This window comes from Glutamicibacter sp. AOP12-B1-11, from assembly GCF_052379245.1.
Lineage (GTDB): Bacteria > Actinomycetota > Actinomycetes > Actinomycetales > Micrococcaceae > Glutamicibacter.
Genome location: NZ_JBQSYL010000017.1, coordinates 1 through 56,137, shown reverse-complemented (window position 1 = coordinate 56,137; position 56,137 = coordinate 1). Strand labels below are relative to the sequence as shown.

The following is a 56,137-nucleotide window of genomic DNA, read 5'->3' as shown; positions in this document are numbered from 1 at the left end:
CCTCGAGCTCGTCCGAAGCCAAGAAGTCTTCGCGCTAAAAGCAAGTTGAATTTGCTCCTAAATACGCTTTACTGAAGGTAGGTGCCATCGCAGGCACTCCTACTTTGAGGATGCGGAGCATATGAAGAAAGTAACCAAGGCGACTGTAGCGGCCGTTGCCGCGGGTGCCCTATTGCTCGGTGGCGCCGGTACGGTGGCACGCTGGCAATCACAGCAGACGGTAGACGCAGGCGTGGTTGAGACCGGCCACCTGAACCTGACTCTGGGCGCCGACGGCGTTTGGCAAGATGTCAGCAACGCGGCAGCGCCGGAGCCCTTCAACCCTGCAACACAGCAGCTTGTACCTGGCGATACGGTGACCTACAGCCAGACCGTCGCAATTGACGCCGAGGGCAAGAATATTGCCGGTGTCTTGAGCATTGCCGAAGCCGAGACCGTGCTGGGCGCGCTGGAAGGCTTTGTGACCGTGGGGCTTGAAGTTGACGCCTCGGCCACTGGCATCACGGAAGAACCTGACGGCACGCTGAGTTTTGCCGAGCCAGGTACCTACAACGTTCCGGTGTTGATTACCGTTGCCTTTGCCGAAGGAGCCGTAGGCGACACGCCGCCGTCAACCTATGACCAGCCACTTGACTTGGGCGACCTGACCTTGACCTTGGATCAAGTCCGCTCCTAGGCAACGAACGCGGGATAGCCCCTATATGCCCAAGCCTCTGAAGTTTGCGTTGATAGCGGCCGTGCTTTTGGTGCTCGGACTCGGCGCCCAAGGCACGGTCGCTTCGTGGCGCGCAGAAAGCAGTGTGGATCCCGGAACGCTGCAGACCGGATCCTTGCAGTTGCTTGCCGGTGATGGGGTAAACGGTACGCAGCATCACCAGTTCACCAGGCTCAGCAGCGAGAATCTTGTTCCGGGGCAATTCACGCAGGCGCCACTGGTGATCAGCAATGGCGGCACCAGCGATCTGGGCTATCAGTTGGACGGAGCGGTCAACGCGGCAACTTCACCCACTGCCGCTGATATTGCCTTGTCCGAAGCAAGCCAGTTGCGCATTCATGCCGGTATGCCTGCCTCCGCTTGCGAAGCTGGGCAGCCGCTCTCTGGCGAGCAACTCTATGCAGGGTCGCTAGGGGATGCTGCGGAGTTTGCAGCGCCCAGACCGTTGCCGGCCGAAAGCGCTGGGGGCGAAGAAACCCTATGCGTGCGAGTCTCGCTTCCTGCTGGCGCGTCCCAGACAGCAGCCGGCGGGAAGCTGGAACTCAGGCTGGGCTTTGTCGGGCAGCAGCGATGACCGTGCAAACACGAGCGGAGCTCAGAAAAGAACGTGAAAAGACTGGCCTGTTTTGGTGGAGCGGACAACTTGCCTCTTGGTTTGCCCTCTTCGTTGTGCTGGCTTTGATCGCCGTCATGATCGTAATCCCAAAACTCGGCGGTGCCACAGCCTATACCGTGCTGACAGGTTCCATGCGGCCAGAGTTCCCTCCTGGGTCGTTAATCGTAGTGCGGCCTGCAGATACGGAAGAGATCCGGATTGGCGATGTGGTGACCTACCAGCTGAAGTCCGGAGAGCCTGAGGTGGTGACCCACCGGGTCGCCGCCGTTAGCTCGACCTTGTCGGGGGAAACCCAGTTCACCCTGCGCGGGGATGCAAACAACACCGATGACGATCCGGTAAGGCCAGAGCAGATCAGGGGCAAGCTCTGGTACTCGATGCCATTGCTCGGTTTCATCAATTCGGCCATTTCCGGCCAGCAGCGCACTTGGCTGACCTGGGCTGCCGCAGGGGGCCTGCTGGCCTACTCGATGATCATGTTCGCCGGAGCTTGGCGCGAGAATCAACGAAAGGAACGGACATGACTATTCGTCTTCACCCGGTCCTTTTGAAAGCCTCGACGGCAGCCCTCATCGCATGTCTGAGTGCCGCCCCCGTCCATGCCCGGGGCGATCAAGACATTACCGGTGGCTTGAGCTATAGCAGTGATGGCAGGAATTTTTCACAGGCCCCACCGCCGCTGTTCGGCGGGGAGCCCGTCCTGGTGCCGGGCGATGAAGTCATTGGCGCACTGTGGATTCGAAACGACCGCGGCCTGGAGATAGAAGTTAGCGTGCAACCCAAGGATCCAGCAGCTCACACGCAAATCTATTTCGAGACAATCGGCTTGTCACGCTTCCGGCTGGAACCGGCGGAAGCGGTCAAAGTGGGACTGCGCATGGGGATGCCGGGGACCGCGACGAACGGGTCGCAAGATCAGGAAGAGCGTTCTCTGCAGGTGCAGATCAACGCGGTCGAAACCGGCAAAGGCAAGACGCCGGAGCCCGAACCGTCGCAACCACCACGAGAAACCGACGCGCCCCCAGAAGCTTCTCCCGAAAAGAATACGCCGGATCAGCGGGATCAGCTTGGCGATACGGGGTTCAGCGGAGGGTTAGCAGTATTGGGAATCGGTGCATTGGCCGCAGGCTGTGCGGCCGTCATGCTCTCGTGGAGACAGAAACGAACTGAAGCAATAAGGGATGATGGCAAACGATGAGCACCCGATCTATGCGTATCAAGGCGATCCTGTCCATGGGAATTCTCGTGGGATTTGGCGCGGTCTCCACGTTGGCTGCGTGGACCGGCACCGCCACCGCGACCTCCAATATCAGTTCCGCTACTGTCGCCCTTGGAGTCGGCGCAACGGCAGGTGCAGCGAACGCAACTACCTATCAGATGCCTATTACCGGCAGTAATTTGTATCCGGGCACCAGCGCGGCATCCACGGTGGTTGTGAAAAATACGGGAACCATATCGGCTCCGTATACGGTTCAGGGAAAGATCACCGAATCAGGTGCTTCCACCCTGGGCGCGGGGCTGAACATCTCCGTCAAGATTGGCGCAACCATCAGCGGCAGCGGCACCAACGTCACGTGTTCAGGTGGAACGACCATAGTCTCCAAGAGCGCCGGTGCGCAGTTCACCGGCTCATCGACTCCACGTACCTTGGAATCTGGTGCCTCAGAGTCGCTTTGCATCCAATATGCATTGCCGACAACAGCTGCCAACTCCCTGCAGGGCGCAACGACAAGCATTGGCCTGGCCTTCACCTCAACGGTTGGTTCCTAGCATGGGGAATCATAAGTCCAAAAGAAATCGGGGCACGGGCCTCTCAGCATTCCAGCGGATCGTATTGAACGTAGGGGCGGCACTGGGTTCCCTATGCCTGATCATGACGGTCGCAACCATGATTTTTGGTCTAAAGCCCTTGATTTTTGCCTCCGGCTCCATGGAGCCGTCGATTCCGACGGGTTCCTTAGGGATCGCAGTGCCCACTGCTATCCACGAGATCAACCAGGACGAAATTGTCTCGGTGATAAATAGCGAAAATCAACGCATAACGCATCGGGTCGTCGAGAACTCAGATGCCGGTCTGGTGCTCAAGGGAGATTCCAACCCCATCCCAGATCTCGAAATGTACCACGCGAGCACCGTCGATAAGCTTCTTCTCAGCATTCCTGTATTGGGCTATGCCGTTTCTTGGCTCAGCCAGCCTTGGGCATTTTTTCTCGGGGGACTGCTCTGTGCCTATCTGCTCTACATAGCCTTCGTTAGAAGCACCAACGATCGTGGAAGTGATCCTGGCAATACGAGTGAAGCAAGAAAGAACGCGTCCGAGATGCAAGCCTCGGTCGAAGACGCAACCGGGTCGGCTCACAGATGGTCGAAACGCAAATCGATACGTGGGATCGCGGGCCTTGGTGCTCTTCTGCTCGTCAGCACGCTGATTGTCGGCACACCGAAGATCGAAATGACTCAGGCCGCCTTCGCGGGCAATGCGACGTCTACGTCATCGCCCGTTGCCGCCAGCCTGCCAGCAATCCCCGGCGCCCTGACCTGCACGACGGTTGGCGGCGTGCTGGGCGCCGCTACCAGTGCTGACGTGTCCTGGCCCGCGCCGGCTATGCCTGGTGGTGCTAAATATGCGGTTCGGGTGCAGTTCAATTCCGGTGATGTTCGTTTTCTAAACGTCAACGCTGGCACTACTTCGGTGAGGTTTAGCGCCGGGCTGAGTCTGCTCGGAGCAATCCTCGGTGCTGCCCAGACATTTGAAGCCAAGGTGCTCGTCGTGACAACAACTGATGGAGCTGCGGTCACCGAAATGGGCAGCAACATCGGATGGTCCTCGCCGGTGGCTACGGCGCCGAAAACGACAATTCGATACCGGCCGGGAATTTTGCTGATCAACGATTTCTCGTGCGCGTAGTCCGCCCAAACGCCACCCATGGGAAATCGGAGAACTACAAGAACTTTCGCTCAAACCCGGATAGCACGATTTTCAATCCGGCAGAGAAGGCCGTCGCCGGCCTGCCTTCTACATTCAAGCCGGCGTCCAAGGCGTCGCTAAATGCGGTAGATGCTTCGCTGCTCACTAGCCAGACTTCCTTGGGCGCGGCGGCATCCAACGCGGAGCCCAGGACAAACGAATCAATGATGGTGATCGCTTGCAGGCGTTCCTTGGGTGCAAATCCAGCCATGGCAAACGCTTCAGCCAGCGCTTCATAGACTCGCAGCGTCGTTTGGTCGCGGACCGTGTGGCTTGTGAAGAGCGGAATCAATTTTGGGTGCTTGGCGTAGGAGGCCCAATACTCCGTGGCGATCTGCCGAACTGCCTCCTGCCAATCAACCCGGTCCAGATCGGGTAGTTGAATTTCGGACATCGCGCGCCCGCGCATCAGTTCAATGATCTCGGCCTTGCCATCTACGTGGTTGTAGAGCGAAGATGCAGTCACCGAGAGTGCTTTGGCCAGTTGCGGCAGGGTGAACTCGCCATGTGCGTCGACAAGTTTGAGCGCGGCGTCGGCAATCGCAGTTGCGCTGAGCTTTGGTTTCGACGGCCTAGCCATGCGGGCTTCCTTTGCTTCGAGACTCTTTGACTAGAGCATACACAGATTAAACGAAAATCATTCGTTAAACTCCTTGATTTTGGATATGACTTAGGTCTAACCTGAAAACGAATAGCATTCGTTAAACATCCTGAGGTGACCTAAAATGCAAGAAGTCCTCGCCCTGAATCCACCGGTCTCTCCGGCGCGTGCCGGAGAAAAAGTACGTGGTGACATCACCGTCGCCCTAGTGCAGCATCGCTGGCATGAAGATCGCCAAGCCCTGGAAGCGGAGCTTGAAGATGGGATCCGGCGAGCGGCGAACCATGGCGCACAAATCGTATTCCTGCCGGAACTGACGCTGAGCAAATACCCGGCATTCGAAGTCCCGGATACGGCTGCCGCCGATGCGTCTGCAGAAGAGCTGCTGACCGGTCCAACTTTTACCTTCGCCGCGCAGATGGCCGCCAAGCACCAGATCAACGTGCATATCTCCTTGTATCGCAAGGCGCCTTCGCACGATGGCCTGGGGCTGAACACCGCGATTGTCGTGTCGCCGGAGGGCGAACTGGTGGCGACCACGAATAAGCTGCATATTCCGCGTACCGCCGGATACTACGAGGATAAATACTTCCGCGAAGGCCCCAACGAGGAGCCCTATCCGGTGCACCGCATCCCGGGCCTGGAAGATCTGGCCATGGGACTGCCCACTTGCTGGGATGAGTGGTTCAGCGAACCACCGCGCATCTACTCGTTGGCCGGGGCCGACCTGCTGGCCTATCCTACGGCCATCGGGTCTGAACCGGATCACCCGGATTTTGATACCGAACCGCTGTGGCGCCAAACCATTCTCGGCAATGGCATTGCCAACGGTCTTTTCATGGTCGTCCCTAACCGCTGGGGCGACGAAGGAGCGCTGACCTTCTACGGTTCCTCCTTCATCTCCGACCCGTATGGCCGGATTCTGGTCCGCGCCCCGCGCGATGAATCAGCGGTGCTGGTCGCGAGCCTGGACCTGGATGCCCGCCGGGACTGGCTGACGCTCTTCCCATTCCTGCGCACACGCCGCCCGGAAACCTACGCAGCCCTGACCGAAGCGCGCGTTGAGAGCGGACTCGGGGAAGAAGAGCAGACTCGTGCCTAACTACTTCATGCCCGCCGAAACTGCAGCCCATGAGCGGATCTTCATGGCTTTTCCAAGCGGAGGATACACCTTGGGGCAGAGCGAGGCGGAGGCGGAAGCCGCTCGTACGGCATGGTCCAACGTGGCCCGCGCGGTTGCCCGGTTTACCCCGGTGACGATGATCGTTGATCCAGGCGCACTTGCCGATGCCGGCCGCCATCTCGGGGAATCCGTGGACTTCGCGGTACGCGCGTTGGATGATGCCTGGATGCGCGACATCGGTCCAACCTTCGTACGTGATGCCGCGGGTGAACTCTTTGCGGTGAACTGGAATTTCAACGGTTGGGGCGCCCAGGCATGGGCAAACTGGGGAAAGGACAGCAAGATCGCGAGCGAAATTGCTGCCTTGACCGAAACCAAGGTGCTGCGAGCGCTGATCACCAATGAAGGCGGCGGCATTCACGTGGATGGGGAGGGCACCGTTTTGGCTACCCGCAGCGTCCAGTTGGACCCGGGACGCAATCCGGGGGCAACGGAAGCCGATATTGAAGTGGAATTTTCCCGGCTACTCGGTGCCACGCAGACCATCTGGCTAGAGCGCGGGTTGACCCGTGACAACGAAGAATTCGGAACCCGTGGACACGTGGATATCGTGGCATGTTTCGCCGCGCCCGGAGTGGTGCTTTTCCACGACCAGCAGAACCGCGAGCACCCAGATTTTGCGGTCTCCCAGCAGGTGCGCCAGCAGCTTGAGTCTGCAGTTGACGCCAAGGGGCGCAAGCTCACGCTCATTGCGGTGCCGGCCCCGACGGTGCTCACGGATACCGAGGGATGGGTTGATTACTCCTACATCAACCATCTAGTCACCAACGCCGGAGTCATCGCCTGCACCTTTGGCGATCCGATGGATGCCCAGGCCCTGCAGGTATTGGCGGAGGCCTATCCTGGGCGGGAAGTGGTGGGAGTCGATGCCCGGGAGCTCTTTGCGCGCGGTGGCGGAATCCACTGCATCACTCAACAGCTGCCGGGGGCTAAACGCAAGGGTTAGTCCAGTCCGACCTGATGGCGCCGCTCCAGAAATACGGGGCGCGTGATTTTGCGGTTTGCGGCGAAAGTCGGCTCGGTGCTGCAGGCTCCGGTGGCCAGATCGGCCAGATGCTCGCCGATGGCGGGCACAAACTTAAACCCATGTCCGCTAAATCCGGCGCCCACGGTGATCGGTCCGAAGCGATCCAAAATGAAGTCCTCGTCCTCGGTATTGGAGTAGGTGCAGGAGACCGTCTCAAAACGTTCGGGGTCCACACCAGGTAGCCAGCGTGCGGCATATGCCTGCAACGCCCGAATTTGTTCGTCCACGAGTTCATGCGGACGGGCATCCGGGTCAACTATGCGGCCCGAGCCGTGCCAGCCGACCTTGATTCCCTCGCCGGGGGTGTGCATTCCATAAATCGGACCGTAGACCGGGGAGCCGGTATCGCGGGCGGGGTCCAGCGAGTGGTTGAACCCGGGCCACCGTACCGGAAGCGGGGTTTGCGTGAAATGAACCGGGTGCTCTTCGGTGACATGGATCCGTGGAAGGCTGATTGCTTCCCCAAGGAGCGACCGGGTCCATGCCCCGGCGGTCACGATGACATGGCGTGCGCGCAGGGTTGAGCTCCCCGCAGGGTCCTCCAGCTGGATGCTGACAAGTTCCTCGGAGATCACTTGCAGGGACGACACACGCCGAGTGTGGTGAATCGTGGCCCCGGAGTTCAACGCCAGACGTTGCAGTGTCGAAACGGCAAGATCGGCATTAATCTGACCACCTGCGGGAATATACAGAGCTTCGGTCTCAAATTTCATCCCGGCAAAACGTTCTTCGGCTTCGGCAATGCTCAGCGTCACGCAGTCGAATCCGGCCGCGCCAAGACTGCGCTGGATCTGGCGTTGCCCGGCTGGATCGCCGTGGTTCACCAACCCGGTGCGGTTTAGCAGCTCGGTGCCACCGGCCTGGGCAATCTCATCCCACAGGTGGTTCGCGCGTTGCAGCAACCGCACGTAGGGAGTTTCCGCGTAGGCCGGATTGAAGTTGCGGGTCGCCCCATGCGAGGCACCGTGCAGATGGCCCGGCGCGTACTGCTCGAGCAAGAGCACTTCGCGGCCGCGTGCAGCTAATGAGTGGGCGGCGGCCGAGCCCATCGCTCCGCCGCCAATGATCAGGTAGTCAACGTCGATACTCACTAGACAAGCGTAGAACGAGGCAGCGCGGAATTCGTATTCTGCGGTCGTGCTCGGGTGCACTAACGTAAAGCAATAGGGCGCGACTGCGTTCGGCGCAGGAACTGGAAGGCAACAACTATTGGATACGCTACAACTCGGCGCATTGCTCGGATTGTCCGCGGCCGTTTTTGTGGGGGCTTCTACACAACGAATCTCCGGCATGGGATTCGCGCTGGTTGCTTCACCATTTCTGGTGATGGTTCTCGGGCCGCACCACGGGGTCATGGTGGTCAACTTCCTCGGAGCCTGCAGCAGCTTGTTGATTCTGCTTCAGGTATTCAGGGACGTTGAGTATAAGAAGATCTTGCTGATGCTCGTTCCTGCGGTCGTCATGACTCTTCCCGGCGCCTGGGTTGCCTCGCGTTTAGGCGGCCCATGGCTCACCGTTGGGATTGCCCTGATGGTCATCCTTGCCCTGGGTTCGAGCTTCCTGGTGCGCAACCTTCGTACCGCGCAAAGCAAGGGGTTGGCAATCGGGGCCGGCGCCGTTTCCGGATTCATGTCTGTTACCGCCGGAGTATCAGGTCCGGCCATTGCGGGGTACGCGGTGGCCAGCCGATGGCCGCAGGCGAAATTCGCCATTTCGGTGCAACTGTATTTCTTTGTGCTGGCCGTCGCTTCTTTGCTGGCCAAGGGCGGAGCTCCTGAACTTCATTGGACGCAGTGGGTGAGCTGTCTCGTGGCGATGGTTGGGGGAATACTGCTGGGCAACTTCCTCGCTCCTAAAATTCCGGAGAGGTTTAGCCGCTTGTTCGTTATTCTCGTCGCGTTTGCCGGGGCCGTGACGCTGATGGTCAACGGGCTAACCCAGGCACTGGCGTAGGCAGAAACTGGCTAAAAAGTCTATCAGTGAGATAATTGGTACCGTGCGGACCGATGAGAGCATTCAGAACCATGGCAAACCGGCCACAGAACTAGACATTGAACGGCAGGCATTGTGGGCAGGCTTTATCTGTTCAATCCTAGGATTAATAGTCGGACTCATCCTGTTCGCAGGTAATCGTCCGGCCCTCGCCGGTGGGCTATCGGTAGGTGCCGTCGCAGCTTCAACCGGAGCGATCGCAGCAGCCCTGGCAAGTGCGGTGGCCTTTCGGCGGTTGCTGCTATCGCGCGAGCCGTGGCTCGCACGGATCCCCAGGTGGCGTCAGGCAGTCACCCTGATTGGGCTGGTATTGGTTCATGCAGCAAGCTCGGTGATGATCTTGATGGTGGCTTTCCACCTGATGCAGCAGGCGTTTTTCGGACTGCGTGTGGATATGCTTGCCGGGTCCTTGCTTGTCAGTGGCGCGACAGGGGTAAGCGCCTATCTGTGCTTGGTTGCCACGGCTCGGACAAATGCCGAAACTCTGTCGGTGGTTCTGGGTATCTTCATGGCCTCGGGTGTCGTCATCAGCATGCTGCTCGCCGAGGACCGAGGCTGGTGGCAGTCGATGTTCTCTTCCCTCGGCACCTATGACGCGGGGATTGGTTCCTTCTGGACATTCAATACCACGTTGGTGGTCTCCGGGCTCGTGCTGATGGCCTTTACCGAATTTATGACCAGAGATCTTGCAAAGCTCGCACGGACCTATAGGTGTCGCCCGAGCTTGGAGAAATACCGGATTGCAAAGTATCTGCGTCCGCGTCCCGGCGTTGTCCGCTGGTGCCTGTTGGCGGTGGCCGTTGGCGTTATTTTGATCGGGATAGTTCCGGTGAATGTTGCACCCGAGGTACACGCTACTTTTGTCCGTTTGGCGGCGGCCGGGATGATGCTGCTCCTGATGGGGACTACCGTGCTTCTTCCGGGGTATCCGGTGGTTTTCCATTTGATGTCGCTGACGGCACTAGGAGCCCTATGGCTGTCCTTCTTGCTATGGCAGGAATGGAACTACTACAACCTCACCGGATTTGAACTTGCCGTGGTCGCAATTCTCTTCACCTGGATCTCGGTGTTCATCCGTACAACTTCGGCACTGATCCACGACAAGAAACAGCAACTTCGCAAGGAAAAACGTGCGCGCAGACGTGCGCAGCGTGAACAGTTGGCCGGTGCGCAAGATCCGGCAGCCTCAAATATCGATCCGCATTTCAACCACGGCGAAATCCGTCGTAATGGTGAGGACGCAGGTTTCCAGAGTCGATAGCCTTGAAATATGTTGATCTCCGAGAAGCTGTATTTGCTACTGACCAAGGATGACGGCCGCCCCGAGACGGTGATGAGCTCTTATGGGTACGGGATGAACGCGGCGGTCATTGCCGACCTGATTCTGGGCGGACGAGTGGGCTTGACCGAAGACACGAATCCGCGCATCACAATCATCGGGGCGGGGCCAATCGGGGACCCGGTATTGGCGCATTCCCTGGACAGGCTCGAAGGCAAAGACGGCACAACCCTGGATTCGGCCGTTGCGATCAACCGACTGTGCAATATTCGCTTGGTAACAGATTCTTTAGCCAAGCAAGGACTCGTGGAACACGGAGAACGCAGCTTCTTTGGTCTGGGCAAGGGGAATGTGAAGGTACTGAACGGGCAGTTGGAACGCCAATTCCGTTTCGGGCTGCGGTCGGTGCTCCAGGGGCAACGGGAGGCCGAAACCCACGAGGCAACGCTGCTATCCATCTTGCAAGGCATGGGCGTGGTGCCTGATGTCCTAGCCGAGGAGATCGAACCGCTGAACACTGCAGAGGCCAAGCAACGGATCAAGGAAGTCGCCACGGACTCCCGTGCTGGGGACGCGGTACGCAAAGCGGTGGCAACGATGAACAGCGCGGTCGCCACGACCACCATCCTTCCGGGCTCTCGCTGAGAAGCCGGTAGCCATGCGGGCTGCTCGACCAAACCGGCTTGCATCACGACGTCCACGGTGGCTTGGAAGTGCTTGCGCAGCAGCACGCCGAGCTGCTGCGCATCGCGGGCCAGGGCCTCATCGAGAATATCTGCGTGCTCCTGCTCAACATCGCGCGCCACCGCCGCTTGTGACGGTGCGGCCCACCGGCGATAGAGCTCCGTGAAATTCGCCAAGTCGGTGGAGGGTTTCAGCCTCGGTTGGCACTCGCAGGGAGCCAAAAGCTGATGATGAAATTCGCGGTGCGCAACCGACCAGAGCGGGTTCACGCGATCCGGTTCTTCGGGTAGACGGCGTGGGGTTCGCGAAAGTTTATGGTGCGCGGCGATGAGCCCGGATTCCCAACCTACGGTTCCACGCTCCACGGCCAGCCGTGCCGCGAGCGCCTCGGTGGCACAGCGGAGCTCGGTAATATCTGCCAATTCTCCAAGGTTCAGATCTGGAACGAAAAATCCGCGATTGGTGCGGATGGCAACAAGGTATTCACCGGCTAAACGAGTCAAGGACTCGCGAATGACGGTGGTGCTGGTGCTGAATTGCTCGGCTAACGTGGTGGGCTGCAAGCGATCTCCAGGAGACCAGAATCCGTCCAGAATCGTACGGCGAATTCCTTCGAGCGAATGCATAGATGCCTTTGCCCCGCTGGCCTCTTTCTTATTGGCGAAACCTTGAGCGCAAAATCCAAGATAATCAGATTATGTCTGGCTACTCAGAGTATTGAGCGATTTCGCTTCTTCGTGTTCCCCCTGTGTTTCGCTGCACCCTTTACGTAGCGTGGCGGTGGGCCTAGGCTCGGCTCATGCCAGTGATGCTGCGTACTATCCAGACCGCCGTACCAGAAACGCTCCTTCGCCAGGACGAAGTTCGTGATGTCTTTGCGCTGCAACCTGGGTTGTCCCGTTTGGGTCAGCGGCTGATCGCTACCTCCTTCGATTCCTCGGCAATCAACACCCGCTACAGCTGCGTCAAAGACTTCGATGCCAAGCACCCTCCGGCGAACCCGTTGTTCTACGACGCAAGCACACAACTGCTGCATTCCCCGAGCACCGCCACCCGCAACCGCGAGTATGTGGCCCATGCCCCGGCCCTCTTTATCGGAGCCGCGCAGAAAGCCCTGGATGACTGCCCGGATCTGACGCCCGCGGACATCACCCACGTCATTACCGTCTCCTGCACCGGTTTTTACAACCCAGGACCGGATTACCAGATTGTGCGCGCGCTGGGCCTGAAGCCCAATACGGTGCGGCACCATCTGGGGTTCATGGGCTGTTATGCGGCTTTCCCTGCACTGCGTGCGGCTAAGGACTTTTGCCTCGCGGATCCGCAGGCGACGGTGCTGGTGGCCTGCGCGGAGCTGTGCACCCTGCATGTGCACAGCTCGAACGACCCGGACACCATCATGGGTTCTGCGCTCTTTGCCGACGGAGCCGCGGCGGCAATCGTCACCGCACGCGGCGACAGCGGGTTGAGCATGGACGCCTTTGAAACGGTGCTCACCCCGGTCGGCGAAGAGGCCATGGCGTGGAATATCGGGGATGAAGGATTTGAGATGGTGCTCGGGACCTATGTTCCGCACATCATTGATGAGCATATCAGCGGCGCCTTGGAACCGCTCTTCGCGAAGGCTTCCATCCCGGAGACAAGCTTTGCCCAGATCAAGCATTGGGGGATTCATCCCGGCGGACGAGCGATCCTGGACCGCGTCCAGAATCGCCTCGAACTCAGCGATACCCAATTAGCACCTGCCCGCAAGGTCTTGGCCGAATACGGAAATATGTCCAGTGCGACGGTCCTATTCGTGCTCAAGGAAATCATGGATGATCGGCAAGCCAACTCGGGCGAACGAGTCTGCGCCATGGCCTTCGGTCCCGGACTGACCGTGGAAACCGGGCTGTTCACCCTGCACGGGGAGGCTGAATGACGAGTCTGCGGCGCAGCATTGGAGTCGCAGAGGAAATGGATCGACCGGACTGCGACCCTAAGTTGCTACGCCGGACCTACGCGCAGTTTCCGCTGGTAAATCGGGTTGTCGCCGGATGGCGCGGAAACTATGTGCGGTTCATCCGCCCGTTGCTGCGCCGCCGGCCCGAAACAAGAATTCTGGATGTGGGCTGCGGAGGCGGTGACCTCGCAATGAATCTGGCCCGCTGGGCGCTCGCCGATGGGCTTTCAACTCAGATCCTCGGCATAGATCCGGATCCGCGCGCCATCGACTATGCCCGGCAGGCTATGCGCCGGGCGGCGCTACCGGAGGGCGTGGTGCAATTCCGTGAGACTACCAGTGCGCTGCTCGCCGCTGCTGGGGAGCAGTTCGACGTGGTGCTCTCGAATCACCTGCTGCATCACCTGGAAGCGCGCGAATTGCAGCAGCTGCAGGTGGACACCGAATCGCTGTGCACCGGGATCGGCCTGCATAGCGATATTCGCCGCGCCCGAGCGGCGTTGCTGTTGTTCGGCACGGCTACGCTGCCGCTGGCCGGTACCTCGCTGATCCGCCGCGACGGGCTGGTCTCCATCCGGCGCAGCTATACGTCGGCGGAACTGCGTCACCGGGCCAGGCCAGGCTGGGAGGTTCAGGCACAACGGACTTACCGGAATGTGCTGCTCTGGAAGGCCGCCGGCAGTGGATGAGGTAGCGATCATCGGAGCCGGACCGGTGGGACTGACCCTGGCGATCCTGCTGGCCCAACACGGGCAGAAGACCACGGTGTACGAGAAGAGCACCGAACTAGCCGGGCATTCACGGGCGATCGGCCTGCACCCACCGGCCCAGCGGATCCTTGAACTGGCGGGGCTCGGCCCGCGGGCGCAGGAAAGCGGAGTGCCGATCCGCCGCGGCATCGGAATGTCCGCGGGCCGCATCATCGGCACCATGGATTTCGCGGTGATCGGCGGGGACTACCCCTTCGTCTTGTCATTGCCCCAGCAGGTCACCGAGTCGCTGCTGCGCGAACGCCTGGCAGAGCTTGCCCCGGGGGCACTGGTCTCCGGGGCCGAGTTCTCCGGCCTTCTGGAACAGTCGCCGGACGGGGTGGAATTCACCGCCGGCGGCACCGCGCACCGTGCCCGATGGCTGGTCGCGGCCGATGGAGTGAACTCTTCGGTGCGCAGGAGCCTAGGAGTTCCTTTCGCCGGGAAAGAGCTGCCCGACACCTACCTGATGGGAGATTTTCCGGATACCACGCAGCTGCCCCATACCGCCGCCTTGTTTTTGCACCCGGCGGGGATTGTGGAATCTTTCCCCTTGCCGGGTTCTTTGCGGCGCTGGGTAGTGCGTGTGGACGGCCAGGACCGCGGCGGCTCGGCCGCCGAGGTGGTTGATGCGCTCTGCCATCGGGTGGGTTTTGTGCTCGACGCCGCGAGCTGCACCATGCACAGCCGCTTCACTACCGCCAACCGGCAGGTTGCCTCGATGGTCCATGGGCGGGTGGTCATGCTCGGGGATGCCGCGCACCAGATCAGTCCCATTGGGGGACAGGGGCTCAGCTTGGGATTTGCCGACGCGCTGGAGCTGGCAGCTCGGTTGGCTTCCCACGCATCCCTGGCCGGTTTCTCCGAAACCCGATTGCAGGCCGCGCGCAAGGCGGGATCGCGTGCGCAGCTGAATATGATGCTGGGCCGGCCCTTGCCGCGATGGCTGGCCCCGGCACGCGATGTCCTGATTTCACGCCTGGCATCGAGCCAACGAATCCATGACGGTGCCGCCCGCAGCTTTACGATGACCGCACGTGGAGTTCCGCGAAGTAGCTGATGCGCGGGAGGGTGCCGCTGATTCTCTTCTTGGGGAGGGCTCCGGAGCAGCAAGCACCATGCGTGCCCAAACTCACCGCCAACTTCCAGTGGATACGTGAAACAATAGGTAGTAATGACTTCCAGCGACTCCACCACACTTTCCGCCGTTGAACGCAAGGCCCTGCGCACCGAGCAGGCCGCTGCCCAGCGCGCCCAGCAGCTGCGCATCTCCAAGTCCCGAGCCGAGGCCGAGGGCCGCGCCCAGGTCGTGCCAACGGCCGAAGGATGGAAACAGGAGATGGGCGCCGATGGCCGTCCAGAACTGCAGTTCGCCACCAAGCGCCGCGTCGCCCAGCCGCCAACGCACCTGGCGGACCTGAGCCTTGCCGAACGCCAAGCGAAGCTGAAGGAACTAGGCCTTCCCGCCTTCCGCGCCAAGCAGCTTTCGACGCACTACTTCACGCACTACACCACCGACCCGGAGAAGATGAGCGATCTTCCCAAGGAGCGCCGTGCGGAACTGGCCGAGGCCATGTTCCCGAAGCTGCTCACCGAGGTCAAGCGACTGACCACCGATGACGGCAAGACCATCAAGTTCCTCTGGCGCCTGTTCGACGGTTCGCTGGTCGAGTCCGTGCTCATGCGCTACCCGGGCCGCATCACCCTATGCATCTCTTCGCAGTGCGGCTGCGGCATGAACTGCCCATTCTGCGCCACCGGACAGGCGGGGCTGACCCGCAACATGTCCACCGCGGAAATCCTGGACCAGATTGTCCAGGCGAACCGGGTGATCGCCGAAGGCGGCCTCGGTGGCCAGAAGCATCCGGACGAACGCGTGGGCAACATCGTGTTCATGGGCATGGGCGAGCCGCTGGCGAACTACAAGCGCGTGATGAACGCGGTGCACCGCATGGTTGCCGACGCCCCCGAAGGCCTGGGCATGAGCGCCCGCGGCATCACCATTTCCACCGTGGGTCTGGTGCCTGCCATCCGCAAGCTGACCGAAGAGAATGTGCCGGTCACCTTCGCGCTGTCGCTGCATGCCCCGGACGATGAGCTTCGCGATGAGCTGATCCCGGTGAACTCACGCTGGAAGGTCGACGAGGCGCTGGACGCCGCGTTTGACTACTATGTGAAGACCGGACGCCGCGTCTCCATCGAGTACGCGCTGATCAAGGACATGAACGACCATGAGTGGCGTGCCGAGCTGCTGGCGAAGAAGCTCAACGCCCGCGGTCGCGGCTGGGTCCATGTGAATCCGATTCCATTAAATCCGGTACCGGGCTCCATCTGGACCCGCAGCGAGAAGGACATCACCAGCAAGTTCGTGCGCCGCCTGGACAGCCTCGGCGTACCCACCACGCTGCGCGATACGCGCGGCAAAGAAATCGACGGCGCCTGCGGGCAGCTCGCAGCCGACGAAGACTAAACATCTGTGACTAGGGCCTTTGCTTCACGTGAAACACGTGGAGCAAGGGCCCTTTTCGCGTTTAGGGGTGCCGGCAATCTGGCGCGCGGCCTGTCCGGAGACGCTATTTCTGGGTTCGCCGGTCGGGGCGGGCTCCGCGAACACCGGCAGCCGCCAAGACACAGGCGCCGACTCAGCAAGAGCAACCGCGGCCAAACCGGTAGGGTTCAGATATGGCCGTTTCAGACCCACTCTTTTTAGACAAGACCAATCCCGAGTTGTGGAACTCCATGGGGAAGTTCTCCAACCAGCTTGCCAAGACCTACCGGGCAGCCGGCATCAGCGACCGGACAGCCGAACTGATCAACCTTCGGGTCTCGCAGATCAACGGCTGCGCCTACTGCCTCGACATGCACACGCGCAAGGCGCTGGAAGCCGGAGAGCGCATGCAGCGCATCGTCTTGCTCAGCACATGGGATGAATGCGGCGGACAGTTTGACGAGCTCGAATGCGCGGCCCTTGCCATCGCCGAGGCTGCCACGGATCTGCCCTGCCCGGAGGAACGCATCGCCGCCGTAGCTTCGGCACGACTGCTGCTTACCGATGAACAGGTTGCCGCGATCCAGTGGATCGCGATTTCGATGAACGCTTTTAATAGAATTTCCATCCTGTCCCGCCACCCGGTCAAGGAACGGGCGCTTGGAGCGGAGAACGCCCAGTGAAGGTATCTGCTCGCGGACAGGTGCCGCCCTTTGAAGTAATGCAGATTGTTGATTCGGTGGCCACCATGCGCACCGCCGGACATGATGTGATCTCGCTCTGCGTCGGCGAACCCGGTGGCGGGGCACCGGCCGCGGTTAATGAATTGGCTTCGAAGCTCCACGCCGAACATGCGGATTTCGGGTACACCTCAACCACTGGCTTAGCCGCAACAAGGCAGGCGCTAGCCGAGCACTACCGCCTGACCTACGGGATAGAGATTCCCGCGAGGAACTTCGTCATGACTGCAGGTTCCTCGGGCGCATTCCAGCTCGCGTTCTTGGCGGCCTTTGATCAGGGAGATATCGTCGCATTGGCGCGCCCTGGGTACCCGGCCTACGCAAATATTCTGCAAGCCCTTGGGCTGCAAGTTGTTGACCTGCCCACCGGACCCGAGCAGCGTTTCCAGCCGACGGTGGAACTTCTCGAGGCGGCGAAGGCGCAACACGGACGCCTCGACGGGCTGGTGATAGCTTCGCCGAATAACCCCACCGGCACCATGTTCAGCGCCGCGGAGCTTGAACGCCTTGCCTGCTGGTGCGAGGCCAATGGGGTGCGGCTGATCAGTGACGAGATCTATCACGGAATCGAGTTTGTTCCCGAACGCAGGGGCCATACCTCTTGGGAATACTCCCAGACCAGCATCGTCGTCTCGTCTTTTTCCAAATACTGGGGAATGACCGGCTGGCGTTTGGGCTGGATGATCGTCCCCGACGATATGCTCGCCGTGGTGGATGGCCTAGCTTCCAACCTTGCCCTTTGTGCGCCGGCGCCCGCGCAACGCGCCGTCCTGGCGGCCTTCGAACCAGCGAGTCTGGACGAAGCCGAGAGCCGGGTAGCCGAATTTGCGCGCACCCGTGAGTTGGTGCTCCGCAGCATGGAAAAGCTTGGCATCTCCCAGGCGGCCCCTGCCGATGGCGCGTTCTATCTCTACGGAAAACTGCGCCCGGCGGTGCTCGAAAAGTTTGGTTCGGCCTCTGGGTTCTGTGCCGCGGTCTTGGAAGAAACCCATGTGGCGCTCACCCCCGGCGGGGACTTTGACCCATTTGCGGGGCATCTCTATATTCGGCTTTCTTTCGCTGCGGGCTACCATCGTGTCGCCGAAGCGCTGGATCGAATCGATGCATTCCTGAAAAGGAATATTTAGCAAAGGGAGTTTATACACAGTTCGCCGTTGCGGGGCAACGCGTTGAACAAGCAGGCCCGAAGCTGGGATGAATCAATGTCCGCCGCCCAGCTTGGAGTCCACCATGCGCGATCTTCCGCTACCCGTTGAACACGAATGCCTTGCCTGCTACCTCTATCGGGTAGCCGAGGACGTCCCCTGCGAAGGTTCGCTTCGCATGCTCAAATATTACCGAGACCATGCGGCACCCCGAGCCACCGCGCTGGAACGCAAGATCAAGCTGCTGGGCGGATACTGCGATTGCGAGGTTCTCATGAACGCACTGCGGCCGGCTACCACCGAGGCGGTCAGAGCCATGGACCACGGGGCCGATTTGGTCTGCAAAGGGGTACGCCGCGGCTGTATTCAACCCTGCGAGCAGTGGTTGATACGCCGCGGCGTGCAATGGGCTGGCGGACAATTCCGCAGCCGGGGTGCTAAAAGCTCTTAGTCGTCGATTGCGTCAGACCGATTCGCTGCCTTCTTCTTGGACGCCATACGGGCCTTGAGAAGTTCCACGAAGATCGGGATGACCGAAATCAGCACGATCAAGATGAAGATGATGTCTACGTTCTCTTCGATCCAGCTAATCTGGCCCAACCAGTAACCCAGCAAGGTTACGCCGACACCCCAGAGCAGCGCGCCGACAAGATTGTAGAAAACGAAGGTCTTGTGGTTCATTTTGGCGACGCCGGCAATCACCGGCACGAAGGTACGAACCACCGGGACGAAGCGTGCAAGGATGACCGCGCGTCCACCGAATCTCTCGAAGAATTCGTGCGCACGTTCCACGTTCGCCTGGGAAAAGAAACGAGAATCGGGCTTTTTGAAGATCGCGGGGCCAGATTTCTTACCTATGATGTAGCCCGTTTGGTCTCCGGCGAAGGCGCAAACGAAGATCGCGAGGGCAAAAAGCCACAGCGAGATATCCAGAGTTCCCGAAGCAATCAACAGCCCCACGGTGAAGAGCATTGAATCCCCTGGCAGGAAGAACCCGACAAGCAATCCGGTCTCGGCAAAGACGATGCCGCACACCAGCAGCATGACCCATGGGCCTAAGGCTGGGTCGCGGAGGAAGACGTTGGGGTTCAACCAGTCGGGGAGAAACGCGGCTCCCATGGTTGGTGTCCCGAACTCGGTCATAAGCGAGAGGAAAGGAGAAAGATCTAGCACGGTAAAAGACTACGGGAAATCACTGGGAGTTTCCCTGCACGTTAATGCAGATCACAGACCGAAAGTGCGTGGAGAAACGCCGAAATTACATCCTGACAGGTGCTTACCGAACCTTTGCGCTAGCTGGCGCACAGGTGGAGTGTGGCGGCACAGCGCCAGAGCTTATCGGCAAGATCACAGCCAGCTCGTCCCTATGCTGGCACCGGGCGGGGCAATGTCTACCGAGGCGCCACCTCATTCGTCCGAGGTCAGGCGGGCGAGCATGACCCATGACAACCGTCATGGGCGGGACGTGACTTTCTACTCTGTGCACAGCACCGGAAATTTAGAAAAATAGTGAGTATGAAAACGCTGAACCGAACCGACGCTGTCACGCTGACGGGGCTTCACAAGACTTTCACGACACCCCGTACCAAGGTCGAAGCCGTTAAAGGCATCGATCTAACCATTCACACCGGACAAATCGTCGCCCTGCTGGGGCCGAACGGTGCAGGGAAGACCACCACCGTGGACATGATCCTCGGGCTGACCGCGCCAACCGCAGGAACTGCCCAGGTACTTGGCCTGGACCCGCACAAGGCGGTGTCCAGCGGCCGGGTCTCCGCAGTTTTGCAAACCGGCGGACTGCTTCGAGATATGACCGTCTACGAAACGATCAAGGTCATCGCGTCCATGCACCAAGTTCATGGACGAATCGACGAAGTCATGGAACGAACCGGACTAACCCCGATCGCCAAGCGCCGCGTCGGCAAATGCTCCGGTGGTGAACAGCAACGAATCAAATTCGCTCTCGCGCTCCTGCCCAACCCAGATGTGTTGATCCTGGATGAGCCCACTGCGGGGATGGATGTGATGGCTCGCCGCGAATTTTGGAACACCATGCGCAACGAAGCCATCGACGGGCGAACCATCATCTTCGCAACCCACTACCTCGAAGAGGCACAAAACTTCGCCGAACGCACCGTGCTGATCAGCCGCGGCACGGTGGTCGCAGACGGCGCAACAGAGCAATTACGGCAGATGATCTCCGGACGCAAGGTAGTCGCGACCATGCCGGACGCGCGAAGCATCGACCAGCTCATGAGCGAAGAAGCCAAGCCCGAGATCGAAGAGCGGTCAGGGATGCGGGTGACCTTTCGCTGCCAGGACTCGGACGGGCTGGCACGTGAACTTCTGACTCGGTATGGCGCCTATGATCTGGAGATCTCCGCGCCAAGCCTCGAAGACGCTTTTGTTCAGTTGACGGAGGACGCATCATGAATCCCACATATGTCGGTGTCGAGTTCACCCGACACATTCGAGATGGCTACAACCTGTTCTTCTCCCTGCTGATGCCTTCGGCAATGTACCTGCTCTTCGGCAATATCCCCAGCTACGGCGAGGAGGTCCTCGGACTGGGAAACGTGAAGTTCTACATCATGGCGTCCATGGCAGCCTACGGGGCCGCGATCTCGACGGTTGCCATCGCCGGCACCGTTGCTACCGAATCCATGCAGGGCTGGGGGCGGCAGATCGCCTTGACAAGAATGTCGCCGGCAACCTTCGTCTCCTCGAAGATGTTCGTGGCGACCACCATCGCGGCAATCTCCGCAGCCCTGGTCTACGCACTGGGTGCCGCAACGGGCGCCACCACCACCGAATGGTGGCTGTGGATCGCCGCCTTCGGCATCACGATGGTCGGTTCGCTGATGTTCGCTTGCTACGGCATCGGCGTTGGCATGCTCTTCAAATCCGAATCCGCGCTGGGCCTGGCCTCGGGGCTGATGGTGTTCTTCGCCTTCTTCGGCAACGTGTTCATGCCGCTGAGCGGCATGATGCTGGATATCGCCCGTTTTACCCCGATGTACGGGTATGTCGCGCTGGTACGTTTCCTGCAACTGCAAGATGTTCCAGCAGAAACCGGGTTCGCTCCCGATGCATTGTGGATCCCAGTGACTAATGTGGTGCTATGGGCAGCGTTTTTCGCAATCTTCGCCCTGATCGCAACGCGAAAGGCACGGGCACGACAGTGACCGAACGTAGTCAGGCACAGGCCGATGTAGACCGGTTCTGGAGCAGATTTGGCTGGTGGGTTTCGGGAGTGTGGATTATTTTCCTCATCTACCCGACGCTCACCCTGCTCCAGGAGGACTTCCCGGTGGCACTGCGGGTCATTGGACTGAGCCTGATTCTCGTGTACGCGGCCGCTTACCTTCGCGGCTACGGACGGTTCTCCTGGACGGTGGGCCACGGCGGCAGCAGCTCTTTCGAGGCCTATGCCTATTTCGGCACCATGGCAGCGATCATGTTTGCAAGTATTCCGATCCTGCACGATGGCGCGTTGGGGTTGCTGCCCTTTCTGACCTCATATTCGGCTTTTCTGCTCAAGCGCAAGGTCATGTACGTGACCTACGCGGTGGCACTGATCCTGAGCTTCGGCCTTCCGTTGGCTTACGGAGTGTTCTTGCAACAGCTCTTCCTCACCGGGTTGAACGTGATGCTCATGGTCATTTACTTCGTCACCTCCGGGACGATCCGCAGGGCCGTAGCGGCAGACATGATCAAGGATGAATTCCTGGTCCTTAGCGAGCAAGAACGAATGGCTCGCGACGTGCATGACGGGGTAGGCCATTCGCTGACCGCGCTGAACCTCAAGGCGCAGCTGGCCCTGCGGCTGCTGGACGAAGGCGAAGTCCAGAAAGCTCGAAGCGAGGTTGAACAGCTCAGCGAGCTGGCGCTCATGGCGCTCGATTCGGTGCGCACCACCGTGCATGGAATGGCCCGGGCCGATCTCGAAGGGGAACTTCAGGCCTTGGCGTGCGTGTGCGCCGACAGCGGCATCGAATTTAACGTCGTGGGCCGGGCGGAAGCCATCCCGCACGAACTGCGTTCGCACGTTTCGTGGATCGTGCGGGAATCGCTGACCAATGTGTTGCGCCATGCGCACGCCAGCGGGGTCTGGGTTAGCCTCTCGGAGCAAATGCTCAGTATCGATGATGACGGAGATGGCCTGCAGAATGCCAAGGAAGGCCATGGGCTACGCGGCATGCGTGAACGAGCCCGGCTTTTCGGAGCCAGCTGTACAGTGGGGGAGTCGAAGCTCGGCGGAACCAGCATTCGAATCGACTTCGGAACCACAGGAGTACATTCATGATCAAGGTGTTGATTGCCGATGACCAGCACCTGGTCCGCGGTGCGCTGGTGGCGCTGCTGAACATGGAACGCGACCTTGAAGTGGTTGCCGAATGCTCCGACGGGGACGAGGTGCTGGACGCGGTGGCCGCGCACGCCCCGGACGTGGTGCTGCTCGATGTACAGATGCCGCGCATGGATGGACTCACGGCCGCCGGCCTGGTTCGCGCGAAGCATCCGCAGGTCAAGGTGCTGATCGTGACCACCTTCGACCGTCCGGGATATTTCAGGCAGGCATTCGAGGTCGGAGCCCATGGCTTCCTTGTCAAGGACGCCTCGCCCGCCGAATTAGCCGACGCGGTGCGCCGGGTGCAGGCCGGAGGCAAGGTCATCGACCCGCAGCTTGCCATGCTGTCGGTTGAATCCGCGAGCAACCCGCTGACCGATCGGGAACGCGAGGTCCTGGGGCTCGCGGCGGCCGGGAGCCCGGTCTCCAGGATTGCCCAGGAAATACATCTGTCGGTCGGTACCGTGCGCAACCACCTGTCGAATGCGATCGGCAAGACCGACGGGTCGAATCGGATCGAGGCCGCACGCATTGCCCAGGAACGCGGTTGGATCTAGCGGGTTGCGAAGTGCGTGATCAGGCCGATGACCCAGATGGATGTGGCCAGCAGGACGCAGCCGAACTCTACAATGATTCCGATGCCCATGGCCTTCAAAGTCGCCCAGGAAGAGGCCAAGGCGCCACCGAACTTGCGGTGACGAGCGGCCTCGCCGAGGAATAGCCCCACCGCGAAGCCGAGGAACAGGCCCACCACCGGAATGAGGATGGCGCCGGCGATCGCACCGAGCAACCCCCAGAAGATCGATCCTTTGGGGATCTGATGCTGTTTGAGCTTGCGTCCGGTCAGTACCGCGGACGCCGACCAGCCTAAGGCGGCGATCAGCATGCCGAGCCCCGCCGCCCACCAGGAAGCGCCGGATCCCAGTAGCCAGCCCCATCCGAGAAGCGTCAAAATAGTGAGCAAGGAGCCGGGAAGTACCGGAATGATGGTTCCCAAGGCAGAAACGATCAGCAGTAATCCGGCAATAATGGTGTAAATAATCTGTGCATCCACACCCTTAGTGTGGCACGGTGAGCTTGAGAATAACTTTTGGGCGCGTGCAGGATTTTTGAGGTGTTTGATGAGTCAGCAACAGCAGGGCCGCATCGGTGTCGAGATCAGCAACAACGTAGCCACGGTGAGCCTGGATAATTCGAAGCAGCACAACGCGCTGACCAAAGACATGTGTCTGCAACTCGTCGGCGCGTTTGCAGGGCTCTCTGCAAATCCCGAGGTCGCTGCCATCGTGGTGACCGGGGCCGGAACGAACTTCAGTGCCGGCATCGCCATCGATCAAATGAATCTGGTGCTCTTTGACAAGCCCAGCGGAGACGGACTGGTTAACCACTTTGATCTGGTGGACCATGCGATTACCAGTTGCCCCAAACCGACCATCGCGGTGGTGCGCGGCAATTGCTTCGGAGGGGCATGGCAGCTGGCGGCCGCTTGCGACGTCCAACTGGCGGCGGACAATACCCGTCTGGCTATTACCCCGGCCAAGGTGGGGTTGGTGTTTCCCCGGCCTGGCATCGAACGCCTGGTGCAAACGGTAGGCCGGAGCCGCGCAAAATACCTGCTGTTCAGCGGCGCCGGAATCAGCATGCAGGAAGCCTCCGATTGGGGCTTGTTTACCCGGGTTGTCCCAGAAGAAAAACTGGAAGGCGAGGCGGCGACCCTGATCTTCCAAATGTCAGCCAATTCGAACTTTTCGATTCAGCACACCAAGGAAGCCATCTCACTGACCGGTGAAGGAAAACCGGATCCATTGCTTGATGCCTACTGGGAGGAGCTGTGGAGGGACAACGCGCACAGCGCGGATCTCAAGGAAGGCCGAGCGGCTTTTGCCGCCAAACGCCGCCCAGAATTCAACTGGCGCTTCGAGGGGACCAACTAGCGGCGCAACTCGCTGCTGGAAGCGTGCGCCCGTAGCTAGCCGCTGTGCTTGGCTACCAGCTCGCGTTTGAGAATCTTCCCGCTGGGGCCGAGCGGGAATTCTTTCACGATCTCAATGTGCCTTGGGTACTTGTAGGCAGCGATCTGTTCGCTGACCCATTGGCCGATACTTTCCGGGTTCAGGGTCGACCCGGGTTCCAGCGTGATCGAGGCCGCGACTTCCTGTCCGTGCTTTGCATGTGGAATGCCGTACACGGCCGCGTTGGAGATCTCCGGATGGCTGACCAGCACTTCCTCCACCTCGCGTGGGTATACGTTGTACCCGTTGCGCAGCACCATATCCTTGGTGCGGTCCATGATGCGCAGATAGTCTTCTGCATCTTTCGTGCCTAGGTCTCCGGTGCGGAACCACCCATCCACGACGGCCTCGGCGGTCGCATCCGGGCGGTTGAGATATCCGGAGAACAGGTTGTGTCCGCGGATCACCAGCTCTCCCAGCTCTCCGCGGGGAAGCAAACGGATTTCGTTCGGATAGGCAGGGTCGGCGATTTCCACTTCGACTCCCCAGATGGGGGTGCCGATAGTTCCGGGGCGAGGCTCGCGCCCCAAATGGTTGAAGGTGGCGGCCGGTGAGGTTTCGGTCAGTCCGTACGCCTCATGGATTCGAGCTCCGAAACGCGCCTCGAAGGCGTTCAGGACCGCTACCGGCAGCGACGCACCGCCGGAGACCGCATAGCGTAGCTTGGTTGGTTTATCGCTGCGTTGCTTGCCGGCTTCCAACAGTGCGACGTACATGGTGGGGACGCCAAAGAACAAGTCGATTTCCTGGTCCAAGACTAGGTCCAGGGCATCTTTCGCGGTGAATTTCGGAAGCAATACGAGTTCGGCACCGGCGCGGAATCCGGTGTTGAGCACGGCCGTTTGGCCGAAGGTATGGAACAGCGGCAAGCCGCCGAAGAGCTTATCGCCGGGGCGCATATCGATGGTTTCCAACAACAATGTGCTGGTCTGTTCGATTAACGCTAGATGGGTGCCGAGGGCGCCCTTGGGCGTGCCGGTGGTACCGGAGGTGTAGAGGATCGTGGCGATATTCTCCGGATGCTGTGGCTCATAGGTCCTGATGGGATCCGCGCTCGCCGCGCGGTCTTCCAAGCGGTCGGTTTCCAACTCCGGCGGTGCCAAGACGCTGAGGACTTTGGCGCCGGCCAGTTCGGCTCCAGCTGCGCCTTCGCCTAGCAGGGGAGCGGCACAAATCAGCAGCTTGGCCGCGGAATCTTCGAGTACGTAGGCGATCTCCTGCTTCTTCAGCAACGCGTGGATGGGCACTGCAATAGCTCCCAAGGAAAGGATCGCGTAGTACACCCGGGCGAAGTCGGTGACATTGGGAATGAGCACCGCCACGCGGTCTTCCTGTTGGATTCCGAGATCGCGCAAGGCTCCAGCATAGGCGCGGGTCTCATCCCAAAGCTGGCTGTAAGTGGTGCTTTGGCCGCTCATGGTGATCGCGTTCTGATCGCCATAGCGCGCGGCGCTTTCGGCCAAGATGGCCGCCACCGACATGGTCAGGTTTGAGTTCGAACGCATCACGCAGGGCTCCTAGGATCAACAGCTAAAACTTAGTGAGGTGGATCACTCTACAAGCCTAGTGGAACTTCGTGTCAAATCAAGGTACTACGTTTCATTTTACGTTTTCCACTTTCTTAGAGAGGTCTTGAGCTCTGCTGGTCGTAGCCATTGAATAGACTGCACGGTCGTTTTAGACTCAGCGTGTCATCACTGACAACTCGCAATCTAAGGGAGCACCATGTCGACGCCAGAATTTCCACCGGGATCTCCGTGTTGGATCGATTTATTGACCAAGGACATCGAGGCTGCCAAAACCTTCTATTCGCAACTCTTTGGATGGAGCTATGTCGTGGGGGATGAGGAAACCTACGGTGGCTACACCACGGCCGCCATCGACGGGCTCCCTGTCGCGGGGCTTATGAAAAACGATCCGGACAATGGCTTCCCGGACGTATGGAGCACTTACCTGCGTGTTGCGGACATCGACGCGGCGGTAGACCAAGTCCAAGCGCATCAGGGGCATGTCTACATGCCGCCTATGGAAGTGCCCGAACAGGGGAAAATGGCGATGATTGGCGACCCCTCGGGCCTCGGAGTGGGACTCTGGCAGGCCGGCGGCCATCCCGGCTATCAGAAGATGGGGGAGCAAGGCACCCCGGTGTGGCATGAGCTGCACACCACCAAATTCGAAACCTCAACAAAGTTCTATCGCGAAGCGCTGGATTGGGATCTGGAGGTGATGAGCGACAGCGACGAGTTCCGCTATCAGACGCTCGGCGCCGGAAGAGATGCAAAGGCCGGCGTGATGGACATCGCGCATTTCGAGGACCCGAAGCTCGCCGGTTGGAAGGTGTATTTTGCGGTGGAGGACACCGATCAAACGGTGGCCGAGGCCATTGCCGCCGGCGGCGCGGAAGTCAGCCCGGCCATGGATTCGGACTTCGGCAGGCTCGCGGTCATCGCGGATCCCACCGGTGCCGAGTTCTATGTCATCCAGGCCAACGGCTAAGGGCGGACCGATTGCTCCGGATGCGGTGAAAATTTTCTTGCTGATTGCGTATCCATCCAACGAATCGCTTCATGGCGTGTGGAAATGGTGCGATTTGGCGAGTCGTTCCACGTAAGCTCGGGTACATGCAACAACGACTTCTTGGACGCACCAACCGCACCGTTTCCGTCATTGGCCTGGGCACCTGGCAGCTGGGCGCCGACTGGGGAGCGGTGGACGAAGCTGAAGCTCAGTCGGTGCTCGACGCCGCCTACGCCGAGGGCGTCAGCTTCTTCGACACCGCAGATGTCTACGGGGACGGACGCAGCGAGCAGCTCATCGGCCGCTGGCTGCGGGCCAACCCGCAGGCCGAAGTCACGGTGGCCACGAAGATGGGCCGCCGCGTGGAGCAGGTGCCCGAAGCCTATAACCTGGAAGCCTTCCGCGCGTGGAACGATCGTTCCCGCGCCAACCTGGGGGTGGACACCCTCGACCTGGTGCAGCTGCATTGCCCGCCTACGCCGGTGTACTCCACCGATGCGGTCTACGATGCGCTGGACACCATGGTGGCCGAGGGGCGGATGCGCTCCTACGGGGTCTCGGTGGAGACAGTTGATGAAGCGTTGAGCGCTATCGCCCGTCCGAATATCGCCACCGTGCAGATCATCGTTAATGCCTTCAGGCACAAACCGCTGGAGCAGGTGCTGCCCGCGGCCCGCAAAGCAGGAGTCGGCATCATTGCCCGCGTCCCGCTGGCCAGCGGGCTGCTGACCAACCGCTACACGCCGCAGACGAAGTTCGCCGCCGATGACCACCGCAACTTCAACCGCGACGGCTCGGCCTTTGACGTGGGCGAGACCGTCTCCGGGGTCGACTACGCCACCGGGCTGCAAGCCGCCGAGCAGTTCGCGCAGCTGGCCGCCGCCGAGGCGCCGCAGGCGACCAGCGCCCAGGTAGCCCTGGCTTGGCTGGCCGCCCAAGAAGGCATCAGCTCCATCATCCCCGGGGCCCGCAATGCGGACCAGGCCCGGGCCAATGCCGCCGCCGGGTCGCTGCAGCTCTCTGCGGGTTTCAACGCCGCGGTGCGCGAACTGTACGACACGAAGCTGCGCGCGCAGATCCACCCGCGCTGGTAGCAGCCTAGCTCGGTGCCCCGATGCCGATCGTGGCACCGAGGCGCACCGGCTCGGCCGGGCGGTGCTGCCCGCGCTCGGGGACGTAGCGCAGCTCCTCGTCCTTCTGGTCCGGGGCGTTGACGAAGGAGCGGAAGCGGCGCAGCTTCTCCGGATCCGCGAGCGTGGCCGCCCATTCGTCCTGGTAGTTGCCCACATGCGTTTCCATCGCGGCTTCAAGCTCCGCGCCCAGGCCGAGGGAGTCCTCAACCACCACGGCCTTGACGTGCTCGATGCCGCCGTCCAGATCCTGCATCCAATGCGCGGTGCGCTGCAGCCGGTCCGCGGTGCGGATGTAGTACATCAGGTAGCGGTCGATGTAGCGCAGCAGCGTGGCATCGTCGAGTCCACCGGCTAGCAGCTGGGCGTGGGCGGGGTTCGCTCCGCCGTTGCCGCCCACATACAGGTTCCAGCCCTCGGCGGTGGCGATCACTCCGACGTCCTTGGCCCTGGCCTCGGCGCATTCACGCGCACAGCCCGAAACGCCCATCTTGAACTTGTGCGGGGCGCGCAGCCCACGGTAGCGCAGCTCCATTTCGATGCCCATGGTCACCGAGTCCAGCATGCCGTAGCGGCACCAGGAGGAGCCGACGCAGGTTTTCACATTGCGCAGCGACTTGCCGTAGGCCTGGCCGGATTCGAATCCCGCGTCCACCAGCTCCTTCCAGATCTCCGGCAGCTGCTCCAGCCGGGCGCCGAACATGTCGATGCGCAGCCCGCCGGTGAGCTTGGTGTACAGGTTGTACTTCGCCGCGACGGAGGCGATCACGCCGAGCTTTTCAGGGGTGATTTCCCCGCCCGGGATGCGCGGGACCACCGAGTAGGTGCCGTCCTTCTGCATATTGGCCATCACCCGGTCGTTGGTGTCCTGCGCGCCGGCCAGTCCCGCTTCCATCGGGTGGCCCGAGGTCTGGGAAGCGAGCACCGAGGCGATGACCGGCTTGCAGATGTCGCAGCCCGCTCCTTGGCCGAAGCGCTCCATGATCTGCGGGTAGCTGGTCAGCCCGGCCAGGCGCACGGCCTCGAAGAGCTGGGCGCGGGAGAATTCGAAGTGCTCGCACATGGCCGCGGAGACCTCGGCGCCGTTCTTGAGCATTTCGGCTTCCATCAGCTTCTTGAGCATCGGCACGCAGGAACCGCACTGGGTACCGGCCCGCGTGCAGCCCTTGAGCTCGGAAAGCTTGGTGACCGGATCGTTGCCTTCGCAGCTTCCGCAGCCTCCCACGGCGTCGCGGATCGACCCGGCGCTGACATTGTTGCAGGAGCAGAGTACCGCTTCATCGGGCAGTTCGCCCTGCGGCGCCTCGCCGCCCAGCGCGCTGAGGTAGGCTCCGGCCTCGCCCGGCAGCTCGCGGCCCAGCAGCGGACGCAGCGACTGGTACGGGGTGGCGTCGCCGACGAAAATGCCGCCGAGCAGCACCTTGGCATCGGCGGAGACCACGATCTTCTGGTAGAGCCCGCGCGGAGCATCCGCATAAACGACCTCCAGCGCGCCTTCGGTGCGGGCGAACCCGTCGCCGAAGCTTGCCACGTCCACCCCGGAGAGCTTGAGCTTGGTGGCGGTATCGAAGCCGGTGAACTCGGCGGTTCCGCCCTGCAGCCTATCGGCCACGACCTCGGCCATGGCGTTGGCCGGCGCCACCAGGCCGATGCACAGCCCTTCGAAGTTGGCGACCTCGCCGATGGCGTAGACGTTCGGGATCGCGGTGGCGCAGCCGGCGTCGATCTCGATGCCGCCGCGCGGGCCCAGGCCGAAGCGCGGCAGGCTGCTTTCCGAAGAGTCCAGCGCCGCGTTGTAGTTGCGGGCGATTTCATCGCGCGGACGCACCCCGATGGACACGATGACCATATCAGCCTCGATGGTGCGCTCGTCGGCCATCAGCACCCCGCAGACCAGTCCGGTCTCGGCATCGGTGAGAATTTGGCTGGGGAACACCCCGCCGTGCACGGTGAATCCGGTCTCTGCGATGAGCCGCCCCATGGCCTGGCCGGCGCCCTCATCGAGCTGGGTGCCCATCAGCCATTTGCCGCCGTCGATCACCACCGCTTCGGCGCCCAGCGCCTGCGCGCCGGCTGCGGCCTCCAGGCCGAGCAGGCCGCCACCGATGGTGGCCACCACCGGGGCGCGGCCCAGGGATTCGGTGAGCTCGCGGACCTGCTCGGCAATGGCCCAGACGTCCTCCAGGGTGCGGTAGACGTGGGTGTGCTCGGCTCCCGGAATCGGGAGAGTGGCGGCATTCGAACCGGTGGCCAGGACCAGCTGGTCGTACTCGAAGCTGCGCCCGTCGGCGGTGCGCACGGTTTGCTTGATGCTGTCCAGCTCGGTGACCGCTGCACCGGTTTCGAGGGTGACATGAGCGCGTTCCCAAAGCTCAACCTCACCGAGGGTCAGGTCGACTCCGGGGTTGGTCAATGCCTGGGAGAGGGCCACCCGGTCGTAGGGAATGTGTGTTTCTTCGGTGAGCACGGTGATGTGCAGGTCGCTTGGCTCGCGGTTTGAAATGGCCTGCGTGAAGCGGTGCGCGGCGGGGCCACCGCCAACCACCACAATGCGGCGGGATCCATGTGCTGTGCCCATGATGAAACTCGACTTTCGCTCGAAAAGATCAGTGCTCGTTGGTGAATGATCCCAGCTTAGAAAGTTAGTTTTGCGCCGCAATTACCCTTATGTTTCGGGGGCCACAATTTTCTCCACCACCCAAAAAATAGCCGGTGAGAAGCGCGAAATATGTTGGAATCAAAACTGGTGCTCCGCACGGCGTTTCCTCGAAGAGTCGCGTAAAGATCCTTGATATTCCGGGAGGGATCGGGGGCTCACCTTGGTTGCGCTACGCGGTGAAGCAGGCTTTACCGAGGCGGAACAGCAGTACGCACGGCGCGAAACATTGGAGTTCTAAGCTCGAACTATCGAAGGCACCCAGTTGAAAGGAGCGCAGTGATGAGCGCTGTAGTCGAAGAGTATGTATTAGACATTCCAACCAACCTCGCGTCGGTCTGCCGACCGGAGGACCTGGAACCAGGGTGGGGAGAAAGCGCCCTGCTCGATGGCCGGCAAATCGCGTTGTTCCGCACCGAATCCGGGGACTTCTTCGCGGCCTCGCATCACTGCCCGAACAGCGGCGCGAAGGTGATGGCTCGCGGGATTCTCGGCGATACCATCATTGACGGCCAGCGCGTGCCGACGGTCGCCTGCCCGCTGCACAAGGAAATCTATCGATTGGATTCCGGACAGTGCCTCAGCGCCGAGGAGACGCCGCTTCCGGTGTATCACCTGGTCGAACACGAAGGCCAGCTGTGGACGGGAGCACAGCGATGAGCGGCAACACGGAAGCTTCAGCCAGTATTGAACACGCAGCTTGGCAGGGCTGGCTCGAGACTGTCCCGGAATCGGGGATAGCAACTGCCACACCGATAATGGAGAAGGCGGCATAGCCGCCGGCAAGCCGTTGCCGAGGTCAGGAAACTGACCTCGGCAACGGCTTTTAAAGCTCCATCTAGTAGCAGTGCCCCTGAGCTTGGAGCATTCAGCGAATCAATCCGAAGGCGCAGAGCCCTCCTGCGGCCCGGGGAATCCGCGCTAGTGGCCAGCTCGGATCACGTCGGTTCGGGGAACTCGATCCTTTGGTTCTGTGGACGTTCGATCCGGCAATCTGCGCTGTAGCCTCGATGCGCCACGGTCGGTTCGCTGCCGCCTGTGCAAGTCGCTGTCCAAGATGGTGGAAACTTTCAGAGGGTCTTTGCCTTCGATGCGCGTACTTATCGAGTCGCAGCAAGGCGGACTAAGCTTGGCGGTATAAGCAAAGCTAAGGAAGCGGACCTTCATGGTGAAACCACCGCGAAGGGAAAGCCTCACCACCTCGTGACCGCATCGAATGCAGGTGGAGCGAATGAGTGAAGATCTTGCCAAACTGGTTGACCGCGGTGACATCGTTGCGGCCGTTCGCGCAGCTCAAGGATTAACACCGGAGCGTGTTAGGCCGCTGCTATTCGGCGGCGGTTTCATGAAAGATTCGAAACCTTACGCTGAGTTCATTTCTCGTTGGTATCAGTCTTTGTCGAGTGCTAATCTCGCGCCGGAAATTTTCAAGTCAAGTGAGACCACTAAGTCTTAGGCCAACATCTTTTCTCCTTCTTCCTGCTTGATCGGTTCGTTAATCCAAGCCGCTTCAGGCAGCAACATTTTCTTCGGGAGCCGGTTCTTTCCAAACCGTTCAGGATGCTCCGCCCATGCCTTTTCCAACGCCGCTAGGCGTTGGTCATCCACGTGCCCAGTCATCCCGAAATGCACGTCGGCAGGAGTATGAAAACCCAATCCTGATTGGCGATGCTCAGTGTTATACGCATGAACAAACCGGCCCATAAAATCCCTGGCGTGCTCCAAGGAACCGAACCGCTCAGGAAATACCGGCATATACTTCAAAGTCTTAAACCACGACTCTGAGTTATCCCGAATTCGGGATAACTCAGAGTCGCTTTTCAAGACCATGAAGTATGGGCCTACGTTCCCCGAACGGTTCGCATCGCTAGGGGGTGCAAGGGAGTTCAGGAACGAATTCGTTCAGTGGTACAACCATGCTCATCAGCATTCGGGTATTGGTCTGCATACGCCTGCAAACGTTCACTACGGGCTGGCTGACGCGGTGGCTGCGAAGCGTTCGCAGGCCCTGGCTGCGGCTCGTGCAAGGCATCCTGAACGGTTTAGTACCTCTAATGATCCGAGACTCCTCGCGCTGCCGGAAGCTGCATGGATCAACAACCCGCAGGACCGGCTAGCTCAGGCTGCTTGAGAGCTAATTAAACTCGTGTTGGTACCGTTTGACTTGAAAAATTCCGAGGCCGGTTTCTCGTGAAGGTTTGTGTGCGAACTTTCCATCTGAGATGTGATGGTTGTTGGCATCGATAACCGGCGTGATGGGCTCCTTGGTGACATTACGTGTTCGTTCTTGTGGTCTTCGGGTGCGGTCAGTGCGCTCGGCGGCGAAACATGAGCAACCCCAAATAATCACTACGACGACCGAGCCGCCGAACGTTTGCAGCCAAGTCCTCAGCGACCAGAAGCGATTAATATCCACATCAAGAATCAGCGATCCAAGCTAACCATCAGCGATGGCGTCGACAACACCCAGTACAAGGGTGTCAAGTAGCTCTCCGATCAGAAAGGCCAGTACCGATTCGGTACTGGCCTTCTTTCATCACTGCGGGTTAGAACTCGCGGCTCTGTTCTTTCGCTTAACCATCCACGCCATGGCTATGATGGCCGCACCAGCGAGAGCGAGCACTGGCGATCCCCAAAGCGCGAAGCTCTCAAAAGCAGTGTTTTCTCCACTGCCGCCAGCCTCTAGCCGTTGGATCTCGGCTGGGGTGAGAACTGCCATGTTATACCAAGTGAATAGAACGACCCCGATGATCAAAAGCAAGGAACCAATAATTAGGCCCCACACATTTCGCTGACTTTTACGCATGTTACTTACTTTCTATAAAGGGTTGCACAGAGCCCGAAGCATCCGTGCGTAGCTCACTTTCGGACGCCAAGTATCCAGATTCCAACTCTTTTTGAGCGGGTCCCTAAGACGAACCGCGTCAATATGGCAGTACAGCTGATCTCGCATCGACGCAGTTTCTTCACGAGTACCAGGGGTTTTCGAGTTCATCTCATAATAGAACGCCTTACGAATTGATCCGTACAAGGCAGGTCCGAACAAAAGCCAAACGTTGGCTCTGCCCCACTGCGTCGGGTAAACCTCCAAAGTGTAGCCCTTGTACTTCTTGTTATAGGCCGTCCAGGAAGTCTTTGCGATCAAAGCCTTGCCGACCCATGGATCAGCTACAACCGGGTAGACTACTGATTCATTCCGGTCGACGATTTGTGTGAACGAATGCCCATCAATTATGTACCGTGTGGAGATTTCGCGACCAGAAGCATCCCGGGCCCAGGGAACAGCTACACCGCCGATGAATACGCCCTCATCGATCACGGCGATCGCACCGTCTTCTTGCAGCTCGAGCTTCGCCTGTATAGGTAGATCCAGCTTATAAGTGAACTCGTGTGGGCTTTCCTTAGCGCTCAGCACTGTGTTGATTCGCACTGAACTCGCTTCAATTGGCTCCACTACGACATCAACCCCGTCTCCGCCGAATACAGCCGTTCCTGAGTTGAGCGTCTTTCCGCGCTTCGACACACCGGCTTGCTGAGGTAGAGAGATGCCGATCGAAGATTCTGTACCTTCGGCACTGTCCGTCTGGATCTCGATGAGCTCATCTCGCATGAGAGGAATCGACAAAGAGTCACCTGAGGTGTCAGAACTCAGGGTGATTTCATCACGTAGTACTTGTGCATCTGTTTCCGGCGCAGGCAGCTCGTCAGGGGTGGCTGCTTTAACCGCTTTTGCAACTTGCTCGGAAGGGTTTTCTGCAGCGTACGCGACAGAGGGGAAAAGAAGTGCAGAAACTACTGCACCCGCAATTCCTGCAGTAACCAGTCGTTTTCCCATAATTTGCCTTATCTAGGGTGAGAAGCTGAAATTAACTGCGACCAATTTATCAAACAGAATTTTGATAATCAAAGAATCGTCCTAGCGCAACAGATTTGAGAACATAATTACGTCATAGGTAGTTGGAATTTACATCTTATGTAGTATTGGAGAGCCGGCAGCGTTCCGAGGAATAGAAACGATCACTGACCTCACTATTGGGATGAGTCGCTTGTTCTTTAGGCATGCAGCAAAACTTATTAGGCATACGCCTGACTGTTCTGTCCTAAATTGGGCATGGCCGCGTCAGAAGAAGTTAATGACCTTGGCTAGCCGGGCGCAGAGGCCGGTGGTTGGTTCGCACAGGCATACCTCACTGAGATCGCCGATGTAGAGAATGCCGAATACATAGGTGCAGAAATGTCCACCGAATCTAAGCGGCAAGTCATTTGCTACCTTGCGCAGTCCATTGACAGTACGGACATTTCCACCTGGGCAACGAGTCCGGAAGAGCCGTTGGACAAGGGGCAATTGAATAACTGGCAGAAGATTGCTCGGAAACTTCGAGAAGTTTCCACGCTGTAGTGATGCGAGATCAAATTCGACTGACGGATTTCGCGAGGCCCACCCAAGCTCGTCGGCGAAGGCAAGGGATCTTTCAACCGCTCAGCCGGTATCCGGTTTCGGATCAGGCGGTCTTCACGCCGGAACTGGCGTCTTGAGCAGCGCTTCGATCACCGCGCGGCAGCCGCCGCAACCGGTGCCTGCCCGGCAGGACTCGCCCACTTCGGCCACCGTGGCGCACCCTGCCTCCACCGCATGGGCCACCTGGCCGTGGGTGGCTCCGGAGCAACGGCAGAGCTGGTCATCCGGTCCCGGTGCCCCCGCAGGTTCCAGCATTCCGGGATCATCAAGCCGCAGCAGCGTCGAACGGTCCGCGGGCAGCGTGCTGCCGCGTTCGTAGCTGAGCACCAATTCCGCGCTGGTTCGCGGCAGCCCCATGGCGAGGAATCCGGTGAGAACCCCTGCCTGCGACACCATTTTCAGGTACTTGCCCTCTGCCGGATCGGCGAAGACGGTGACCTGGCTGCCGGACTCGTCCCAAAGCCCGGCGGAGATGTCTCCGCCCGCGGCCACTTCAAGTCCTTGGCCCTTGAGCATCAGGACATCCGAGGATTCCAGGGACGGAGGTGCGAGGCTGATCGGATCGTGCAGGCTTGGATCGGCCGGTCCCGGAGCCGGGGTGCTGAGCATATATTGGGCCAACCAGCCTGCTTGGGCCCAACCAGGGGCGAGCAGGCCCACCGGCGCTTGGCCGGCGACCTCGGCGCAGTCGCCGATGGCGAAGATGCGATGTTCGATGTCCGCGGCGAGATATTCGTTGGTCTTGATTCCGCGGTTGACCGCTAGCCCGCAGCTGGAGGCCAGCTCGGTGCGCGCACGCACTCCGGTGGACAGCACCAGGGCTGCTCCTTCGATGACGCCGTGGGTTTGCGTGACCAGTCCGGTGAATCCGGTTTCATCCTTCTGGATTCCGGTGGCGCGAGCCTCGGAGATCACCTCGACACCGGCGGCGCGCAGGCTGCGGATCAGCAATGTGCCGCCGTCGGCATCCACCACCCTTCCCAAGGGGGCCGGCCCGTGGTGGATCAGCACCGGCCGATGCCCGGCTTCGGCCATGGCCAGCGCCGCTTCGATGCCCAGGACTCCGCCGCCGAGCACCAGCACCCGGCCGTTGCCCTGCAGAACCTTGTTGAGGTTCATCGCGTCTTCCAGGGTGCGCAGTGCGAACACACCCTGGGGGAGTCTGGCCTCGGAACGCGGGTCGAAGTTCAACCCGTTCAGTGCGGGGATCGTTGGCCGGGCGCCGGTGGCGAAGACCAACCGGTCGTAGCTCAGCGGACCGGCGTCTTCGAGCAGGACCTGGCGGCGGGAACGGTCTACGCGCTTCACGGTGCGGCCCAATTGCAGGACAACCCCGGCATTGCGCAAGCGGGTTTCATCGACCATGCCCAGGTGCTCGGCGCGGGTGGCGCCGACGGCGAGCTCCGCGAGCAGCACGCGGTTGTAGGCCAGGTGCTTTTCGGATGACACCACGATCAGCTCTATGGTTCCGGCGGTCACTGCGGGCAGCAGTCCCTCAACGAGGGAGGCAGCCACCGGGCCGAAACCGATGATGACAATGCGTTCCTTGGTCTGCAAACTCAAGACTCTTCTCCTAAGGGGCATAGCGAGACGGGGACATGCTTGAACTCGGGCATGGCGCTGAGCGGATCGACGACCGCGGGAGTCAGGATGTTCGCGTTATTCTTGCCGGGAAAATGGAAGGGAAGGAAGACGGTGTCCAGGCGAATCTTGGTGGTCAGCGTGGCGCGTGCGACCATGTCGCCTTGGCCGCTGCCCACCTTCACCCGCTGGCCGTCGGTGATGCCGTGGCGCAGCGCGGTGGCCGGATGGATTTCCAGTCTGGCGTCCGGGGCCGCCGCCTGCAGCTCGGCCACACGGCGGGTTTGCGCACCGGACTGGTAGTGTTCCAGCAACCGGCCGGTGACTAGTGATATTGCGCCGGGCCGGGAGTCCTGTGGCGCAGTGGCCGCTGGATAGACCGCGACGAGCTTCGCCTTGCCATCGGGATGGGCAAAACGTTCCAGGAAGAGCCTCGGCGTACCCGAACGGACCCCCGGCTCCCGGGAAATTGTTGCTGCGGCAGGGCAGGGCCAATAGATGGCAGCCCCCGCATCGAGGTCATCCCAGTCCACGCCCGAGTAGTCCGCCAGCCCTCCGGCTGAGGCGCGGCGAAGCTCCTCGAAGACCTCGCGGGCGTCGGTGGAGAAATGGCCGGGGGAGTCCAGACGCTTGGCGAGTCCGGCCAGAATCCACAGTTCGCTGCGTGCCTGGCCTGGTGCGTCCAGGGCGGCCCGGCGGCGCAGCACCCGCCCCTCCAAGTTGGTCATGGTTCCTTCCTCTTCGGCCCACTGCAGCACCGGGAGCACCAGATGCGCCTCGGATGCCGTTTCGGAAAGGAAGAAATCGCAGACCACCAGGAAGTCCAGCCGGCGCAACCCCTCGATAACCCGCGAGGCATCCGGGGAGGAAACGGCCGGGTTGGAACCGTGGACCAAAAGCATGCGCGAGCCCTGCTCGGTGCCCAAGGTGTGCAGCAGCTCGGCGGCGGGAATTCCGGGACCGGGAATGATCTCCGGGTCAACGCCCCAGACCTTGGCCACATGCCTGCGGTGTTCCGGGTCGGTGATCTTGCGGTAGCCGGGCAGTTGATCGCACTTTTGCCCGTGCTCGCGCCCGCCCTGTCCGTTGCCCTGTCCGGTGATGGTGCCGAAGCCCCCGGCGTTGCTGCCGGGCAGGCCCAGCAGCAACGCCAGATTGATGGCTGCGGTGGTCGTGTCGGTGCCGTTGGCATGTTGTTCCACCCCGCGGCCGGTGAGGATGTAGACCGGGCGGCCCTCGTTTTTTGCGCTGCTTGCGGCGTCGGCCAGCGCGCGAGCGGTGCGGCGGATCTCGGTGGCCGGAACGCCGGTAGCCTTCTCGACGCGTTCGGGCCACCACGCGGCCAGGGAGCTGCGCAGCTGCGCCAACCCGTTGGTCCGGTCTTCGAGATACCGTTCGTCCGCCAGCGATTCGGCGAGCAGCACATGGGACAGGCCCAGCAGCAGCTGCAGATCGGTGGCGGGGGTGGGCTGCAGATGCCATCCGGCCCCGTCGGCCGAGAGCTCGGCGGTGGCCGAGCGGCGCGGATCCACCACGATCAGCCCCCCGCTGCTCCGGGCACCCTCCAGATGGCGGACGAACGGCGGCATGGTGTCCGCAACATTGGAGCCGAGCAACAGGATCATCCCGGCCCCGTCGAGGTCGGCCAGCGGGAATGGCAACCCCCGGTCCAAGCCGAAGCTGCGGTTGCCGGCCATGGCGGCCGAGGACATGCAGAACCTGCCGTTGTAGTCGATGCGCGAGGTGCCCAGCGCCAACCGGGCGAACTTGCCCAGCTGGTAACCCTTCTCATTGGTCAATCCGCCGGCGCCGAATACCGCCACCGCATCCGCGCCGTGCGCGGCCCGGATGGCGGCGGCGCGTTCGGCAATCAAATCCAGTGCCTCTTCCCACCGAATGGGCGCATAGGAGCCATCTGACTGGCGCAGCAGCGGCTGGGTCACCCGGTCGGGGTGGCCCAGCAACCGGGCGGCGCTATGGCCCTTGCGGCACAGCGCCCCGCCGTTGGTTTCGAAGTTCCGCCCCTTCAGCTTCACCGGTTCGGCTGCCTGCGCGGTGGCGGCAGATTCCAGGGTGATGCCGCATTGCAAGGCGCAGTAGGGGCAGTGCGTATCGGTGCGGGAGGCCATCTAGATTCCTTGCTGTGCAAAGATGGTGCCGCGGCGTACGTAGCAGAACCAGGTCACTGCCATCAGCAGCAGGTACAGCCCGACGAAGACGCAGAATGCCGGGAGGTAGGATCCGGCTCTGGAGACCGAAAGCCCCAGGGCCTGCGGGACCAGGAACCCGCCGTAGGCGCCAATGGCCGAGATCAGGCCCAGGGCGGCCGCGGATTTGCGGGCCGCTCCGACGCTGTCCTTGCCGATATCCGCCCGCAGGGCGAAGACGGCCGGGATCATTCGGTAGGTCGAGCCATTGCCCACGCCGCTGGCGGTGAACAGTACCAGGAAGAGTCCCAGGAACACCCAGAAGTTCGAAGCCGACAAGGTGAGGACCAGCCCCACGGTGATCAGCGCCATCAGCGACAATGAAGCCAGCGTGATGCGCGCGCCGCCGAAGCGGTCGGCGAGCTTGCCGCCGTAGGGGCGGGCCAGGGAACCGACCAGCGGGCCGAGGAAAGCCAGGGTAATCGTGGCGGTGCCCAGCGCGAAGCCGGAATATTCGGTGAACGTATCGGCGATCAGCTTCGGGAATACCGCGGAGAAGCCAATGAACGAACCAAAGGTGCCGATATACAGGGACGAGATGATCCACAGATGCGGTTCGCGCAGGCAGGCCAGGGCTCCGCGCAGATCCGAGCGCGCATTGGACAGGTTATGCATATTGCGCAGGGCGCCGAAGGCGGCGAGCAGGATGAACGGGATCCAGACGATGCCGGCCATCGGCAGCTGCAGGGAGCCTGCAGCGAATACGGTGATGGCTACCGGGACCAGCAGCTGGGCTACCGCCGCCCCGAGGTTGCCGCCGGCGGCGTTCAGGCCCAAGGCCCAACCCTTTTGCGCCGCAGGGTAGAAGTAGGTGATATTGGCCATCGAGGAAGCGAAGTTGCCGCCGCCGAACCCCGCCAGGCCTGCCAGCGAAAGCATGACCCAGAACGGGGTGTCGGTATTTGCGACGGCAAGGGCCAGGCCGCCGGCCGGGATCAGCAGCAGCAAGGCCGAGACGACGGTCCAGTTGCGTCCGCCGAAACGGGCCACCATGAACGTATAGGGAATGCGCAGGGTGGCACCGACGAGGCTTGGCATGGAGATCAGCCAGAAGAGCTGGGAGGTGCTGTATTCGAAACCGGCCGCCGGCAGGTACACCGCGACGATGGCGAATAACTGCCACACCACGAAGCCGAGGAATTCGGCGAAGATCGACCAGCGCAGGTTGATTGCCGCGGTTTTCTGGCCCACGCTATTCCAGAATGCGGGGTCTTCGGCGTCCCAGTTGTTGATCCAGCGTCCCTTGGACAACTGAAGCGACGCGTCGGCTGTAGCGACACCGCGACCCATCTGGGGTTCTGACTCTATCTTGATACTCACGCGAATCGTTCCCTCTCGCTGCTGGCTGGTGCTTTCAGCTTTCCAGAGGGGTATTTCGCCTAGGTGCGCTCGGTGTTGCACCCAAGGGAATTTAAATTCACGGCGCTTGCCTCAGCGGCGATAGGTCCACGTAACTTGTTCGAAATCAGCGGTGTTGTGCCTAGTGGCAGCTCATATTTCTGAGAGTCTCAGGCGGTGCACCGACGGAGTTACCCGCCGATATACGACATCTCGATGCGTTTGCGGTCCCCAGGCTCCAAGGCCGCGCGCAGCTCCGAATAGTTGTCATCGCGTTTGCTCCACAGCCCGCCGAGCGCCAAGGCGATGTCCCGGTCGGTGGCATCCGAGCGCAGCAAGGCGCGCAGGTCCGTGCCTTCGGAGGCGAAGAGGCAGGTGTACAGCCGGCCTTCGGCCGAGACCCTGGCCCGCGTGCAATCGCCGCAAAAGGCGCCGGTGACCGAGGAAATGACGCCGATTTCACCCGACCCGTCGGCGTACTTCCAGCGTTTGGCGGTCTCTCCCATTTGCGTTGGCGCGGCGGGTTCGAGCCGGTGCCGGGCGGAGATCCGCTCGATCACCTCGGCGGAGGGCACAACCTCTTCCAGCTGCCACTGGTTGGAGGCTCCGACGTCCATGTATTCAATGAATCGCAGCACATGCCCGGTGCCGCGGAAGTGCTCGGCGAGGTCGAGGATTTCGTCGTCGTTGACTCCGCGCTTGAGCACGGTATTGATCTTCACCGGGCCGAGGCCGGCTAGTGCCGCCGCGTCGATGGCGGCAAGAACCTTGTCGACCGGGAACTTGACGTCGTTGATGGCTTGGAAGCGCTCGTTGTCCAGCGAGTCGAGGGATACCGTCACACGGTTCAGCCCGGCCTCTTTGAGCGCGGCCGCCTTGATGGCCAAGGCCGACCCGTTGGTGGTCATCGCGAGATCTACCGGTTTTCCTTCCGGCGTGCGCAGCGCCGCCAGCCGGGAAATCAGGTCCTCGATTCCGCGCCGCAGCAGCGGCTCGCCGCCGGTGAGGCGAAGTTTGCTGACGCCGAGGGACACCGCGATACCCGCAAGCCGTTCAATTTCTTCGAAGCTCAGCAGTTCCGAGCGTTCGCGGAACTGGAAATCCTTGCCGAAGACTTCCTTGGGCATGCAGTAAACGCAACGGAAATTGCACCGGTCGGTCACCGAGATCCGCAGGTCTCGCAATGCTCGGCCGCGCGCGTCTGCCACTTTGATGGGGTCTACGTTCAGAGCCACGGTGCACCTCCTGAAAAGTTACTGATTGGGTGACTTCAAGCTATTGACATGGGAAGACTGCATCCGCGCAATGTGCGAAGCTACCGAGGTGGTAGGTCAACATTGAATTCTTGAGGCCTGGCCGCCGATGGTCCGCGGCGAAAATTCGATGTCGCCAAAGGGGCGCCGGCAAGAGACAAGTGATTCGAAGTCGAGAATACCTTGGATCGTGTTGACCCGCATCACTTCGACCCACTTTGACCTCGGAAGTCGGCCGGCAGCGCAGCTGCCGCATTTGCTTCGTCGATCGGACCGCCTGCCCTGGCGGGCCGAGACGCAAGGTTTTTGTCGATTTCTTTGCTTCCTCCAGCTTCCGCCGCTGCTGGCCATCGGCACTTGTCGGCGCCGAAACGGGGTGGAATCCGAGCGGGCAAAATGTTCATGATGCGAAAAAGCTATTTCAAAAAAGTGTTGCGCAGGTCACATTCCGTTGATAATCTCGTAGCTGTCTATGGCGGGCACCCACCTCTGGGTCGCTATCTACCGGGCGTGCAACTGATCTATTTCAGCAGATGAGTACGGTCGGCGCCCGAGATAAACGGGACCGTTCGGCTGGCTTGTCCGAAGCATGAGGAGCCACGCGATGAGCGTTACTACCACTGGCCAAGACTATCTTTCGATGGCCATCGATATTGCCACCACCAATGTCCGCAACAACGGAGGTCCTTTCGGAGCCGTTGTTGTCTCTGCCTCGGGGCAGATCTTCGAGGGAGTCAACCGCGTCACCGCGAACAACGACCCCTCCGCCCATGCCGAGGTGGTGGCCATCCGCAACGCGGCCGCCGCGCTGGGCACCTTCGACCTGAGTGGATGCGTGCTCTACAGCAGCTGCGAGCCGTGCCCGATGTGCCTGGCCACCTCGCTGTGGGCGCGCATCGACAAGGTCTACTTCGCCGCCAACCGGCACGACGCCACCGACGCTGGCTTTGATGATGCGGTGTTCTACGAATACTTTGAACCCAATTCCAGCCGCGCGCTGATGCCGGTGGATTGTTTCCAGAGCGCCAGCAAGGAGCATTTGAAGCCTTTCCAGGAATGGGACTCGCTAGAGACCCGGACGGACTATTAGGGGACCGGGCCATGACTATGACAAGTCGCCCGCAAGCCGAACCGAAAAAAACGGGCAATGCAGCCAAGCCGGGTAGTCTGCAGGCGCGCCCCGGCGGTCCACGCAATCTGCTTGATGCGTACTTCCGGATCAGCGAACGTGGTTCCACGCTCGCGCGGGAATTTCGCGGTGGAATCGTCACGTTCTTCACGATGGCCTACATCGTCATTCTCAATCCCTTGATCCTCGGCGGATTCAGCGCCGACGCCGCACCGGTGGATGTCGCCGGAACCTGGCTGCCGGCAGCGCAGGTCGGGGCCATGACCGGGCTGACCGCCGGGGTCATGACCATCATGTTCGGGGTGATCGCCAACCTGCCCTTTGGGCTGGCCGCCGGCTTGGGCATTAACTCCTTCCTCGCGGTCTCGGTCATCCAGGAGGTCACCTGGGCCGAAGCCATGGGGCTGGTGGTGATCAACGGCGTGCTGATTGCGATCTTCGGAATGACGGGCATTCGAACCGCCATCTTCCGCGCGATCCCGAAGGACCTGAAGGCCGCGATTACGGTGGGCATTGGCCTGTTCATTACCTTCATCGGGTTCGTGGACTCCGGCTTTGTCACCCGCACACCCGCAGGTCCTCCGGTCCAGCTGGGAGATGGCGGATCGATCGTGTCGATCCCGACGATGATCTTTGTGATTGGGCTGCTGATCATGGGCGCGCTGGTAGCCCGTGGAGTGCAAGGCGCGATCCTGATCGGCATCGTGGTCTCCACCGTGCTGGCCGTCGCCGCGGAGCTGGTTTTCAAGATCGGTGCGGGCAGCGCGGATAACCCGCACGGCTGGCATCTGAACATCCCGGTGCTCCAGGGGCAGGTGGTCGCGCTGCCGGACATGTCGCTGGCCGGCGACTTCGATCTCTTCGGTTCCTTCTCCCGCATCGGTGCGCTCGCGGCGACGATGCTGGTCTTCACCCTGGTGTTCACGAATTTCTTTGACGCCATGGGAACCATGACCGGGCTGGCCAAAAATGCGGGCCTTGCGAAAAAGGACGGCACCTTCCCGAGGCTCAAGGCCGCATTTGTGGTGGAAGGCCTGGGTGCGGTCGCCGGCGGCATGGGGTCCTCATCCTCGAATACCGTGTATGTGGATTCGGCCGCCGGCATCGGGGAAGGGGCGCGCACCGGCTTGGCCTCCGTGGTCACCGGGGCGTTGTTCCTGGGGTCGATGTTCTTCACGCCGCTGACCTCGGTGGTGCCCATCGAGGTGGCCGCCGCGGCGCTGGTGCTGGTCGGCACCATGATGTGCGCGCAGATCCGCGAGATCAATTTCAAGCGATTCTCCTCGGCTCTGCCCGCCTTCCTGACGCTGATCACCATGCCGCTGACCTACTCCATCGCCAATGGCATCGGGGCCGGGTTCATCGCATGGGTCGTGGTGAATACCGCGGCCGGCGGCTACAAGAAGATTCACCCGTTGATGTGGGTGGTTGCCGCCGGGTTCTTGGTCTACTTCGCCCGCGGGCCGATCACCACCCTGCTTGGCTGAGCAGGTGATGAATAAAAGTTGACATTAGTTGCTGTGATGCACTTCACTTAGAATGAATGAACTTGATTTTCCATGATCCGAAATTTGGAGGCTAATCATGGCTGGTTGTGTTGCCTGGTCCAAGGGCCAGATCGCGCACGGAGACTAATCGTCGCCGCGCGCGGAGGGCTGCCCTCCGCGCGCAGCTCATCGAGTGTTTCCCCGGGGCTGGGCCCCGGCGGAAACTAGTCAACCATCCAAAATCATTCATAGTGCACCTGAGCTCTCAGGTGCAGGAGGTGTCAGCGGCATGACCGCCGAGACAACGGAAAAATCGAGCTGCCAAATAACCGTCAACGGAACCATCCGTGAATTCGATGGCCCGCCGCATACCAACGCGCTGGATTTCCTGCGTAGCGAAGGGCTCATCGGGTGCAAGGAGGGATGCGCGGAGGGCGAATGCGGCGCCTGCTCGATCCTCGTGGCCCGCAGCGACAGGCAGGGGACCCGCTGGACGGCGTTGAATGCCTGCCTGCTGCCGGCCGCATCGCTCGACGGGCAGGAAGTCATCACTTCCGAAGGCCTGGGCAGCGTGGAAAACCTGCATCCGGTGCAGGAGGAGATGGCCAATCGCGGCGGATCCCAGTGCGGTTATTGCACCCCCGGATTCGCCTGCTCCATGGCCGCCGAATACTACCGCCCGGAGCGAATCGCCAATACCGCAGTCATCGCGGAGCACGGCGAGGAGCACCGGTGCGGACCCAATGGATTCGATCTGCATTCGCTCTCTGGCAACTTGTGCCGCTGCACCGGGTATCGACCCATTCGTGACGCGGCCTATGCCTTGGGCGCACCGGATGCACAAGATGAGCTTGCCACCCGGCGAGGGCAAGCCGCACCGGCGGCGGTGTCCACCGATATCACGCGGGTGGACACCCCCACCGGAAGCACCGGTCGCTTCCGGCGCCCGGCCAGCCTGGACGCGGCCTTTGGCATCCTGGCCGAGGAACCCGAAACCCTGCTCGTGGCCGGAGGCACCGACTGGGGTGTCGAGGTCAATCTCAAAGGTGCGCGGGCCCGCTCGGTGCTGGCCATCGACCGGCTTGCCGAATTGCGCCAAATTCACTTCGGCGAAGACTATATCGAACTCGGCGCCGCCTGCACGCTGAGCGAACTCGAACGTCTTCTGGCCGGCAAGATCCCGTTGCTCGGCCAGCTCTTCCCGCAGTTCGCCTCCCGGCTCATCCGAAATGGCGCCACCCTCGGCGGCAATTTGGGCACCGGTTCGCCGATCGGGGATACCCCGCCGGCGCTGCTGGCGCTGGAAGCGGACCTCGTGCTGGGCAGCGCCTCGGGCAGCCGCATCGTGCCCTTGGCGCAGTACTTCACCGGGTACCGGCAGACCGTGCGCGCCGCCGGGGAACTGATCACCGCGATCCGCATCCCGCTGCCGCTGGCGGCACTGACCAGCTTCCAGAAGATCTCCAAACGACGCTTTGACGATATCTCTTCGGTGGCCATCGGCTATGCGGTGAGCGTGGAAAACAACTACATCACCAAGGCCCGCATCGGCTTGGGCGGAGTGGCCGCCACTCCGCTGCGAGCTACCGCCACCGAAGCCGCCTTGGAAGGCAAAGAGTGGTGCTTGGCGACCATCCATGCGGCCGCCGAGCAGATGGCGCAGGAGGGCACCCCCATGGATGACCACCGGGCCAGCTCAAGCTATCGAAAGGCGATGCTGAAGTCCTCGCTGGAGCGTTTTTTCGCCGAACAGCTCGCCCGCACCAACGCAGCAAAGGGGGAGCAGATCTCATGAGCCAGCTTTCACAACGCCCGGAATCGCCGGTAGTCGGCCAGCGCCAGCGCCACGAATCCGCGGCCGAACACGTCACCGGCAGCGCGCGCTACACCGATGATCTGGCGCAACGGCTCACCGGGGTACTCCACGCCTACCCGGTGCAGTCCACCGAAGCCCACGCCAAGATCCTGGGCCTCGATACCAGCGGCGCCAGCGCAATTCCCGGGGTGGTGCGGGTGATTACCGCCGCCGATATCCCGGGGGTCAACGACCAGGGCGCCAAACGCGACGAACCCATGATTCCGGTCGACGAGGTGATGTTCTACGGCCAACCGGTGGCCTGGGTGCTCGGCGAAGATCTGGAAGCCGCCAAGGCCGGGGCGGGGGCGGTCAAGGTGGACTACGAGCCGCTTGCCTCGCTGATCACCATCAAGGAAGCCATTGCCGCCCAGAGCTTCCACGGGATCAAGCCCACCATCGACAAGGGGGATATTTCCGGGGCCTTCGCCGACGCGGCACATGTCTTTGAAGGGGACTTCGAATTCTCCGGCCAGGAGCATTTTTATCTTGAGACGCAGAACTCGCTCGCCCTGGTTGACGAGTCCGGCCAGATATTGATTCATTGCTCCACCCAGCACCCCACCGAAACCCAAGATATCGTCTCCCATGTGCTCGGCATCCCGGCCCATGAAGCGACGGTGCAGGTATTGCGGATGGGCGGCGGGTTCGGCGGCAAGGAAATGCAGCCGCACGGCTACGCGGCGCTCGCCGCGCTGGGCGCGGTGCTCACCGGGCGTCCGGTGCGGGTTCGCTTGAACCGCACCCTGGACATGACCATGACCGGCAAGCGCCACGGGTTCTACGCGACCTGGAAGATCGGCTTCGACGCGCAGGGCAAGATCCTGGCCTTGGATGCCGGCCTCACCGCGGACGGCGGATGGAGCCTGGATCTGTCCGAACCGGTGCTTACCCGTGCGATGTGCCATATCGACAACGGCTACTGGGTCCCGAATATCCGGGTGCGCGGACGGATTGCCAAATGCCATAAGACCTCACAGACCGCATTCCGCGGCTTTGGCGGGCCGCAGGGCATGCTGGTGATGGAGGACATCCTGGGCCGGGTCGCCCCCAAGCTGGGGATCGCTGCCCGCGAGCTGCGCCGGCGCAACTTCTACGCGCAGGGTCAGGACACCCCGTACTACCAGCCGGTGCGCCATCCCGAACGGCTCGACGCGGCCTGGCAGCAGGTCCTGGAATCCGCCCAGATCACCCAGCGCGAGGCGCAAATCAGCGAATTCAACGCGCGCAATGAGAACACCAAACGCGCCCTGGCACTCACCCCGGTGAAGTTCGGGATCTCCTTTAACCTCACCGCCTTCAACCAGGGCGGCGCCCTGGTGCTGGTCTACAAGGACGGCTCGGTGCTGGTGAACCACGGCGGCACCGAGATGGGCCAAGGGCTGCATACCAAGATGCTGCAGGTCGCGGCCACCACCTTGGGAGTGCCGCTGTCCACGGTGCGCATCGCGCCAACTCGCACAGACAAGGTGCCCAATACCTCGGCCACCGCCGCCAGCTCCGGCAGCGATATCAATGGCGGCGCCGTGAAGGACGCTTGCGAGCAGATCCAGGCCCGGCTGGCGCAGGTCGCCGCCGGCAAGCTTGGCGTTCCGGCGCATGAGGTGCGTTTCGGCAACGGAAAGATCACCGCCCTGGGCAAGAGCCAGGAGCTGAGCTGGGAAGAAATTGTGCGGGACGCCTACTTCCAGCGCATCCAGCTCTCGGCAGCCGGGTTCTACCGGACCGAGGGTCTGCACTGGGATTTGAGCCAGATGTCTGGCACCCCGTTTAAGTACTTCGCCTACGGGGTAGCCGCCAGCGAGGTGGAGGTCAGCCGCTTTGACGGGTCCTACACTCTGGCCCGAGTGGACATCGTGCATGACGTGGGCGACTCGCTCTCGCCGCTGGTGGATCTGGGGCAAATTGAAGGCGGTTTCGTGCAGGGCGCCGGGTGGCTGACCCTTGAAGACCTGCGCTGGGATACCTCGGATGGTCCGGGGCGTGGACGAGTGGCCACCCAGGCCGCGAGCACCTACAAGATCCCCAGCTTTTCCGAGATGCCCGAGGTCTTCAACGTTTCGCTGCTGGACAAGGCCCATGAGGAAGGAGCGGTGTACGGTTCCAAGGCGGTCGGCGAACCACCGCTGATGCTGGCCTTCTCGGTGCGCGAGGCGCTGCGGCAGGCGGTGGCCGAATTCGGTCCGGCCGGCTGCTCGGTTCAGCTGGCCTCTCCGGCCACTCCGGAGGCGGTGTTCTGGGCCATTGAATCCGTGCGCGAGCCGAGCCTGATCGAGGAAAAGGTGCGCTAGCCATGCTGTCCTGGATCGAAGCGGTGACGGCACTGCGCAATGAGCGGCGCACGGCGGTGCTGGTCACCGTCACCGCCGTGCGCGGCCATGCCCCGCGTGAAGCCGGCGCGAAGATGGTGATCGCAAAGGACGAAATCTTCGGCACCATCGGCGGCGGCAATCTGGAGATGGCGGCCATGGAACGGGCCCGCGAGATGCTCGCGCAGGGCGAAAGCCAGCCGCAGGGTATGAGCCTGCGGCTGAACGACAAAGCCCCGGCAAAATACGGGCGCCAATGCTGCGGGGGAGAGGTGAGCCTGCTGCTGGAGCCTTTACCGGTGCCGGCCACCGTGGCGATCTTCGGGATCGGCAACGTGGGAATGGAACTTGCCCGCATCCTCTCCCGGCATGAGCTGGAATTGCATTTAACCGACTCGCGTCCCGAGTTCCTCCAGTCGCTGGCGGCTATGGAACCCGGCGTGGCCCGTGTGCATGCGCAGGTGGCGGTGCTGGGCGAACAGGTATTGAGCTGCCTTCCGGAGGGGGCCCATGTGCTGATCATGACCCACGACCATGCCGAGGATTTCCATTTGTGCGATGCGGCCTTGCGGCATCCGGGGCTCGGATCGATCGGGCTGATCGGTTCGAAGGCCAAATGGGCCCGCTTCCAGAAGAACCTGGCCGCCAGCGGTCACGGCGAGGCGAAAATCCAGCAGATCCAATGCCCCATCGGCTTGGCCGAGGTCTCGGGCAAGCAGCCGGCGGTTATCGCAGTCAGCGTGGCCGCCGCGCTGCTGGCCAGGATCAGTTCCGCCAGCAAGGTGCATGCCTGAGATCATGTGATCCGCCGCCAGCGGCAGGGATCAGCCCTTCAGGCGTCCGAGTTCGTTGCCGACCCGGGTGATCTGCTCGGGGCCGACCTGGCAGCACCCGCCGATAATGCGTGCGCCGGAGGCGATCAGTTCCGGCACCGCTCCGGGCAGATCGGTGCCCGGGGTCCCCGGAAGCCAGCTCCGGGCCTCGCGGTCCCAGATTTCGCCGCTGTTCGGGTAGGCCAGCAGCGAAAGGTCCGTCAGCTCGCGCAGCACCTTCAGGGCCGCGACGGCTACGGGCACCGGGCAGCAGTTCACGCCGAGCGCGGCAAAGGCGCCGGAATCGTTGGCGATCCGGGCCGCCTCGCGCAGGTCGCTGCCGTCTCCCAGCACCAGCTGTCCGTCCGCGGCGGTGCGCACCGCGAGGCTGAGCAGCACCGGCAGGTCCAATCCGGCCGCCTCCCCGGCCAGCGCCTGGACCTCGGCCAGGCTCGGCACGGTTTCACAGATCAACACGTCCGCCCCGGCATCGGCCAGGACCCGCAGACGCCCGCGGTGCCAGTCGGCCAGCTCGGCGACTTCGAGCCCGTAGGCTCCGTCGTATTCGGTGCCGGACCCCGGACCGGCGCCGTAGGGTCCCACCGAGGCGGCCACCCAGCGCGCCGGTGAACCGTTCGCCGCTTCGCGGGCCAGCCGCACGCTGGTGCGCAGCAGCTCCTCGGCCTGCGCGGCGGTCTGCTCGGTGCTCGCACCTTTGCTGGTGTTCGCCAGGCCATCGATGCTGACCTGGTAGGAGCAGGTGGTGGCCAGTTGCGCGCCGGCGGCGAAGAAGTCGGCGTGGGCGGCGCGGACCTCCTCGGGGCGGTCCTTGAGGATCTGCGCGGACCACAGTTCGCCGCTCACGTCATTGCCGCGCTGCGCCAGATGGGTGCCGAGCCCGCCGTCCAGGAGCAGCGGCGCGCTGTCTGCGGCGCTCAGCGCCTCGCGGAAATTGAGGGTTTCACTGGGATTTTTCACTTTCCGAGGGTAACCCGGTGATGGCTTGATGACCGATTATGACGGTCCGTGACAGGCCATGACGAGGGCTGCGCGGAGCAGGGGGGCACGGCAGTTATTCTTCAAACGCATTCATTTCAGAAGGAGCCCCCATGTCCGAGCTCAGCGCGCCGCCGGCGCAGCAGCCTCCCGCCCGCTCTACTCCGGGCGTTTCGCCCGGCGAATCCGGGCTGCGCAGAACCATGACCTCCCGCCACCTGGTGATGATCGCGCTGGGCGGGGTGATCGGCTCGGGGCTGTTCGTCTCTTCGGGCTACACGATTGCGCAGGCCGGACCGCTGGGCGCCGTGCTGGCCTACGCGGTGGGCGCGCTGGTGGCCTATATGGTGATGAGCGGGCTCGGGGAGCTGTCCGCACGCCATCCGGTGGCCGGCGGGTTCCACGCCCATGCCACCCGCGACCTCGGCCCGGCCTGGGGTTTCACTACGGCCTGGCTGTACTGGATGTGCTGGGCGGTGGCGCTGGCCAGCGAGTTCACCGCCTCGGGCATCCTCATGCAGCGCTGGTTCCCCACGGTGCCGGTCGCGGTGTTTGCCCTGCTCTTCGCGGCCCTGCTGTTCGCGCTGAACGCGGTGTCCTCGAAGGTCTTCGCGGAAACCGAATTCTGGTTCTCGCTGATCAAGGTGGCCGCCGTGGTGCTCATGATCATGGTCGGCGCGGCCACGATCCTCGGCATCAACCCGGCCAGCGAGGCGGGCCCGCTTGGCCTGGCGAACTTCGATACCGGCGATGGGCTGTTCCCGACGGGGATCAGCGGCGTGCTGGTCACCATCCTGGCGGTGTTCTATGCCTTCAGCGGCACGGAGCTGATCGGTGTGGCCGCCGGCGAGGCCAAGAACCCGGAACTGAGCATCCCGCGGGCCATCCGCACCGCCGTGGTGCGCCTGGCGGTGTTCTTCATCGGCGCCATCGTGGTGATCGCCGCGATCGTTCCCTTCGCCGAGGCGGGCGCAAACGAGAGCCCGTTCGTCACGGTGCTGGATGCCGCCGGGCTGCCGGCCGGGGCTGACATCATGAACTTCGTGATCATCACTGCATTGCTCTCCGCGGGCAACTCCGGACTGTATTCCTGTGCCCGGATGCTGCACGCCATGGGCGCCGCGGGCCAAGCCCCGGCGGCGCTCTCGAAAACCAACCGCCGCGGCGTGCCGATGCTGGCGCTGTGCCTGTCGCTGCTGGGCGGTTTGGCCTCCCTGCTCTCCGGGGTCATCGCCGCGGACTCGCTGTTCCTGGCGCTGGTCTCCATCTCCGGGTTCGCGGTGGTGGCGGTGTGGATCGTGATCTGCGCTTCGCACCTGTCCTTCCGCCGGCACCATGTGGCGGTGCACGGCGGCACCGATTCGCTGCCCTATCGGGCCCCGCTGTTCCCGCTGCTTCCGATCCTTGCGCTGCTTCTGCTGGGCGCCTCGCTGGTCGGTGTGGCCTTCGACCCCGTGCAGCGACCGGCCCTCTGGTTCGGGGTGCCATTCACCCTGCTGTGCTTGGGCTACTACCGCTGGCGCCACGGGGCCGGGGTGTTCACCCCGGCGCGCTGAGCGGGCGCTGTGAAAACGCCGGACCCGGGAACTCTGCGCGGCTCTGGGGAGTTTAACGGGGCCGAGGCGGGCGGAAATCGTGCCGCGGATCCACCAAGGAAATGAGGACGTTGTGGCAATGTTCGACAAGCTATTGCGCAAGGGAAAGCAGCTGGCCGGGGAGTATGTCCGGGAACAGCTGAACCAGCGCAGCTCCACCGGCCAGCAAAACAACCAGCAGGATCCGCGCGACAGCCGAAGCCAATCCGGGTACGAAAACCGGGACTACCCGAACCAGCAAGGCGCGGCGCAGCCGCGGACGGCCGGTAGCCAGGGCGCATCACGCGAGGACCAGGCGGCGATCGAGAAGTACCGCTACATGCTGCGCACCGCGCCGCCGCAGGATATGGAACGCGCCCACAGCGAGGCTTTTGCCCGGTTGACGGTGTCGCAGCGCGAGCTGCTGCACGCCGAGCTGGCCGAGCAGCTGCCGGCCGCAGAGCGCCCGGCCTCGCAACGGCCGGAGGATCTGGCCCGGGCCGCCACCCGCGCCGAGGTATCCCGCCCGGGCTTCATGGACAAGCTCCTCTCGCGGGGCGGTTCGGGACGGAAATCCATGGGCGGCATGGCCGCCGGCGCGGCCGGCGGGCTCGGAATCGGCCTGCTGGGCGGTGTGGCCGGAGCCTTCATCGGCACCGCGATCGCCGGACCGCTGCTCGATGGCTTCGCGGGGATCGGCGAGGAATTCGGCTCGGCGGCCGAGGGGCTCAGCGATTCCTTCGCCGGGGCCGGCGAACAGTTCTCCGCGGCCGGAGAGGGCCTGGGCGACCAGGCCGGTGGCGCGTTCGGGGACTTCCTGGGCGGTGCCGGAGGAAGCTTCGGGGACTTCGAGTTCTAGCACTGGCATGGACCGGCCGCCGTGCATCCTGAACTCGCTGCCAGCGGGAACTCGTGGCTCTTGACCTGCGGGAAAGAGATCTTGAAGATCGGTCCGCCGGCCACCACGAACACGATCTTGCCCGGCATTATGGAATACTGCCATCGATCAGGCTGCCCCGGCCCCTATTCCGTTGCGGCTCGTGGACGTTTGACGGTTCCAGGGGCCTCGCCCCAGCGCTTCCCGCTAGCGGCATCCGGCACGCCGCGGCTATGAGCCAGCGCCGCCGCCTCCGCGCGGGAACGCACCCCCAATTTCTTGAAGAGGTTGCGAACATGGAACTTCACCGTGTTTTCGCTGATGCCCAGTGCAGCCGAGATCGCGCGGTTCCCCTGCCCCGCCGCCAGCAGCTGGAGCACTTCGAACTCCCGGGCGGCCAGATTCCATTGGGCTAGATCGGCGGGCATGCTCTGCGGAGCATCGAGCGGCAGCACGATCGAGACATCCGTGCCCCACTCGGGGATGACTTCCAGCTCCATCCGCCCGGCCAGGGCTTGCACCTGCCGGTTCAGTCGCTCGATAGTCGGGGACGCTTGGTCCATGGCGCCGCGTCCGTCGTCGCGCACGTTGATCAGCAGGTTCTCCCCGTCGCAGTCCCACTGCGCCCGGATCCGGTGGATATGCTCTTGTTCCATCATGTCCAGCGCCAGCCCGCGCATGATCGAGCGCGCCGCATGGGCGACTTCCCCGGGCAAGGCCCTGCCATCGGCGGGCGGCTCGATGAATTGCAATTCCACCCCGCCGGATTCGCTCAAGGGACGCAGGTCCTCACGCAACCGGGTGAAGGCGCTGCCCACCGGTTCCTCGGCCATGCCATTGATCCGGTCATCGAGGGAACGCAGTCCCACTAAGGTCTTCGCCGCCAGGTCGGTGGCCTTGGCACGTGCCAGCGCATCGCTGAGTTGGGTGCTGCGCAAGGTGGCCAGCAGAAGATCCAGGCTTGTGGAGTACTGGTCAACCAGCTCGGTGGTCACCCGGGTCCGTTCGGCCGATACTGCCCGCGATTCACGCAAGTAGGAAGGCGGCGCGTCGGCGACTTTTTCGCGGATCCGGGCTGCCGTGAGCTGCCAGAGGTAGCCAAGCAGATCGCGGGAACTGGCGGACTCGGCAGGCTCCTGCGCCAACACCGGATCGGTCAGCACGAGGAGCGCATTGCTCGGCGGATAGCGCAAGGCAAGGACTTCGCGCGGTGCCCCGCCAATCCCGGCGGTGCTCCGCCACCGGTCCTGGCCCGGATGGGAGCTGCGCAGCTGGTCCAATTCATCGATGGTGACCCGGGAGGTGATTGCCTCGCTTCCCGACTTCTTCTGCGGCCTGCCCGTGCATTCTTCGGTGAAGATCAGCAGCGCGGAGCATTTGATCCAGGGCGGCAGGGCGGCATGCAGGCGCTCGGCGATCTGCAGCAGCGGCGCGGTCGCCAGCAGCGACAGCGAATCGAGAAGCCGCCAGAGCCCGTCTTGGGATATCGGTTCGGCAGCAATGCCCTCGGGGGAAGAAACCATGACAGCGAGTGTATTCCATCCAGGACTAGCTGACCTACCTGAATGGGTGGGATGAACCGTCACAAAATGGGGTATTGCCCACCCGGAGGAATCGCGAGGATGGATTGTAGACACGGCGGGGTCCTCAACGGGCACCGAAGCGAGCATCGAGAGGAATGGCTTGGGTACTTTGCGAACCACGGCGGCGGCACTCACCGCAAATCATGTTGTAGCCGCGCAGGAAATGATCCAGGCGGAGATCGCTGGGGCCATGCAGGCCATCGATCCCGGCCAGGTCGCTGCAGTGGCCGAGCTGGCCGGCTCGGCCAAGCGGATCTTCGTCGCCGGTGCCGGGCGCAGCGGTCTGGTGCTGCGCATGGCCGCCATGCGGCTGATGCATCTGGGCCTCACCGTGCATGTGGCCGGGGAGAGCACCACTCCGGCCATCACCGAAGGGGATCTGCTGCTGGTGGCCTCCGGCTCGGGCACCACCTCCGGGGTGGTCAGAAGCGCTCAGACTGCGGCCGATCTCGGCGCGCGTATCGCCGCGGTGACCACGGACCCGGGCTCTCCCTTGGCGCTTCTGGCCACCGCGATTGTGCAGGTGCCGGCCGCGCGCAAGACGGACCACGGATCGGCGAAGAGCAAGCAGTACTCGGGCAGCCTCTTCGAGCAGTCGCTCTTCCTGGCCACCGAATCGCTATTCCACTGCCTCTGGAGCAGCACGGACTTGCCGGCCGAAGAGCTGTGGCTGCGGCACGCCAACCTGGAATAGCCGAGGCCGCGAATCCTCCTTGAAAAAATACAACAACCGAAAGAAGATCATCATGAAAATCCAAGTTGCCATCGACCTGTTGACCACCCAGGACGCGCTGGAGCTGGCGGCCAAGGTCGCCCCGTACGTCGACATCATCGAGTTGGGCACCCCGCTGATCAAGGCCGAGGGCCTCTCGGCGGTTGCCGCGATCAAGAGCGCCCACCCGGACAAGATCGTGTTCGCCGACATGAAGACGATGGATGCCGGCGAGCTGGAAGCCGACATCGCCTTCGCAGCCGGCGCGGATCTGGTCTCGGTGCTCGGCAGCGCAGACGACTCCACCGTGGCGGGCGCCGTCAAGGCTGCCAAGGAGCGCAATAAGGGCATTGTCGTCGATCTGATCGGCATCGCGGACAAGGCCGCCCGTGCGAAGGAAGTCATCGCGTTGGGCGCCCAGTTTGTCGAGTTCCACGCCGGCTTGGACGAGCAGGCGCAGCCCGGCTACGACCTGAATGGACTGCTCAGCGCGGGCGCAATCGCGGCCGTTCCATTCTCGGTAGCCGGCGGGGTCAGCATCAGCACCATCGCCGAGGTGCAGAAGTCCGGTGCCCAGGTGGCGGTGGCCGGAGGCGCCATCTATGGCGCGGCCGACCCGGCGACCGCGGCCCGCGAGCTCAAGGCCGCATTGGTCTAAAACGCGATATAACGGCGGCATCGATAAAATGGAGCCACCCGGAATTGCATAGCAAGACGCACGGCTCCGGTGGAGCCGTGCGTCTTGTCGTGTACGCCCGGCATGGGCATTTACTTGGAGGTGAAAGTCCTCTGAAGGAGAAGGTGGTTTAACTTCTAGCCGATGGCAACTGCGTCACCGTGAGGTGGGGTGGGAAGGAAGCCGGAGGCAAATCCCTGCACCGAGGGACACGAACCACATATAAGGCATATTTGTCGGGGTAAGCCAGCATGCGATGGTGAAGCCCGTTCCACCGAAACGGCAAGTGTGTAAATGTGGCGGGCGCAGGAGGAAAGTAAATGTTCTTATCCGGGGAGGTCTGTTCCAGTGCATCACCGGTTTGACTGGTGGGGCGGTTCTGGCCGTGAGGTCAGGGCTGATGGGGCAGAAGTCAGCAGAGGTCATAGTGCCCACCGGAATAGTGTCTTGGATCTGATGAGGATGCCAGGATTACCTTTATTTAAGGGGTGGGA

Annotated in this window: 51 protein-coding genes and 3 pseudogenes; 39 read left to right on the top strand and 15 right to left on the bottom strand. The window is 62.0% G+C overall.

Features of this window, described 5'->3' with window-relative positions; translation table 11 throughout:
* Window positions 1–121: 121 nt before the first annotated feature.
* Genes ACT3UQ_RS11560 through ACT3UQ_RS11535 form a run of 6 tightly spaced genes read left to right on the top strand, consistent with a single transcriptional unit; the run spans window position 122 to window position 4,239 of the window.
* The gene (locus ACT3UQ_RS11560) at window positions 122–676 is read left to right on the top strand and encodes an alternate-type signal peptide domain-containing protein (RefSeq protein ID WP_444637138.1); all 555 of its coding nucleotides are present in this window, start codon (window positions 122–124) and stop codon (window positions 674–676) included.
* A 25-nt stretch (window positions 677–701) separates the two neighbouring features.
* Entirely contained in the window at window positions 702–1,289 is a 588-nt protein-coding gene (locus ACT3UQ_RS11555; RefSeq protein ID WP_444637137.1) for a SipW-dependent-type signal peptide-containing protein, read from the top strand.
* Window positions 1,196–1,855, top strand: a complete 660-nt coding sequence (locus ACT3UQ_RS11550; RefSeq protein WP_444637136.1) for a signal peptidase I — start codon at window positions 1,196–1,198, stop codon at window positions 1,853–1,855. Before ACT3UQ_RS11555 ends, ACT3UQ_RS11550 begins: the two co-directional genes overlap by 94 nt.
* On the top strand, window positions 1,852–2,529 hold the full coding sequence (locus ACT3UQ_RS11545; RefSeq protein ID WP_444637135.1) for a hypothetical protein: 678 nt from the start codon (window positions 1,852–1,854) through the stop codon (window positions 2,527–2,529). Before ACT3UQ_RS11550 ends, ACT3UQ_RS11545 begins: the two co-directional genes overlap by 4 nt.
* Complete coding sequence (locus tag ACT3UQ_RS11540) at window positions 2,526–3,101, top strand: hypothetical protein (protein WP_146112427.1); 576 nt, start codon at window positions 2,526–2,528, stop codon at window positions 3,099–3,101. The genes ACT3UQ_RS11545 and ACT3UQ_RS11540 overlap by 4 nt, the downstream gene beginning before the upstream one ends.
* The gene (locus ACT3UQ_RS11535) at window positions 3,016–4,239 is read left to right on the top strand and encodes a signal peptidase I (RefSeq protein ID WP_146112428.1); all 1,224 of its coding nucleotides are present in this window, start codon (window positions 3,016–3,018) and stop codon (window positions 4,237–4,239) included. Before ACT3UQ_RS11540 ends, ACT3UQ_RS11535 begins: the two co-directional genes overlap by 86 nt.
* Before the next feature lie 34 nt (window positions 4,240–4,273).
* Here the strand turns inward: ACT3UQ_RS11535 and ACT3UQ_RS11530 are convergent, their stop codons facing one another.
* Entirely contained in the window at window positions 4,274–4,879 is a 606-nt protein-coding gene (locus ACT3UQ_RS11530; protein WP_105552742.1) for a TetR/AcrR family transcriptional regulator, read from the bottom strand.
* 145 nt (window positions 4,880–5,024) lie between these two features.
* Between ACT3UQ_RS11530 and ACT3UQ_RS11525 the strand changes: the two genes are divergently transcribed.
* Complete coding sequence (locus ACT3UQ_RS11525) at window positions 5,025–6,002, top strand: nitrilase-related carbon-nitrogen hydrolase (protein WP_105552743.1); 978 nt, start codon at window positions 5,025–5,027, stop codon at window positions 6,000–6,002.
* 7 nt (window positions 6,003–6,009) lie between these two features.
* Entirely contained in the window at window positions 6,010–7,029 is a 1,020-nt protein-coding gene (locus tag ACT3UQ_RS11520; protein ID WP_181150502.1) for an agmatine deiminase family protein, read from the top strand.
* Here the strand turns inward: ACT3UQ_RS11520 and ACT3UQ_RS11515 are convergent.
* Window positions 7,026–8,201, bottom strand: a complete 1,176-nt coding sequence (locus ACT3UQ_RS11515) for an FAD-dependent oxidoreductase (protein WP_105569557.1) — start codon at window positions 8,199–8,201, stop codon at window positions 7,026–7,028. The two genes, ACT3UQ_RS11520 and ACT3UQ_RS11515, sit on opposite strands and share 4 nt — an antisense overlap.
* A 118-nt stretch (window positions 8,202–8,319) precedes the next feature.
* Between ACT3UQ_RS11515 and ACT3UQ_RS11510 the strand changes: the two genes are divergently transcribed.
* Genes ACT3UQ_RS11510 through ACT3UQ_RS11495 form a run of 4 tightly spaced genes read left to right on the top strand, consistent with a single transcriptional unit; the run spans window position 8,320 to window position 11,199 of the window.
* Window positions 8,320–9,063 (top strand): sulfite exporter TauE/SafE family protein, encoded by a 744-nt coding sequence (locus ACT3UQ_RS11510; protein ID WP_146112429.1) that lies wholly within the window; start codon window positions 8,320–8,322, stop codon window positions 9,061–9,063.
* 43 nt (window positions 9,064–9,106) lie between these two features.
* Window positions 9,107–10,363 (top strand): hypothetical protein, encoded by a 1,257-nt coding sequence (locus ACT3UQ_RS11505; RefSeq protein WP_105569559.1) that lies wholly within the window; start codon window positions 9,107–9,109, stop codon window positions 10,361–10,363.
* Between the two features lie 9 nt (window positions 10,364–10,372).
* Window positions 10,373–11,026, top strand: a complete 654-nt coding sequence (locus ACT3UQ_RS11500) for a GOLPH3/VPS74 family protein (protein WP_105552748.1) — start codon at window positions 10,373–10,375, stop codon at window positions 11,024–11,026.
* Window positions 11,027–11,064: 38 nt separating this feature from the next.
* Window positions 11,065–11,199 (top strand): hypothetical protein, encoded by a 135-nt coding sequence (locus ACT3UQ_RS11495; RefSeq protein ID WP_258133888.1) that lies wholly within the window; start codon window positions 11,065–11,067, stop codon window positions 11,197–11,199.
* On the opposite strand, the pseudogene ACT3UQ_RS11490 reads toward ACT3UQ_RS11495, so the two are convergent.
* A pseudogene (locus ACT3UQ_RS11490) lies at window positions 11,149–11,691 on the bottom strand (GntR family transcriptional regulator); the annotation flags it as partial. The gene ACT3UQ_RS11495 and the pseudogene ACT3UQ_RS11490 overlap by 51 nt on opposite strands.
* 173 nt (window positions 11,692–11,864) lie before the next feature.
* Between ACT3UQ_RS11490 and ACT3UQ_RS11485 the strand changes: the two are divergent.
* From ACT3UQ_RS11485 to ACT3UQ_RS11455, 7 genes are all read left to right on the top strand, one after another.
* Window positions 11,865–12,986: a type III polyketide synthase gene (locus ACT3UQ_RS11485; RefSeq protein WP_105569560.1), complete on the top strand. Its 1,122-nt coding sequence runs from the start codon at window positions 11,865–11,867 to the stop codon at window positions 12,984–12,986.
* Window positions 12,983–13,696, top strand: coding sequence for a methyltransferase domain-containing protein (locus tag ACT3UQ_RS11480; RefSeq protein WP_444637134.1), 714 nt, complete (start codon window positions 12,983–12,985; stop codon window positions 13,694–13,696). The genes ACT3UQ_RS11485 and ACT3UQ_RS11480 overlap by 4 nt, the downstream gene beginning before the upstream one ends.
* Window positions 13,689–14,816 carry an FAD-dependent oxidoreductase gene (locus tag ACT3UQ_RS11475; protein WP_444637133.1) on the top strand — a complete coding sequence of 376 codons (1,128 nt, stop codon included), beginning with the start codon at window positions 13,689–13,691 and terminating at the stop codon, window positions 14,814–14,816. Before ACT3UQ_RS11480 ends, ACT3UQ_RS11475 begins: the two co-directional genes overlap by 8 nt.
* Window positions 14,817–14,930: 114 nt before the next feature.
* Complete coding sequence (rlmN, locus tag ACT3UQ_RS11470; RefSeq protein WP_255248436.1) at window positions 14,931–16,226, top strand: 23S rRNA (adenine(2503)-C(2))-methyltransferase RlmN; 1,296 nt, start codon at window positions 14,931–14,933, stop codon at window positions 16,224–16,226.
* A 212-nt stretch (window positions 16,227–16,438) separates the two neighbouring features.
* Window positions 16,439–16,927 carry a carboxymuconolactone decarboxylase family protein gene (locus ACT3UQ_RS11465; protein ID WP_096286289.1) on the top strand — a complete coding sequence of 163 codons (489 nt, stop codon included), beginning with the start codon at window positions 16,439–16,441 and terminating at the stop codon, window positions 16,925–16,927.
* Window positions 16,924–18,111 (top strand): pyridoxal phosphate-dependent aminotransferase, encoded by a 1,188-nt coding sequence (locus ACT3UQ_RS11460; RefSeq protein WP_105552753.1) that lies wholly within the window; start codon window positions 16,924–16,926, stop codon window positions 18,109–18,111. Before ACT3UQ_RS11465 ends, ACT3UQ_RS11460 begins: the two co-directional genes overlap by 4 nt.
* A gap of 103 nt (window positions 18,112–18,214) precedes the next feature.
* A complete protein-coding gene (locus ACT3UQ_RS11455) occupies window positions 18,215–18,580 on the top strand; it encodes a DUF2695 domain-containing protein (protein ID WP_181148362.1) in 366 nt (121 codons plus the stop codon).
* Here the strand turns inward: ACT3UQ_RS11455 and ACT3UQ_RS11450 are convergent.
* Window positions 18,577–19,272 carry a DedA family protein gene (locus tag ACT3UQ_RS11450; protein WP_181148410.1) on the bottom strand — a complete coding sequence of 232 codons (696 nt, stop codon included), beginning with the start codon at window positions 19,270–19,272 and terminating at the stop codon, window positions 18,577–18,579. The two genes, ACT3UQ_RS11455 and ACT3UQ_RS11450, sit on opposite strands and share 4 nt — an antisense overlap.
* Window positions 19,273–19,644: 372 nt before the next feature.
* Between ACT3UQ_RS11450 and ACT3UQ_RS11445 the strand changes: the two genes are divergently transcribed.
* The 4 genes from ACT3UQ_RS11445 to ACT3UQ_RS11430 are packed head-to-tail and all read left to right on the top strand — an operon-like array spanning window position 19,645 to window position 23,037.
* Window positions 19,645–20,562: an ABC transporter ATP-binding protein gene (locus ACT3UQ_RS11445; RefSeq protein ID WP_105552755.1), complete on the top strand. Its 918-nt coding sequence runs from the start codon at window positions 19,645–19,647 to the stop codon at window positions 20,560–20,562.
* Window positions 20,559–21,314 carry an ABC transporter permease gene (locus ACT3UQ_RS11440; RefSeq protein WP_105552756.1) on the top strand — a complete coding sequence of 252 codons (756 nt, stop codon included), beginning with the start codon at window positions 20,559–20,561 and terminating at the stop codon, window positions 21,312–21,314. Before ACT3UQ_RS11445 ends, ACT3UQ_RS11440 begins: the two co-directional genes overlap by 4 nt.
* On the top strand, window positions 21,311–22,435 hold the full coding sequence (locus ACT3UQ_RS11435; RefSeq protein WP_181148380.1) for a sensor histidine kinase: 1,125 nt from the start codon (window positions 21,311–21,313) through the stop codon (window positions 22,433–22,435). The genes ACT3UQ_RS11440 and ACT3UQ_RS11435 overlap by 4 nt, the downstream gene beginning before the upstream one ends.
* On the top strand, window positions 22,432–23,037 hold the full coding sequence (locus ACT3UQ_RS11430) for a response regulator transcription factor (protein ID WP_105552758.1): 606 nt from the start codon (window positions 22,432–22,434) through the stop codon (window positions 23,035–23,037). The genes ACT3UQ_RS11435 and ACT3UQ_RS11430 overlap by 4 nt, the downstream gene beginning before the upstream one ends.
* Here the strand turns inward: ACT3UQ_RS11430 and ACT3UQ_RS11425 are convergent.
* A complete protein-coding gene (locus tag ACT3UQ_RS11425; RefSeq protein ID WP_096286305.1) occupies window positions 23,034–23,534 on the bottom strand; it encodes a DUF456 domain-containing protein in 501 nt (166 codons plus the stop codon). The two genes, ACT3UQ_RS11430 and ACT3UQ_RS11425, sit on opposite strands and share 4 nt — an antisense overlap.
* A gap of 67 nt (window positions 23,535–23,601) precedes the next feature.
* Between ACT3UQ_RS11425 and ACT3UQ_RS11420 the strand changes: the two genes are divergently transcribed.
* Window positions 23,602–24,414 (top strand): enoyl-CoA hydratase/isomerase family protein, encoded by an 813-nt coding sequence (locus ACT3UQ_RS11420; RefSeq protein WP_105552760.1) that lies wholly within the window; start codon window positions 23,602–23,604, stop codon window positions 24,412–24,414.
* Between the two features lie 35 nt (window positions 24,415–24,449).
* On the opposite strand, the gene ACT3UQ_RS11415 is transcribed toward ACT3UQ_RS11420, so the two are convergent.
* The gene (locus ACT3UQ_RS11415; RefSeq protein WP_444637132.1) at window positions 24,450–25,997 is read right to left on the bottom strand and encodes a long-chain-fatty-acid--CoA ligase; all 1,548 of its coding nucleotides are present in this window, start codon (window positions 25,995–25,997) and stop codon (window positions 24,450–24,452) included.
* A 268-nt stretch (window positions 25,998–26,265) separates the two neighbouring features.
* Here ACT3UQ_RS11415 and ACT3UQ_RS11410 point away from each other — a divergent pair, with 268 nt between their 5' ends.
* Complete coding sequence (locus ACT3UQ_RS11410) at window positions 26,266–26,988, top strand: VOC family protein (RefSeq protein WP_258133493.1); 723 nt, start codon at window positions 26,266–26,268, stop codon at window positions 26,986–26,988.
* Window positions 26,989–27,113: 125 nt separating this feature from the next.
* Window positions 27,114–28,103: an aldo/keto reductase gene (locus tag ACT3UQ_RS11405; protein ID WP_444637131.1), complete on the top strand. Its 990-nt coding sequence runs from the start codon at window positions 27,114–27,116 to the stop codon at window positions 28,101–28,103.
* A gap of 4 nt (window positions 28,104–28,107) precedes the next feature.
* On the opposite strand, the gene nirB is transcribed toward ACT3UQ_RS11405, so the two are convergent.
* Window positions 28,108–30,717: a nitrite reductase large subunit NirB gene (gene nirB / locus ACT3UQ_RS11400; protein ID WP_444637130.1), complete on the bottom strand. Its 2,610-nt coding sequence runs from the start codon at window positions 30,715–30,717 to the stop codon at window positions 28,108–28,110.
* A 360-nt stretch (window positions 30,718–31,077) separates the two neighbouring features.
* On the opposite strand from nirB, the gene nirD reads away from it, so the two are divergent.
* Entirely contained in the window at window positions 31,078–31,455 is a 378-nt protein-coding gene (nirD, locus tag ACT3UQ_RS11395) for a nitrite reductase small subunit NirD (protein ID WP_096286317.1), read from the top strand.
* Between the two features lie 571 nt (window positions 31,456–32,026).
* Window positions 32,027–32,251, top strand: a complete 225-nt coding sequence (locus ACT3UQ_RS11390) for a hypothetical protein (RefSeq protein ID WP_141393532.1) — start codon at window positions 32,027–32,029, stop codon at window positions 32,249–32,251.
* Here ACT3UQ_RS11390 and ACT3UQ_RS11385 read toward each other — a convergent pair.
* A pseudogene (locus ACT3UQ_RS11385) lies at window positions 32,248–32,622 on the bottom strand (integrase core domain-containing protein); the annotation flags it as partial. The gene ACT3UQ_RS11390 and the pseudogene ACT3UQ_RS11385 sit on opposite strands and share 4 nt — an antisense overlap.
* Between ACT3UQ_RS11385 and ACT3UQ_RS11380 the strand changes: the two are divergent.
* Window positions 32,603–32,926, top strand: a pseudogene (locus ACT3UQ_RS11380) (integrase core domain-containing protein); the annotation flags it as partial. The pseudogenes ACT3UQ_RS11385 and ACT3UQ_RS11380 overlap by 20 nt on opposite strands.
* Window positions 32,927–33,613: 687 nt before the next feature.
* Here the strand turns inward: ACT3UQ_RS11380 and ACT3UQ_RS11375 are convergent.
* Window positions 33,614–34,630 carry a DUF2599 domain-containing protein gene (locus ACT3UQ_RS11375; RefSeq protein ID WP_105552765.1) on the bottom strand — a complete coding sequence of 339 codons (1,017 nt, stop codon included), beginning with the start codon at window positions 34,628–34,630 and terminating at the stop codon, window positions 33,614–33,616.
* 399 nt (window positions 34,631–35,029) lie between these two features.
* Between ACT3UQ_RS11375 and ACT3UQ_RS11370 the strand changes: the two genes are divergently transcribed.
* Window positions 35,030–35,194, top strand: a complete 165-nt coding sequence (locus ACT3UQ_RS11370; RefSeq protein ID WP_176484196.1) for a hypothetical protein — start codon at window positions 35,030–35,032, stop codon at window positions 35,192–35,194.
* Window positions 35,195–35,308: 114 nt separating this feature from the next.
* On the opposite strand, the gene ACT3UQ_RS11365 is transcribed toward ACT3UQ_RS11370, so the two are convergent.
* From ACT3UQ_RS11365 to moaA, 4 genes are all read right to left on the bottom strand, one after another.
* Entirely contained in the window at window positions 35,309–36,817 is a 1,509-nt protein-coding gene (locus tag ACT3UQ_RS11365) for an FAD-dependent oxidoreductase (RefSeq protein WP_255248455.1), read from the bottom strand.
* Complete coding sequence (locus tag ACT3UQ_RS11360; RefSeq protein WP_444637129.1) at window positions 36,814–38,964, bottom strand: molybdopterin oxidoreductase family protein; 2,151 nt, start codon at window positions 38,962–38,964, stop codon at window positions 36,814–36,816. The genes ACT3UQ_RS11365 and ACT3UQ_RS11360 overlap by 4 nt, the downstream gene beginning before the upstream one ends.
* On the bottom strand, window positions 38,965–40,332 hold the full coding sequence (locus tag ACT3UQ_RS11355) for an MFS transporter (protein ID WP_105552767.1): 1,368 nt from the start codon (window positions 40,330–40,332) through the stop codon (window positions 38,965–38,967).
* Window positions 40,333–40,571: 239 nt separating this feature from the next.
* The gene (gene moaA / locus ACT3UQ_RS11350; protein ID WP_105552768.1) at window positions 40,572–41,615 is read right to left on the bottom strand and encodes a GTP 3',8-cyclase MoaA; all 1,044 of its coding nucleotides are present in this window, start codon (window positions 41,613–41,615) and stop codon (window positions 40,572–40,574) included.
* 622 nt (window positions 41,616–42,237) lie between these two features.
* Between moaA and ACT3UQ_RS11345 the strand changes: the two genes are divergently transcribed.
* The 5 genes from ACT3UQ_RS11345 to xdhC all read left to right on the top strand — a co-directional run bounded on the left by ACT3UQ_RS11345 (window position 42,238) and on the right by xdhC (window position 49,207).
* Window positions 42,238–42,723, top strand: a complete 486-nt coding sequence (locus ACT3UQ_RS11345) for a nucleoside deaminase (protein ID WP_105552769.1) — start codon at window positions 42,238–42,240, stop codon at window positions 42,721–42,723.
* Window positions 42,724–42,734: 11 nt separating this feature from the next.
* Window positions 42,735–44,249, top strand: a complete 1,515-nt coding sequence (locus ACT3UQ_RS11340) for an NCS2 family permease (RefSeq protein WP_444637128.1) — start codon at window positions 42,735–42,737, stop codon at window positions 44,247–44,249.
* 289 nt (window positions 44,250–44,538) lie between these two features.
* Window positions 44,539–46,044: a xanthine dehydrogenase small subunit gene (locus ACT3UQ_RS11335; protein WP_105552771.1), complete on the top strand. Its 1,506-nt coding sequence runs from the start codon at window positions 44,539–44,541 to the stop codon at window positions 46,042–46,044.
* The gene (gene xdhB / locus ACT3UQ_RS11330) at window positions 46,041–48,395 is read left to right on the top strand and encodes a xanthine dehydrogenase molybdopterin binding subunit (RefSeq protein WP_444637127.1); all 2,355 of its coding nucleotides are present in this window, start codon (window positions 46,041–46,043) and stop codon (window positions 48,393–48,395) included. The genes ACT3UQ_RS11335 and xdhB overlap by 4 nt, the downstream gene beginning before the upstream one ends.
* A 2-nt stretch (window positions 48,396–48,397) precedes the next feature.
* Window positions 48,398–49,207: a xanthine dehydrogenase accessory protein XdhC gene (gene xdhC / locus ACT3UQ_RS11325; protein ID WP_105569579.1), complete on the top strand. Its 810-nt coding sequence runs from the start codon at window positions 48,398–48,400 to the stop codon at window positions 49,205–49,207.
* A 30-nt stretch (window positions 49,208–49,237) separates the two neighbouring features.
* Here xdhC and mmuM read toward each other — a convergent pair whose 3' ends face one another.
* Complete coding sequence (gene mmuM, locus ACT3UQ_RS11320) at window positions 49,238–50,203, bottom strand: homocysteine S-methyltransferase (RefSeq protein WP_258133884.1); 966 nt, start codon at window positions 50,201–50,203, stop codon at window positions 49,238–49,240.
* Between the two features lie 131 nt (window positions 50,204–50,334).
* Here mmuM and ACT3UQ_RS11315 point away from each other — a divergent pair, with 131 nt between their 5' ends.
* Both ACT3UQ_RS11315 and ACT3UQ_RS11310 read left to right on the top strand, forming a co-directional pair.
* Window positions 50,335–51,777 carry an amino acid permease gene (locus ACT3UQ_RS11315; RefSeq protein WP_444637126.1) on the top strand — a complete coding sequence of 481 codons (1,443 nt, stop codon included), beginning with the start codon at window positions 50,335–50,337 and terminating at the stop codon, window positions 51,775–51,777.
* Window positions 51,778–51,895: 118 nt separating this feature from the next.
* Complete coding sequence (locus tag ACT3UQ_RS11310) at window positions 51,896–52,654, top strand: hypothetical protein (RefSeq protein ID WP_444637161.1); 759 nt, start codon at window positions 51,896–51,898, stop codon at window positions 52,652–52,654.
* 164 nt (window positions 52,655–52,818) lie between these two features.
* Here ACT3UQ_RS11310 and ACT3UQ_RS11305 read toward each other — a convergent pair whose 3' ends face one another.
* Complete coding sequence (locus ACT3UQ_RS11305; RefSeq protein WP_444637125.1) at window positions 52,819–54,195, bottom strand: LuxR C-terminal-related transcriptional regulator; 1,377 nt, start codon at window positions 54,193–54,195, stop codon at window positions 52,819–52,821.
* Window positions 54,196–54,418: 223 nt separating this feature from the next.
* On the opposite strand from ACT3UQ_RS11305, the gene hxlB reads away from it, so the two are divergent.
* Complete coding sequence (gene hxlB, locus ACT3UQ_RS11300) at window positions 54,419–54,949, top strand: 6-phospho-3-hexuloisomerase (protein ID WP_444637160.1); 531 nt, start codon at window positions 54,419–54,421, stop codon at window positions 54,947–54,949.
* Window positions 54,950–55,001: 52 nt separating this feature from the next.
* Complete coding sequence (gene hxlA / locus ACT3UQ_RS11295; RefSeq protein ID WP_105649714.1) at window positions 55,002–55,625, top strand: 3-hexulose-6-phosphate synthase; 624 nt, start codon at window positions 55,002–55,004, stop codon at window positions 55,623–55,625.
* The last annotated feature ends 512 nt before the right edge of the window (window positions 55,626–56,137 follow it).

What these genes read in the sequence shown, in the direction of transcription:
- ACT3UQ_RS11560 (WP_444637138.1), top strand. Translation starts at nt 122, where the DNA reads ATGAAGAAAGTAACCAAGGCGACTGTAGCGGCCGTTGCCGCGGGTGCC.
- ACT3UQ_RS11555 (WP_444637137.1), top strand. Translation starts at nt 702, where the DNA reads ATGCCCAAGCCTCTGAAGTTTGCGTTGATAGCGGCCGTGCTTTTGGTG.
- ACT3UQ_RS11550 (WP_444637136.1), top strand. Translation starts at nt 1,196, where the DNA reads ATGCGTGCGAGTCTCGCTTCCTGCTGGCGCGTCCCAGACAGCAGCCGG.
- ACT3UQ_RS11545 (WP_444637135.1), top strand. Translation starts at nt 1,852, where the DNA reads ATGACTATTCGTCTTCACCCGGTCCTTTTGAAAGCCTCGACGGCAGCC.
- ACT3UQ_RS11540 (WP_146112427.1), top strand. Translation starts at nt 2,526, where the DNA reads ATGAGCACCCGATCTATGCGTATCAAGGCGATCCTGTCCATGGGAATT.
- ACT3UQ_RS11535 (WP_146112428.1), top strand. Translation starts at nt 3,016, where the DNA reads ATGCATTGCCGACAACAGCTGCCAACTCCCTGCAGGGCGCAACGACAA.
- ACT3UQ_RS11530 (WP_105552742.1), bottom strand. Translation starts at nt 4,879, where the DNA reads ATGGCTAGGCCGTCGAAACCAAAGCTCAGCGCAACTGCGATTGCCGAC.
- ACT3UQ_RS11525 (WP_105552743.1), top strand. Translation starts at nt 5,025, where the DNA reads ATGCAAGAAGTCCTCGCCCTGAATCCACCGGTCTCTCCGGCGCGTGCC.
- ACT3UQ_RS11520 (WP_181150502.1), top strand. Translation starts at nt 6,010, where the DNA reads ATGCCCGCCGAAACTGCAGCCCATGAGCGGATCTTCATGGCTTTTCCA.
- ACT3UQ_RS11500 (WP_105552748.1), top strand. Translation starts at nt 10,373, where the DNA reads ATGTTGATCTCCGAGAAGCTGTATTTGCTACTGACCAAGGATGACGGC.
- ACT3UQ_RS11485 (WP_105569560.1), top strand. Translation starts at nt 11,865, where the DNA reads ATGCCAGTGATGCTGCGTACTATCCAGACCGCCGTACCAGAAACGCTC.
- ACT3UQ_RS11480 (WP_444637134.1), top strand. Translation starts at nt 12,983, where the DNA reads ATGACGAGTCTGCGGCGCAGCATTGGAGTCGCAGAGGAAATGGATCGA.
- rlmN (WP_255248436.1), top strand. Translation starts at nt 14,931, where the DNA reads ATGACTTCCAGCGACTCCACCACACTTTCCGCCGTTGAACGCAAGGCC.
- ACT3UQ_RS11465 (WP_096286289.1), top strand. Translation starts at nt 16,439, where the DNA reads ATGGCCGTTTCAGACCCACTCTTTTTAGACAAGACCAATCCCGAGTTG.
- ACT3UQ_RS11455 (WP_181148362.1), top strand. Translation starts at nt 18,215, where the DNA reads ATGCGCGATCTTCCGCTACCCGTTGAACACGAATGCCTTGCCTGCTAC.
- ACT3UQ_RS11450 (WP_181148410.1), bottom strand. Translation starts at nt 19,272, where the DNA reads ATGACCGAGTTCGGGACACCAACCATGGGAGCCGCGTTTCTCCCCGAC.
- ACT3UQ_RS11445 (WP_105552755.1), top strand. Translation starts at nt 19,645, where the DNA reads ATGAAAACGCTGAACCGAACCGACGCTGTCACGCTGACGGGGCTTCAC.
- ACT3UQ_RS11440 (WP_105552756.1), top strand. Translation starts at nt 20,559, where the DNA reads ATGAATCCCACATATGTCGGTGTCGAGTTCACCCGACACATTCGAGAT.
- ACT3UQ_RS11430 (WP_105552758.1), top strand. Translation starts at nt 22,432, where the DNA reads ATGATCAAGGTGTTGATTGCCGATGACCAGCACCTGGTCCGCGGTGCG.
- ACT3UQ_RS11420 (WP_105552760.1), top strand. Translation starts at nt 23,602, where the DNA reads ATGAGTCAGCAACAGCAGGGCCGCATCGGTGTCGAGATCAGCAACAAC.
- ACT3UQ_RS11415 (WP_444637132.1), bottom strand. Translation starts at nt 25,997, where the DNA reads ATGCGTTCGAACTCAAACCTGACCATGTCGGTGGCGGCCATCTTGGCC.
- ACT3UQ_RS11405 (WP_444637131.1), top strand. Translation starts at nt 27,114, where the DNA reads ATGCAACAACGACTTCTTGGACGCACCAACCGCACCGTTTCCGTCATT.
- nirB (WP_444637130.1), bottom strand. Translation starts at nt 30,717, where the DNA reads ATGGGCACAGCACATGGATCCCGCCGCATTGTGGTGGTTGGCGGTGGC.
- nirD (WP_096286317.1), top strand. Translation starts at nt 31,078, where the DNA reads ATGAGCGCTGTAGTCGAAGAGTATGTATTAGACATTCCAACCAACCTC.
- ACT3UQ_RS11390 (WP_141393532.1), top strand. Translation starts at nt 32,027, where the DNA reads ATGAGTGAAGATCTTGCCAAACTGGTTGACCGCGGTGACATCGTTGCG.
- ACT3UQ_RS11375 (WP_105552765.1), bottom strand. Translation starts at nt 34,630, where the DNA reads ATGGGAAAACGACTGGTTACTGCAGGAATTGCGGGTGCAGTAGTTTCT.
- ACT3UQ_RS11370 (WP_176484196.1), top strand. Translation starts at nt 35,030, where the DNA reads ATGTCCACCGAATCTAAGCGGCAAGTCATTTGCTACCTTGCGCAGTCC.
- ACT3UQ_RS11360 (WP_444637129.1), bottom strand. Translation starts at nt 38,964, where the DNA reads ATGGCCTCCCGCACCGATACGCACTGCCCCTACTGCGCCTTGCAATGC.
- ACT3UQ_RS11355 (WP_105552767.1), bottom strand. Translation starts at nt 40,332, where the DNA reads ATGGGTCGCGGTGTCGCTACAGCCGACGCGTCGCTTCAGTTGTCCAAG.
- ACT3UQ_RS11345 (WP_105552769.1), top strand. Translation starts at nt 42,238, where the DNA reads ATGAGCGTTACTACCACTGGCCAAGACTATCTTTCGATGGCCATCGAT.
- ACT3UQ_RS11340 (WP_444637128.1), top strand. Translation starts at nt 42,735, where the DNA reads ATGACTATGACAAGTCGCCCGCAAGCCGAACCGAAAAAAACGGGCAAT.
- ACT3UQ_RS11335 (WP_105552771.1), top strand. Translation starts at nt 44,539, where the DNA reads ATGACCGCCGAGACAACGGAAAAATCGAGCTGCCAAATAACCGTCAAC.
- xdhB (WP_444637127.1), top strand. Translation starts at nt 46,041, where the DNA reads ATGAGCCAGCTTTCACAACGCCCGGAATCGCCGGTAGTCGGCCAGCGC.
- xdhC (WP_105569579.1), top strand. Translation starts at nt 48,398, where the DNA reads ATGCTGTCCTGGATCGAAGCGGTGACGGCACTGCGCAATGAGCGGCGC.
- ACT3UQ_RS11315 (WP_444637126.1), top strand. Translation starts at nt 50,335, where the DNA reads ATGTCCGAGCTCAGCGCGCCGCCGGCGCAGCAGCCTCCCGCCCGCTCT.
- ACT3UQ_RS11310 (WP_444637161.1), top strand. Translation starts at nt 51,896, where the DNA reads ATGTTCGACAAGCTATTGCGCAAGGGAAAGCAGCTGGCCGGGGAGTAT.
- ACT3UQ_RS11305 (WP_444637125.1), bottom strand. Translation starts at nt 54,195, where the DNA reads ATGGTTTCTTCCCCCGAGGGCATTGCTGCCGAACCGATATCCCAAGAC.
- hxlB (WP_444637160.1), top strand. Translation starts at nt 54,419, where the DNA reads ATGATCCAGGCGGAGATCGCTGGGGCCATGCAGGCCATCGATCCCGGC.
- hxlA (WP_105649714.1), top strand. Translation starts at nt 55,002, where the DNA reads ATGAAAATCCAAGTTGCCATCGACCTGTTGACCACCCAGGACGCGCTG.